We start from the raw sequence: 57,671 nt of genomic DNA on the forward strand, positions 1-57,671 counted from the left end.
AAAGTACCACGTGTGATTCGCCCGCCTGCTGGGGAGACCTATGTGCGCATCGAGTCACCGCGGGGGGAAATTGGCTGTTACATTGCCAGTCAAGGCAAGGATAAACCGTGGAGATTGAAGTTCAGACGACCTTCGTTTACCAATCTGCAAATTCTGCCTAAGCTGTTGCAGGGGGAAAACCTCTCGAACATGGTTGCCATCCTGGGCAGTATCGACATCGTGCTCGGGGAGGTTGACTGTTGATGAATACTCTCTTGCAGCAAGCACCCTCATGGGGGACTACGCTTTGGTTTATCGTAGCGGCAGTTTTACTGCTTGCAGTCGTGTTGGGATTCGTTACGTACGCCATTTACTTTGAGCGTAAAGTGATTGGGTGGATGCAGCTGCGCATCGGGCCGAATCGAGTAGGACCATTGGGACTTCTCCAGACGGTTGCGGATGTTGCCAAGCTGCTATTAAAGGAAGATATTCGTCCGCAGCACGCTGACAAAGCGTTGTTCACTCTAGCGCCAATATTGGCCTATGCCCCTGCTTTCGCCGTGTTGGCGGTCATGCCTTTTTCGGACAGCATTCGTTTCGCTGATTTGGGAATAGGGCTCTTGTACTATATCGCCTTGTCTGGGATCACCGTATTAGGCGTGATCACGGCTGGCTGGGCCTCGAATAACAAGTACTCGCTGATCGGGGGTCTCCGCTCCGCTGCGCAGATGATCAGCTATGAAGTACCGCTGGTCATGTCCGTGGTGGGTATCGTCCTATTGACGGGCAGCATGAATCTCAAGGATATTGTCGAGGCGCAGCGGGATGTCTGGAATATTGTTCCGCAGTTTATCGGATTTGCTGTTTTTATCATTGCTGCTCAGGCTGAGCTGAATCGTACGCCGTTTGACTTGCCAGAAGCAGAGTCGGAGCTCGTTGGCGGTTACCACGTCGAGTACTCCGGTTTCCGTTTTGCGATGTTCATGCTGGCGGAGTATGTGTACATGTTCGGGATGGGTGCCTTGATCACGATTCTCTTTTTTGGTGGATGGTTGCCGATTCATCCATCGCTGGACTTCATTCCGGGAATCGTCTGGTTTATCCTTAAATTTTCAATTTACGTCTTCCTCCAGTTTTGGATTCGCGCCACGATGCCGCGCTTACGTGTCGATCAACTGATGTCGTTTGCCTGGAAAGTGCTGTTGCCCGTGGCATTGTTCAACATCCTGCTCACAGCCGTAGTGGTTTCTTACCAAAATGGCATGTTCTAGTAGCGACTTGATCGAAAACGACTACGTCCCATTGTTTTCATAGCGCAGGCTTCGCCATAGGCTTGCTTCGCCAAAAGCTAGCTTTCGTCAAAAACGTGGTGCAGCCAAGTTCTCAAATCCTGAGGGGTGACACACATGCTAGGACTGGCCAAAGGCCTGGGGTATACATTTAAAAAGCTCACGGAGAAAAAAGTAACCCACTTCTATCCGGATGTGCCCTTTCCAATGCCGCCTCGCTTTCGCGGTATTCAGCACTTTTCTCCTGAAAAATGCATCGTCTGCAACCAATGCGCACGCATTTGTCCGACGGAGTGTATTCAACTGACAGGGAAGCCCCATCCTGATCCGGAGAAAAAGGGAAAGATTATCGATACGTACGATATCAATTTTGAGCTGTGCATTTTATGCGATCTGTGTACAGAGGTTTGTCCCACTGAAGCGATTGTGATGACAAACAACTTCGAACTGGCTGCCTATAGCCGGGACGAATTGTACAAGAACTTGAAATGGCTGGACGACAACAATACGAACGTCAGGGAGGAGAATTAGTATGACAGGCGAATTCGTAGCCTTTTTTATCCTGTCCCTTCTGACGATCGGTGGCGCGGTGTTTATGATCAGCTTTACGCGCGTCGTCCACATGGTCATCTCATTGGGCGTTACGTTTATCAGCATTGCAGGTCTGTTTGTTTTGCTGGGAGCGGAGTTCGTCGGGGTCGCACAAATTCTAGTTTATTCAGGGGCAATCTCCATTTTGATGCTCTTTGGAATCATGCTGACCAAGCACGATGCGAACGATGAGGGAACAGGTCGGACATGGAAAAACCGTTTTATCCTGCTCTTTGTAATCGTTCTGTTCGGACTATTATTCTGGGGTGTGCAAAATACACCGTGGCCTGCGCCACCGCCACCTGCAGAGGCTCCTGTAAACAATGCAAAAGAAATCGGTATCGAAGTATTCACCAAATTCGTCATACCATTTGAGCTGTTGTCTGTTCTATTGTTGGTCGCATTGGTCGGTGCGATCGTCATGGCGAAAAAGGAGGGGGATAACGAATGACAGTAAGCATTTCCTCCTACTTAATGGTCGCTCTGATTCTCTTTTGTGTAGGTTTGTACGGTGCATTGACGAAGCGAAATGCAGTCGTCGTCTTGTTATCAATCGAGCTGATGCTGAATGCTGTAAATATTAACCTGGTCGCCTTTTCCAAATTCGGACTGTATCCATCCGTGACGGGACAAATCTTTACCTTGTTCACGATGACGGTTGCAGCTGCCGAGGTTGCCGTAGGGCTAGCGATTCTGATTGCGCTGTATCGCAACAAGGAGACCGTGAATGTTGATGAAATGGACCAAATGAAACGATAAGAGGGAAACCTGAAAAGGAGGACAAAGATGGATACTCTAATGCAATATGCCTGGCTGATCCCTCTGTTTCCGCTTCTTGCTTTCATCGTGATCGTCTCATTTGGTCGCCAATTGAAAGAAGGAGCGGCCATAGTGGGCATTACCCTGACGGCTGTTTCTTTTGGAATCGCAGTGCTCATCTTCTGGGAGAGATTCCAGGGTGGGGGAACCGATTACCATTATGTGATAGATTGGCTGCATATTGGCGATATCGTGATCAACATGGGATTCGAAGTGAATCCGCTGAATGCCATGATGCTCGTCATTGTGACATTGGTCAGTCTGTTGGTCCAAATTTATTCCAAAGGCTACATGCATGGGGATGAACGCTTTCCGGTGTTCTATCAATACCTGGCGCTGTTCACGTTCTCCATGCTGGGATTAGTAATCTCGCCAAATTTGTTGCAAGTATATATTTTCTGGGAGCTGGTCGGGGTATGCTCCTTCCTGCTCGTTGGCTACTACTACTTCAAGACAGAAGCAAAAGCGGCTGCCAAAAAGGCTTTTATCGTTACCCGCATCGGGGATCTTGCTCTATTCATCGGGATATGTCTGTTGTTCTGGTGGACCGGAAGTTTCGAGTACGGGGCGATTTTTGAGAGTATCGCACTCGGACGACTGGAACCATGGATGATTACACTCACGGCGATCCTCATTTTCGTTGGGGCCATGGGAAAATCAGGTCAATTTCCACTTCATACGTGGTTACCTGATGCCATGGAAGGTCCAACACCTGTGTCTGCATTAATTCACGCGGCAACGATGGTCGCGGCTGGTGTTTATTTGGTCGCTGCTACCTATCCGCTGTTTATCGCATCGGATACGGCTTTGACAGTTGTGGCGTATGTAGGAGGATTCACCGCCATATTTGCAGCTTCCATCGGTCTGACTCAACGGGATATCAAGCGTGTCTTGGCTTATTCCACAGTCAGTCAGCTCGGGTACATGATGCTGGCATTGGGTGTAGCTGGTGCTGCTGGTTATGTAGCAGGTTCCTTTCATTTGATGACGCACGCCTTTTTCAAAGCACTGCTCTTCCTTGGAGCAGGTAGTGTCATCCATGCCGTACATACGCAGGATGTATTCGAAATGGGTGGCTTGTGGAAAAAGATGCCGATTACCGCTTTGACTTTCTTGATCGGTTGCTTGGCGATTGCGGGGATCTTTCCGTTCGCTGGTTTCTGGTCGAAAGAAGCGATTCTGGGAGCTGTTTACGGAGCGCATCGCTACGATTTGCTGTTCATCGCGCTGCTAGCAGCATTCTTTACCGCATTCTATATGTTCCGTCTGTTCTTCCTGACATTCGCAGGGAAGGCACGTGGCAAGCACGAGGCGCACGAATCTCCAAGTGTCATGACAGGTCCGCTCTTGGTCTTGGCATTGCTTGCGGTTGTTGCGGGCTTTGTGAATACACCGTACGCGCCATTACTCTCTGATTGGTTGTTATCAACGAACACAGGGACGGCAATCACGAGCATTTTTGGGGAAGGCAGTGAGCATGCACCATCTTGGTTACAGATTGTGGCACTGTTGATCTCCATTCTTGGAGTCGTGCTGGCGTACCTGATGTACGGCAAGAAATCAATCTCCTCGGACACTATTCCAAAAACAATGCCGTGGCTCTATCAGCTCTCATACAAGAAGTACTACATCGATGAGCTGTATCACAACGTCATTGTTCGTCCATTAGGCTGGCTTGGATTTGTCCTGGATGTATTTGATAAGTATATTGTGGATGGTTTGGTTGGATTGACAGCAAAAATCACCCAAGGAATCGGATCTTTGCACGCAAGAGTACAAAGTGGGCAGATTCAGTCCTATGGGGCAATGGTCATATTCGGTCTGTTACTCTTGATCATCGCCATCAGTTTGACGGCTAGGGGAGGTGGACTCTTTGGGTAATATCCTTTTGTCATCACTGGTGTTCTCTCCGCTGCTGGCGATTCTCGTCATGGCCTTTATCCCCAGTCGACATGCAGGTGTGATCAAGCAGGTCGGGATTTTTGGAACGTTGCCGGCACTTATCTTGGCAGGTTGGATGTTCGGCATGTTTGATTACGAGACAGCTAATCTGCAGTTCGTAGAAAAGCACAATTGGATTTCGATTCCGATTGGAATGGCTCAGGCAGGTACCGTCTTTGCTTTTGAGATCAACTATGAACTCGGTGTGGATGGTATTTCGATGCCATTGATTTTGCTGACGGCGATTATCGGTACCCTCGCAGCAATTGCTTCGTGGCAGATCAAGAAGAGGCAGAAGGAGTATTTTATCCTGTTTCACCTGTTGTTGATCGGCATGTTGGGAGTCTTTGCTGCAGACAATCTGTTTCTGTTCTTCATTTTCTTCGAGCTGACACTCGTACCGATGTACTTCCTCATCGGGATTTGGGGATATGGGGAGCGCGAACAAGCAGCGAATAAATTCCTTTTGTATAACGGAATCGGTTCAGGGATTATGCTGCTGGCTTTCATCGTGATCTTTGTCATCATGCGGACGCTCAATATGGATGAAATCACGGCGATCCTGACGACACCAGGGCATCCGATAACCGAAATCCTTACGCCAGAAATGCGTTTTGGCATCTTCCTAGCGCTATTTATCGCTTTTGCGATCAAGCTGCCCGTATTTCCGTTCCACACGTGGATGCTACGCGTACACGTACAGGCTCCACCTTCTATCGTCATGATTCACTCCGGTATTTTGCTGAAGATGGGGGCATACGGTCTTTTGCGGATGGGAATCGGCTTCTTCCCAGAGCAGGCCTATGATTTCTCTACGTGGATGGCAGTTTTGGGGATTATCAACATTTTGTATGGAGCTGTGCTGGCCTTCGTACAAAAGGATTTAAAAATGGTGCTGGCTTACTCCAGTATCAGCCATATGGGTATCGTCTTGCTCGGTTTCGCATCGATGAACACGATCGGGTTTCAGGGAGCGATGTTCCAGGTGGTATCCCACGGCTTTATCTCAGCACTGCTCTTCTTCTTGATCGGTGTCATTTGGGATCGGACGCAGACATCGATGCTCGACGATTTGGGCGGTTTAGCCAAGTCCATGCCGTTTGTCAGCGGTGTGTTGTTGGCAGGCGGGATGGCTTCACTCGGACTTCCGGGCATGTCCGGATTCATTAGTGAGTTCTTTGCCTTCCTCGGTCTGTTTGGTCGTTTGCCAGTAATGGCAGCAGTGGGAGCGATTGGGATTGTCCTCACCGCAGTTTATTTACTCAGAGCGATCTTGAAAACGACTTTTGGCCCTACTCCAGGTAGATGTACAGGACTTGCTGATGCACAGCCGATGGAAGTCATTCCGATGGTAGTCCTATTGGGATGTATTATTCTCATTGGGGTTTATCCAGCAGTTCTGGGGAATCCGATGCAGCAGGCACTGAAAACGATCGTACCTATCGTAACGGGAATAGGAGGGTAATCCATGGAGGTTAAAGATATTTTCTCATATGACTGGAGCTACCTTCTGCCCGAGTTTATCATTCTGGGCTTTGCTACCTTTTTATCACTGCTGGATCTTTTTGCGGGCAAACGCCTAGGCAAGCAGGTCATTGGTTGGCTATCCTTCCTGGCAACGGTCATAGCGGCGATCTTTGTGATCATCAATATGAATGCTCTCGATAAGCCATACAGCTACATGATCGACATGATCCGAATCGATGATTACGGCAATGCGTTCAAGCTGATTTTCCTGGCAGGTACAGCTTTTGCCATTCTCATCTCGCTGTCCTATCTGAAATCAGGGGAAATCCAGCACAGAGGCGAGTATTACTATTTGCTGCTGACCGGGCTTCTCGGGGCTATGGTCATGGCTTCGTCGGCTGACTTGATTACCTTGTTTGTGGGACTTGAGCTATTGTCTCTCTCGTCCTATGTACTGGTCGGATTGCGAAAAAAATCGCGGCTTTCCAACGAGTCGGCGTTCAAATACGTCGTTTCGGGAAGTATTGCCACGGCTGTGCTCCTGTTTGGGATGTCGTACGTGTACGGTCTCACGGGAACCACACATATTTATGAAATCTCATTCCGATTGGCAGAAGCGGGAATGGCGGGCTATCAGTTCCTCGTCTATACGGCGTTTGCGTTTCTCGCAGTAGGTCTTGCATTCAAAATATCTGCAGCGCCTAACCACATGTGGGCGCCAGATGTCTATCAAGGTGCTCCTACCCCGGTCACTGCTTTCCTGGCAGTTGTGTCAAAAGCAGCAGGGTTCGCGCTGATTTTTCGAGTAATGATGATCTCGTTTTTCAACGTTTCCAATGGAACGGGATCAGGACGGTTCTTTTTCGAAGAGGGAAGCCTCTATCTAGGGATAATGGCAGCGGCCTCGATGATTATCGGGAATACGATGGCGCTCAGGCAGACAAACGTCAAGCGTATGATGGCTTATTCAGGCATTGCACAAGCGGGCTATTTGCTCGTGCCGTTTGTACCACCGACCTCTCTCTTTTTCAGCGAAGTGATCTTCTATCTGTTCGGTTACTTGCTGGTTAGCTTTGGTGCTTTCGCTGTGATTATGGTTGTATCTCGTGAGCAAGAGACAGAGGATTTGAAAGGATTCGCCGGATTGTATCATCGCTCACCAGTTATGGCGGTTGCGATGAGCATCTTCCTCTTGTCCTTGGCAGGTATCCCGATTACGGTTGGCTTCTTCGGGAAGTTCTATCTGTTCATGGGTACATTAGTGGTAGAAAACTACTGGCTGGCGGCGATTATGATCATCACCAGCGTCATTTCCTACTACTACTACTTTGGGATTATTCGTCAGATGTACATGCGTCCTGGGACAACCGAAGCACCAATGGTCGTGCCAAAAGGCATTTGGACGTTTATTCTCATCATGGCAATTGCTACCGTATTCTTCGGTGCTTTCCCGGGTCTGGTCACCGACTATATCCAAATTCATTTCAATCCGTCCTTTGATTTTGGGAACATGCTCTCTCCCAGCTCTCAGTGATACTCGTAACTGAATAGCACTTCAGGTACAATAGAAGGGATGGCTCGTAATCGGGCCGTCCCTTTTTCTATGATTCTCGGATAGGCAATGAGGAGGTAACGAGCATGCCACAAGAAGTATATGGCTTGTTGAGTATCGTTTTATCGATTGCGTTTATTGGGCTCGCTTGGTGGGCGTTGCAATCCTTTCGCTTTGATAAGATTTTGAAAAAACCAAATGGCGTTCAGGCGAAGCTGTTGCAAATTTTTCTTTCCATTGTGATTGGATATGAACTATCCCGCTTTTTCCTTGATTACTTGGGCTGGTCCCTGACATTCGGGAATTTGTTCAACTAAATACCCAAAGACGACGATTCGCTGGTATATCCACCCAGCTACATGTACAAAATGAGAAGTACAAAGAGATACATGTAAGCATAGGGAGAGGATATCAATGGGGAAATGGTCTGGTTGGTGCGTGCTGGCTCTATTGCTCGTGATGGGGGCCGTGTATTGGATGCCTGCACAAGCAAAGGAAGAAAAGCCGGTTGTGACAGAAATGATGAAAGTACTAGAAGATACGGGCGCAACGGGTGTATCGGTTCAGGTACGTATGCGTACGGCGATGGGAGAAGGCCTGCGTTCTGAACAAGTAAAAGAGTTGGCGACGAAATGGGCACAACAACTTGAGATTCCGTTTTCCCCAAGCGAACAATCGCGTAAGCACAACATACTTGCATATAGGACTACATACACACAAAACGGCGTGGATCTGAGCTACGAGGTGACAGCAGTTCCTAAAAATGGAGCATTTTCTGTATATCTAGTACTTCAGTTATCTGGAAACCGTGATTCCCTACTATATATTGGACAAGTACAGGAAACCTTCACGAATGCCCTGCAAAGCGCCGACTTTATTCCGCAAATTAGCACTTGTATTCGCGGATTGTACAATGTTAAGATGGGTGTTGACCAACAGGAGGGTAAAATATTGTCGATTTTTGGTACTCTCCAGGCGACAGAATTAGAACGTTTGCAAGATGAGACGGTTGTCAGCATTTCAGGGTATACCCCTATGTGGGAATCATTCATCGCGTTAAACGGTCAAAAGATGAATCTACAGGTGGCTACGCATCGTGACAGCCATTCTGGAACATGGATTACTGTAGGTACACCAATCATCACTGTGGAATATTAGCACGCGGAGGGGTACACATTGGATAAAATTATTGTCCGTGGTGGTAAGGCATTGTCTGGAAATGTAAAAGTATCTGGCGCCAAAAATGCCGTACTCCCTATTATTGCAGCATCTATCCTGGCAGAAGAAGGGACTTGTGTCATCTCTGACGTACCAGCTCTCGACGATGTCATGACGATATGCGACCTTTTGAAATCGATGGGAATCTCCCTTACATATGATCATGAAGTGCTGACAATCGATGCTTCCAAGCTTACGAGTGTAGAAGCGTCCTATGAACTGGTACGCAAAATGCGCGCATCTTTCCTCGTGATGGGGCCGCTTTTAGCCAGAAAAGGACAAGCTCGTGTCGCTCTCCCGGGTGGATGTGCCATTGGTACGCGCCCGATTGACCAGCACCTTAAAGGGTTTGAGGCTATGGGAGCCAAGATCGAAATCGGACAAGGGTTTATTGAAGCGACGGTAGAAGGACGATTGAAGGGTGCGAAAATCTACCTGGATATTGCTAGCGTCGGTGCAACAGAAAATATTATGATGGCCGCTGCTTTGGCAGAGGGAACCACATTGATCGAAAATGCGGCAGAAGAGCCGGAGATCGTTGATTTGGCGAACTTCCTGAACAGAATGGGAGCAAAAATCCGCGGAGCGGGTACAGGCTCGATCCGCATCGAAGGCGTGGAAAAGCTGAAGGGCTGCACACATTGTGTCATTCCTGACCGCATTGAAGCAGGAACTTTCATGGTTGCTGCAGCAATTACTGGCGGGGATGTCTTTGTGGAAGGTGCGATTTGCGATCATCTCAAATCCGTGACTGCCAAGCTTCGTGAAATGGGCGTGAACATTGAGGAGCAAGAAAACGGCATTCGTGTACGCCGCACAGGCCCACTGAAAGCAGTTGATCTCAAAACGCTGCCATATCCTGGCTTCCCGACGGATATGCAGTCGCAAATGATGGCGCTTTTACTTGTTTCAGAAGGAACGAGCATCGTTACCGAAACAGTATTTGAGAACCGCTTCATGCACGTGGAAGAGTTCCGTCGCATGAATGCGAACATCAAGATCGAAGGCCGCAGTGCCATCGTCGAAGGTGGTTCCAAGCTGACAGGCAGCAAGGTAGCAGCAACTGACCTGCGTGCGGGTGCAGCACTTGTACTGGCTGGCCTCGTATCGGAGGGAGAGACTGAGGTTTCTGCCCTGCACCATATTGACCGTGGCTATGTGAACTTTACCGAAAAGCTGCTGGCTTTGGGCGCAGATGTAGAACGTATGGTTCCAGAAGAAAAGGCTCGTGAAAAAGCAGTTTCCGAAACCATCAAAGTAAGCTTCTCTCCTAATTTTGCTTGATAAATGCGTCAACCATATGGCAAAACGAAAGATTCTCTGCGTATGCAGGGGGTCTTTTTTTCGTTCTCTCGACTCTCTCATTCTCTCGTTCTACCGCTCTGTTACCAAACATAGACTTTAGTAGGTTATTCAGACTTTTCGTGTCTAGTACGTAACGGGGAGGATCTCATGCATGAAACGCTATCTACTCATGTGGTTTATCGCTTTGCCGATCTTGCTCGTCCTGATGCCTGCTGCTCTGGTCTTTTGGTTTTCACCAGAAATAGGTCCTGTCAGTCAGCCGACTGTGGCCGTCACGGAGCCTGCCATACCGGCGATGAAGGAATCGGCTTCTTCTATGCCAGTAAAGGTGTACCGTACAGAAAAAAAAGCTGTGGAAACATTGCCGCTAGAAACGTATATTACCGGAGTCGTAGCGGCGGAAATGCCAGCTGAGTTCGAGCTGGAGGCTTTAAAAGCACAGGCGTTGGCGGCCAGGACCTATATCGTGCGACGAGTAAAAGAGGGCAAATTTGATGATGTGCCATCAGGTGGTCAGGTCTTGGATACGGTGCAGCATCAAGTTTATATGGATGAGCACCAGCGGCGTGAGCGTTGGGGAGATCAGTACGAATGGAAAAACAAACGAATTCAGCAGGCAGTTATGGCGACAGCAGGGATTATCCTGACCTACCAGAACGAGCCCATTGACGCGACGTTTTTTTCCACCAGTAATGGTTTTACAGAAAACTCGGATGAATATTGGGAAAAGCCCATTCCTTATTTGAAGAGCGTTGCGAGTCCTTGGGATATTCAATCTCCTCGCTATGAGGAAACGGTCGTCATGTCCACTGTGGAGCTAGAAAAGAATTTGGGCGTCAAGCTCACGCAGGAGGCTTCTACCAATGGTTCCTGGTATCGGATCGAATCGCGTACAACCGGAAATCGCGTAGGAACCATCAGCATTGGCGGCAAGGAGTTTACAGGTAGAGAGTTTCGTGAAAAGCTCAATTTGAATTCTTCTTCCTTTACGTTGGACTTGCGCGGCAATCAGGTTTTCATTACGACCAAAGGGTACGGTCATGGTGTCGGCATGAGCCAGTGGGGAGCAAATGGAATGGCCAAAAGCGGGAAAAGCGCGGAGCAAATCGTCAAGCACTTCTATCAAGGAATTAGTCTGCAAGTGTATTCAAGAGTGATCCCAGCTTAAAAGAAAAGCAAATTTTTACTTTTCCCTACTCTCTCAGGTTTATACGTCAAAATTCTGGCGATACTGAGGGATGAGGTGATGAATAAAATGGAAGATCAAAAAAATCAACCAATTCCATTCAAGAAGGCAAGTTCTTGGAAAAAAGTTTTGGGCAAGAAATGGGCGTTTCCTGCAATCTACATCGGCACCGCAGCAATCATTCTCGCTTTTGTGATGTGGTATCAGGGCAATGTCATGGACACGGTATCCAAAATGACGAATAGCGGAGATGGCGTGGCAGTGACAACTCCTGCAGCTCCTGAGACGACTACACCGCAAAACGAAGAAGCGGTACCTGCTACAAGTGGCGTACAACCACTCGCTTGGCCAGTAGGAAAAGGCGTGCAGTACAATGTGGGCATGAACTACTACGATGAGAAAGCCTCCAAGGACAATCAGCAAAAAGCATTGGTGAGCTTCGACAATACCTTCTACCCACATACAGGTATTGACCTCGTATCTACGGACGGTAAGAGCTTTGATGTCATCGCAGCTCTTGCGGGTAAAGTAGTAAAAGTGGTGAACGATCCACTTGTCGGCAACGAGATTGAGATTGAGCACGCAGACAAAATGATTACGGTATATCAAAGTCTGGAAAGTGTAACAGTCAAACCAGGCGATGAAGTGACACAAGGTCAAGTAATCGGGTCTGCTGGGCGCAACACCTTTGAAAAAGACGCTGGCGCACATCTTCACTTTGAAGTTCGCATCGATAACAAGCCTGTCAATCCAGAGCAATACTTGATTCAGGCTGAAACGGAAGTAAAAAATCAATAACCGATGAATTTAGAAAAACACCTGCAAAATACAACAATTGCGGGTGTTTTTTTGCGTGTGGTACAAACTGTTGAAAAAAGATGCGGCCGTGCTGGCTTGTCAGGCTTGGAAACGTAGAATATGTGTCCCTACGCACCCATATATTGTATCAGACAATGTAGATACAAGGAGGCGAGTAATGTGCACGACTACATCAAAGAGCGGACCATCAAAATCGGCCGATATATTGTAGAGACAAGAAATACGGTTCGGATGATCGCTAAAGAGTTCGGTGTTTCGAAAAGTACTGTGCACAAGGACTTGACTGAGCGGCTGCCTGAGATAAATCCAGAGTTGGCGAACCAGGTAAAGGAAATTTTGGAATATCACAAAGCCATCAGACATCTTCGGGGAGGCGAAGCGACCAAAATAAAGTACAAACGGCGTAGTAAAAAAGTACGAGTAGAACAGGAGGAGAGTGTGTAAGAAAGAATTTCCTTGTCCTCTCACGTAGAAGAGCCTATGATATTAGGTAGAAATGTAACTGGTAATCAGGGAGGACCTTTCATGTTTGGCAAAGATATCGGAATCGACTTGGGCACGGCCAATGTCTTGGTTTTTGTAAAAGGCAAGGGAATTGTCCTAGACGAACCATCTGTCGTGGCAATAGATAGTAAAACCAGAAAAGTTTTGGCCGTGGGAAATGAAGCCTATCGCATGGTAGGCCGTACCCCAGGAAATATCGTAGCGATCCGACCTTTGCGAGAAGGGGTTATCGCGGATTTTGAAATCACAGAGGCTATGCTGAAGCACTTCTTGAACAAAATTGGTGGAAAGAGCATGTTTGCCCGTCCGCGTATTTTGATTTGCTGCCCGACCAACATCACGTCTGTTGAGCAAAAAGCAATTCGCGAAGCAGCTGAGCGCAGCGGTGGAGCAAGAGAAGTATTTATCGAAGAAGAACCGAAAGTTGCCGCAGTTGGGGCAGGTATGGACATTTTTCAGCCGTCCGGTAATATGGTAGTGGATATCGGTGGGGGAACGACCGATGTAGCGGTATTGTCGATGGGCGATATTGTCACGTCTTCCTCCATTAAAATAGCAGGCGATACATTCGATGTGGCTATTATGCGTTACATAAAAAATAAATACAAATTGCTGATTGGTGAGCGTACGGCTGAAGATATCAAGGTTCAGATTGGAACCGTATCCGGCGGACGCCAGGACGAAATGGACATTAGGGGTCGAGACATGGTAAGCGGCTTGCCGCAAACGATTACCATCCGCTCCACTGAAGTCCAGGAAGCCCTGGCTGAGTCGGTGAGTGCGATTGTACAAGCCTCAAAATCTGTTTTAGAACGAACACCTCCGGAGCTTTCTGCCGATATAATTGATAAGGGTGTTTTCCTGACCGGTGGCGGCGCATTATTGCACGGTATTGACGAGATTCTGGCAGAGGAGCTGAAGGTTCCTGTGCTGGTAGCGGACGAGCCAATGATGTGCGTTGCAAAAGGAACAGGAATGATGCTGGACTATTTGGACAAGATGCCGGCTCACTCGAATAAGCGATTATTCAGGGGGTAAGATTTAAGTGATCAGAGGCTTGTATACGTCTGCATCTGGCATGCTGGCTTTGCAGAACAGGCAAGAATCGCTGGCGAACAATTTAGCAAATATCAATACACCCGGGTTCAAACAGGACGTGGGTGTCATGCGTGCATTTCCGGAGCAATTGCTCTCCCGCATGAATGATAAGGAAGGACTGGATGTTCCGGGCATCCCTACTATGCCTGGACAGCCTGCCATTATCGGGCGTTTGCACACAGGGGTATACATGTCGGAGGCGCTACCGAATTTTGCGCAGGGGGATATTGAAGAGACACGCAATCCGTATGATCTTGCGTTGATGGACAATATTCAGCCAGATCCGGATGGGAATGAGCGACGGTTGTTTTACAGTGTGGCGCGGATTGAGGATTTGACGCAGCCAGCTCAAGAAGAGGATATTCGCTACACGCGAAACGGTAACTGGAGCGTGAATGCGGAAGGCTACTTGGTAACGGCTGATGGGTACTATGTTTTGGACAATCAAAATCAGGCGATTCAAGTTAATGACCCAGTTAGTGGAATTAATGCTGGACAAGATTTGAAGATCAACGAAGCTGGCGAATTGTTGTACAAAGACCCGAACACGAATGAATATCAATCTTTGGCAGCGCATCCTCGTTTGGGACTGGCTGTAGTAACCAATCCCTTGATGCTGGTTCGTGAGGGAACCAATGTATTCCGTTGGGAAGGCGACATGGACGTCGAAGCGATTGATGTTGCTGAAGCAAACGATCAAGCAGCTCTGGCAGCAGGTACGTACGCTACACCTACGATTTCAGGTCGATACGGTATGCAACAAGGTTGGCGTGAGCGCTCCAATGTAGACCCTGGCCAAACCATGACGAACATGATGAGTGTTCTTCGCGCTTATGAAGCGAACCAACGGGTCATTACAACGATTGATGGTACGTTGGATAAGGCTGCTAATGAAATCGGTCGTGTTAACGGATAATAGGAGGTAGGAAAGATGCAGTCGCTTAATATTTCCACATCAGCTATGCGCGGTATTCAGCAAGCGTTGGACAATACAGCCAACAATCTGGCGAATATTGATACAATCGGGTACAAACGCCGGGTCGCATCGTTTTCCGAGCTTCTCTCCGATTCGATGAATGAACAGCCGGCAGCAGACAATCAAAATCGGAATACATCAGTGGGGATTCGGATCGGAAGCGGTGCCCGTCTTGGCATGACCAAGCTGGATCTCGGTCAAGGTAGTGTGAAAGTTACTGATGTGCCAACAGATGTGTTGGTTGAGGGAAACGGGTATTTTCTTGTCACTCACAAGATCAAGGACGCTACTGGCAATGTCATTCAAGAGGAAAATCGATTGACACGCGATGGCTCTTTCAAGGTCTCATTCGATGATGATGAACAAGGTTATGTATTGCACACTACCTCTGGTCACATTTTAACAGACGAAAACGGCGTAAATATTGTATTGCCAGAGCCAGTCACCAATATTCAAATTACTGCCGAGGGAGCACTTACTGCAAATGGAGTGTCTTACGGCAATATCGGTCTTTGGAAAGTAGACAATCCTGATCAGCTGCAGCAAGTCGGTCAGAATCTGTTTGATGCTGAGTTAGATTCCGGTGCAAATCCAACTACCAAATACACGAATGCCCTCATTACAGGTGATGCTACACTTCGACAAGGAGCATTGGAAGGCTCCAATGTAAGCATGACAGAGGAAATGTCCCAACTGGTGAACATTCAGCGTGCGTATCAATTGAACTCACGTGCAGTCGGCATCAGTGATCAAATGATGGGCATTGCTAACCAACTGAGAAGCAGATAACCCATATAATTTCAGCATGACGGAGGAGAGGAGCATGGAACAAGGGAAGAGCAAACGTTTCCCGCGTCAGACCGAAGAGGTTAAGTCAAAAGGAAAAGAGCGGGAACGGAGCGGCAAAAATTGGCGGCTGAGAGTTGCCAAGATGGTGCTGGTCCCACTCCTGCTGTTTTTCTCACTGGTCATCGGTCTGATGATCGGATACGGTGGGGTTGGAAAGCAGCCAATGTCTGACGTATTCGATCTGGGAACCTACAAACATATGTGGGATTTAATGTTTGAAGATACGTAAAAACGAAGCTGGACAAGCCCGAACCCTATGGTTGGGGCTCCTATTTTTTCGAGGACTTGTTGTGGTGTTTGTCCACAGAGTATAATAGGGCGAGTGGTTGAAAAAGGAAGTGACGATTTGAATACGGAGGGATGTCCGTGAATCTTCCTAATTTGCTTACGATCTTTCGCATCGTGCTCATCCCTTTGTACCTGTATGTCTTTTTTTCGGTGTTTCCGTATCATGTTGAAATCGCTTTAGGCATTTTGATTTTGGCGGGAGTGACCGATATTGCGGATGGGTACATCGCGCGGAAGCATAAGCTTGTGACCACCATCGGAATGATGTTAGATCCTCTGGCAGATAAATTAATGATGCTGGCGGTCATCGCCTCATTATTTTTGACAGATCGAATCAGTATATGGGCTGCCCTGTTTTTCTTTGTGCGCGATCTGGCAATGATAGTAACAGGAGCTGTTTACCACTTCCGCGGGAAAAAAACCGTCCCGGCAAACGCCTACGGCAAGCTGACAACTGTCCTTTTGTATGTTGTCATTCCGCTGGTAATGTATCGCTATGAGTACAGTGAAGCGATACTTTGGTCTGTTATAGCGTTCTCATTTATTGCGAGCGCGATTTATCTGGCAAAGGCTCGACTATTGAACTGCGTGTAAGGGTGAAAAAGAGCACTTCCCGCTTTTTGGGAGGAAGTGCCCCTTTTATCTTAACCCCGCTTGTCAGTTCAACTGGGGCGGGAGTTATGTATATTGTTTCGTTGGTCAAAGGGTATTCATGCATAGACAAGTCTAGTTAAGTATGGAAATGGAGCGATACATAATGGAAATCAAAGCGCCTTTGGATATTATGCAAATTCAGGAAATCATCCCGCATCGTTACCCGTTTTTGCTGATAGATAAAATCGAAGAGCTGGAGTTAGGAAAAAGAGCAGTTGGAATTAAAAATGTCACGGTTAATGAACCGTTTTTCCAAGGCCATTTTCCTGGTTATCCAGTCATGCCTGGTGTCCTTATTGTGGAAGCATTGGCACAGGTTGGGGCAGTAGCGATGCTCAGCATGGAGGAACATCAAGGAAAAATCGGACTGTTTGCAGGTATTGATGAATTCCGTTTCAAAGATCAGGTGAAGCCGGGAGATACGCTGGTACTTGAGGTTGAGCTTACTCGTGTGCGTGGTACCGTCGGCAAAGGGCATGGAAAAGCATTGGTAAATGGGAAAGTAGTAGCAGAGGGTGGATTGATGTTTGCCCTAACGGCAGGAAATAAGGCACATTCATGATCATCTTGAATGTGCCTTTCTTTTCGGGTAGAATGGCTAATGGGTATCTCCATGCATGAATAAGGTAGTTTAAAAAGTCGTCTTTTTAAACATTGATTTAATAACAAGCACTTGAAGGTGAAGAAATGACCAAACAGGTCGCAACGATATTAGATGTGCCATTTACGACTCGCGGCTTCCGTGAGACTATCGATCATATAACAGAGCGTATACAAAACGGTCAAAAGACCCACGTGGTGACTGCCAATCCGGAAATCGTCATGGTAGCGAGAGAGAATCGCGCTTTCCGTTCTATTGTAGAACAAGCCTATGTCGTTCCAGATGGAATTGGGATCGTGTACGCTGCTAAATGGACGAATCAGCCGATTTATGAGCGCGTTACGGGTGTGGAACTGCTGGAAGCGCTCATGGCCAAAGCCGATCAACATCAGTGGGGCGTGTATTTACTTGGCGCCAAGCCGGATGTCATTCATTTGGCAAAAGACAAATTGAGTGCACGTTATCCGAACGCCCGAATCGTCGGATGTCGGGATGGCTATTTTCGTCCAGAGGAAGAAACTCAAATTGTACAAGAAATTGCCGAAGCGAAACCGCAGCTCCTGTTCGTCGCACTGGGTGCGCCCAGACAAGATGAATGGATGGCGAAGTATCGCGATCAGTTAAATGCCTCCCTGATGATGGGGGTAGGCGGAAGCTTTGACGTCATTTCCGGGAAAGTGAAGCGCGCTCCTGAGATTTGGCAAAAACTGCATTTGGAATGGTTTTATCGACTTGCTTCCGAGCCTTCTCGCTGGAAGCGTCAACTGGCTATTCCTCGGTTTGTTCTAACCGTACTGAAAGAAAAATGGAGTAGCCGTTCCTAGATGCATCCGTAGAGAGGAGAACAGTCGATGTCTACACTAATCCTCGGATTTCTGACTTCGCTGATCATATCGTTTATTGCAACACCGTATGTAAAAAACTTGGCTGTAAAAGTAGGCGCAGTGGATGCCCCGAACCAGCGCAAGGTACACACGAGAATCATGCCACGTATGGGTGGCTTGGCTATTTATATCGGATATCTGGTTGCGTTCTTCCTTTTTGTCCCGTATACAAGCCTATCGGAAATGTTGGGAATTTTCATCGGAAGCACGATCGTGATGGTCGTTGGTATGCTTGATGACAAATACCAGCTCTCGCCGAAGTGGAAGCTGCTCGGACAGCTAGTCGCAACAGCGATTGTCGTCATTCCTTTTGGTTTGAAGATCGGTGTCGTGAATCTGCCGTATAGTGGAAGCATTGATTTCAGCAGTGGCTGGCTCTTCTGGCTCGCGATTCCGATCACGATGTTTTGGATTGTCGGTGTAACGAATGCGGTGAACTTGATTGACGGTCTCGATGGGCTGTCGGCCGGTGTGTCAGCAATTGCAGCAGGGACAATGGGCGTTATGGCCTTGTTGATGGACGATTACAAGGTAGCGACCTACTGTTTCGTGCTCCTCGGAGCGATCCTGGGTTTTCTCTACTTTAACTTTCATCCGGCCCGTCTGTTCATGGGCGACACTGGTTCGCTTTTCTTGGGCTTTAACTTGGCTGCTCTGTCGATCATGGGCTTCAAAGAAGCGTTGTTCGTTTCCTTTATCATTCCCATCGTTGTGCTGGGTGTACCGCTTTGGGATACGTTCTTCGCCATCGTGCGCAGGATCGTGAACAAAAAGCCGATTTCGAGCCCAGACAAAGGGCATTTGCATCACTGTTTGCTAAACATGGGTCTGTCCCATCGTTCGACTGTACTCATGATTTACTCGATCAGCATTTTCTTTGGAATGATGGCTATTCTGTTGACGAAGACGACGAAGTGGACCACGATTATTGTCATGGTCGCACTGCTAATCGTTATTCATCTCGGAACGGAGATCGTTGGACTCGTTAGCCGACGTCACCGTCCACTGATCAATGCATATCGACGGATTAAAATTAAACAGACCGATCAACAGCGTCGGACGAATTAGAAATAAGCAGAACCCTAGCATCCTTTTGGTGCTAGGGCTTTTTTTCGCCAATATTTAGGGGGAAACACTTAAGTATAGAAGGGAATTGTCCGATAAATAAAGGGAGAAGGATTATGCCCGATAATTTCTAATGCGGGACAAAAAAGCGATTCATAATAACACAGAGAGGTGAAAAAATGAATAAGTCCTATCAACAATTCCGTCGCTGGCTGGCGATGTGCCTGACGATGATGCTGATTGTTACAGGTGTTTTGCCTGCCGTACCTGCTTTTGCGGCACTTGGTTCCAACTGGAATACTGGGGCTGGTATCAAGACGCCAACTGCCTATCTTGCGACTGGTAGCGGTAACGGTTATGCGTACAGTACCCCAATCAAGACCAAATCGAAATTGATATATGGTGTCGAGCTTTTATACAAGGATACCTCGAAAAATGGTCAAGGTGTTGATGTAGCAATTGATGGGGTTCCCCTTGCGAATAACCAACTATTCGCAAACGACAAAATTACACTGCCGGATTTTCAACTGAACAGCAGTGGGGCAGTGACTAAAGTTACGGTAAGACCAAAAGTAACGCTAGATCCAACAAATGATACAACAGAGATCTACTTCCAGTACACACCAACCCCTGCCGCCTCGGGAACAGGCCCGCTACAATTCACGAATACTGGGCAAGGTGAGCATCAAAGCGATCCAAAAAAGGTAACAAGCCGAACAGTAACGGGCTTGCCATACACCTATAGCATCTCAGCCGCAGTGGATAAAACACAGGCTGTCGAAGTCCAAGTAAACGGAGTGACCGTTCGAACTGTAAATGGAGCAGGAGGCGTATTGCCAGATATTGATTTATCTCCTGGTCTGAATGCTGTACAGCTTTATGCACCGAATACAGGTGAACGTGACGTTATTTATTACGAGTACAACTCGCAGAATAGCCCGATTTCGATTACAAACTTTTCAGGTGGAACGACAGCGTATAACCCAGTGGTTTATGGCGACTCCACAATCACACTGATTGGTTCGTACGGCAGTGGTGTAACCGGAAGCAGCTTGCGAATCAAGCTGATTACGAACAACGGCCAGACCGTCCAGGATTTATCGAATACTGCTCCATCAATTAATGGAAGCACTTTTACATTCGGCAATATCAGCCTGAAGCCAGGTCTGAATCAGATCGCCTTCTATGAAAAGGTTGGTAATGTAACGAAAGAGCACTACCAGTTCTATGTTCAATACAACAACACACCACTCGTTAGTGATTTGAAAGTGAATGATACACCACTTAACGATCCGAATGTCACTTCGAGTCCGACTTATATCACAGTTCCTTCGACCAACCGTCTGAATTTGAACATGGACGGGAAAGCACTCAATGCAGATACAGTTGAAGTGAAAAACCTGCGTACAGGTGACGTAGTCAAAACGCAGGTGAACCGCACCGGATCTTTTGGATTGAGTGTACCATCGCAGCTTGGTGAAAACACCTTGGAAATCCGAGTGTTTAACCAAAATAAAGAAGTAGGGACATTCGTCCGCAAGCTGTTGGTCACCACTACATCATCCGGAAGCTCTGATCAGTTTTACAAAGTAATGCTGGGTGGAGTAACGCTACAGCCGAACCAACTATCTACGGTAACAGGCGCAACGTATTCTCCAGCTATGACACTGAATGGTGCGGCACTACTGAAATTTGTAGATATTGCTGGTGAGCAGCAGTTCCAGGAATTCAAGGTCACGATTTTCGAAGGCGGAACTAAGACTGAATATAAGAGTGGAAATGGATTATCATTTACACCGATCGGCAATCCGCAAAGTGGTTTTACCGAATATGCGGTTAATCTGGGAGTACCAGCAGGAGTCTTCCAGGATGGAAAAACGTACAAAGTATCATTGAGCTACCAGTACTTGACAAAAGCATCGAATAATACCGTAACATCTCCATCTGGATTTATTAATGTTGCGAACTACGAGTACGAGTTCAAGTACTTGGACAGCACGAAGCCAAATATTACAAAAGTGATCAATTTGGCTAATGCACAAGAGTTGTCTCCAACGGCTGCAAATACGATTGTTACTTCGCCGCTGGAATTGAAGGTCGTCACACAAAATATCTCGAATCCAAACTCTACTGTAAACATTACCTACAACGGACAAACACTGGCGGCAGGGACTGACTATGTTATCCAGACAGCGACCGATGGATTTACACTTACGCTGAGAAAGCTTCCACAGGGTCAGGGTAAATTGGTAATTGGATATAATGGCGGTACAGCATCGACATCTGCTGCCTATACACTGGATATTCGTATTACTCCATTTGCGCAAATCACCTACGTAGATGCAACTGGACAGGTTCGTAGCTTCGAAGACGGATATCAAGTGAAGAGTGAGAACGATATCCGAAATCTTGACGGGAAAGTGTACAACTACGTATTGAAGTCGGGTAATGTTGAGGCGACGTTGAACGGAGCAACTATCAACATTACTGATATCGATACCAACAAGGGCACATTCTTGATTCAAAAAGACCAACTCGGTTATAAAAAGGGCAACAACGTCCTGAAAATCACGTTAAAAGACGATCCAAAAACCGTGTTTACCTACAATGTTTCATATAACACATCCAAGACGCCATCTGTAGAGGATGTGAAGCTGGAGATCATCTCCAATGGTAAAACCGAAGAGCTGATGAAAAAAGCTGGAGACCCATCCTATAAGACGGGTGCCAACTTCTTGAGCAGCCTGAGCTTTACTGTAAATGATGCAACACATGTATATATCGAAAAGAATGGAAAACGGATCAATGATTTCCGCTACAAGAGTGGAGATTGGGATCAAGACACGACGAATCAGGAATACGTAAAGACTCGTCTGGAAGCAGCTTTGAATAACGATTTGGAAGACCTGTTCGATGAGCACAACATTGATTCACAGTCTCGTTCCCGATTTGGAGGGAAAATGAGCACGAAGAAGTATGGCGATCTTGTTGAAGAAGTGCAAGATGCTGTGACTGATGCCAAAGAACAGGAAAAGAAACTGGCCCTCTTCCCTCTGACTCTGAAAAAGGGTGGGTCAACGGTCTATACGATTGTAGCAGAAGATGACAATGGTACTGTCATTCGCTATGACATCAATATCGATCAGAAATATTCCAGCTGGGAAGTTCTTTCTCCAGTAAAAGCAAAAGAAAATGACCCATACATCATCGTGAATAGCAATAGTGCAGTTGTGAAAGTGTTTGCAGAAAATGCGGACAAAGTTTTGTTCGGTAAAACAGAAGCAAAAGTAACGAATACAACTAACCCTGACTTCTATTACGATGACGACCAAGGGAAGACTATCCCAGAGACTTACTATGTGTTTACTTCTACAGTTGCACTTAAAAAAGGTCTAAACACAGTAAAATTCTCTGTCGTGGTAGGAGATAGTACCTATAAGGACGAAATCAAAATTTATAATGCGGGCTCGTCTGTAAATGGTGCAGAATATCGTGATGTGTTAGGAAAGAAAACCACTTTCAGTGTATTTGATAAGAAGTTCGAACTGAAGTTCCCGAAAGGTACCGTGTTGCTGTCACCAGATGACAGTCGTGCTGGTCAAGAAGTGAAGAATCCAAACGGAGATATTTTTGTCGATGTACCGCTTTATTTCGGTATGGCAGACCGTACAACAGGACAAGTAAGCATCGACGAGGATAATTTGGAAGAACGACTGGTATTGGAAGCCAACTTTAACTATGCAAGTCCGCTGTATTATGTTGATGCAGGTGATACCGAAGCACCGGGTGGACGTGATCCATACCTTGATGAAGGCGATGCGGAAGACTTCAAGAGCCGTTGGCAAGATAATCTTGTCCCAAGCCTTCGCGGTACTCTTTCCATCAAATACGATCCTTCCATCGTAAACGCAGCGAATAACATTCTAACTGTTTTCTATCACAATGGTGACGAATGGAAAAACATTAGTGGCGTAGTGGATACTGGTAAGAAGAGCATACAGGTACCGTTTCATGGTTTTGGATATTACATGGTCATGAAAACAAGAGAATCCTACGATGATGTCATTACTCATGATTTTGCTCGTGATGCGATTGAGACCTTGTATGCAAAAGGCATTATGCCAGCATACAGTGGAAGCAGTTTTGGTGCAAACCGTGACATGACACGCGGCGAATTTGCCACAATGCTGGTAAAAGCGTTGGCACTGCCAATTAACGCAGGTCCATATAAGGATAGCAATGAACGTGATCCTTTAGAGCCTACCTTCACGGATGTCCGTCCTAATCGGAATACATGGGATTATGAGTACAAGTACATCGAGACGGCTGCTCGCGCTGGGATTATTCGTGGAAAACAGCCAGGCTACTTCCGCCCAGATGATTCTCTGACGCGTGAAGAAGCAACAATCATGATTGCGCGTGCGCTCAACATGAAATTGGCTACGCTCGATGCATCCAAAGTGGCATTGAATAAAATGTTTACAGATGCGAAAGATGTGAGTTACTATGCAGCTCCATCTGTGCTGGCTGTCAGCAAAGGTAAGCTGATGAACGGTGAAGTCAATGACCCATCCGTGAAAAAGCCAACCTACAGCTTCAAGCCTACTCATAATTTGACTCGTGCAGAGATGGCTGTTATCACAGTACGTGTGATGGTCCAACTCAAAAAACTGCCTAAGCAGTAAGTGAATATATTTCGCTATATATAATAGAAGAAAAGCTGAAGAGGTCATCCGCCTCTTCAGCTTTTTTCGTTGAGAAATTACTCTTCTTCCACATCTCCAACCGCGTCCACCGGAACCTCCACATATTCCTTTTCTCCGAGCACGATCTGAGCTTGTCCATTCGTCAAATCAACCATTCGCGCGACGAACTCATCCTGTTCGCCCTCAGGAATCAATACATGCGCGGTAACCTTGTCTGTGAAATCCGTACCACTCACGCGATGCTCGCCTAGACGTAGTTCGTTCTCTACCTTGCCCCACCACGTGTAGTCGACGCTGACAGAAATCGTTTGATGCAGGGTATGCACCACGATCTTCGCAGCCTTAAGTGCAGTAACCGTTCCTGCTGTGTAAGCCCGAACGAGTCCGCCAGCCCCAAGCTTGATTCCGCCGAAATAGCGGGTGACGACGACGACCGTATCCTTAACACCGTTTTTCTTGATACACTCGAGAATCGGTTTGCCAGCTGTACCGCTGGGCTCCCCGTCATCACTTGATCGCTGAATTTGATCGTTTTCGCCAATGACAAAAGCGGAACAGTTATGGGTAGCATCCCAGTGCTTCTTTTTAATCATCGCGATAAACGCTGTCGCTTCTTCTTCGGTTGTAACCCGCTTGGCATATCCGATAAAACGGGAGCGTTCAATAACGATATAGTCCTCACCGTAGCCAGCGATAGTTTTGTATTGCGTAAGCATCGTACAATCACCTCAAGAAAAGGATAGCATGCAAAAGAAATGTTGGCGAACACTGAAATGTTTTTGACACATAATCGTAGTACTCTATGTGGTGCTTCTGGAATAAAAAAGGAAAGGGAGGAGCTATCTATGATTCCCTTATGAAAATGCTGGTATGGCATAATTTTGCGTGTGAGAAGTATAACTCTGTGATATAGTGATCTTGGGACAAACCACATATTTAATGTGGTTAATAATTTTATGCTCAATATAAAATAAAGGAGTGGAATTCAGTGAATTTTCCATATTCGAAAAAGAAATGGATGTCCATCAGTTTGGCGGCAGTATTAACAACAGCACTAGGCGCAGGAAGCTTGACGGCATCTGCGAATACAGGCTCCGATCAAACAAAGGCACCTACGACTGTACAAGCATCAAATGATAAAACAACAACACAAACCGGTACAGGGAGCCAGTCTACTACTGAGGCTGCTGCAAGTGAGGAGCTGACTTTGGAAAAAGCCGTTGAACAGGCTCTGAAGTCAAATGCTAAGCTTAATGAGACACGTCTGGATGCAAAAAATGCAGACATTAATCAGTCACTTACTTATGTAAGTAACTCTGAAATGCCAAGCAGTACGATTGAAACGCTGGAAGATGCACAACGCAAATATGTGACAAACGAGAATGGGAAAGTGAACAAAAAGCTCAATGCACTGTACGTAAAATCAGCTGAAGCAAAAACAAAGCTAGGGGCACAAGATGTCTATTACAAGCTGATTTTTGCTCAAGATGATTTGAACTTGAAGAAACAAAGCTTGGCGCGTTCAGAAGCACAGCTGAAGGTAGCAAAGGCTGCATTCGATGTGGGAACGAATGCAAAAACAGATGTTTTGGAAGCAGAGATGGGAGTAGCAGCGGCAAAAGCACAATTGAAGTCTGCAGAAAACGCTGTGGAAATTGCCCTTATGAATCTAAATGACTTCCTCGGAGTAGATTTAAATAAAGAATGGAAGCTCGTCACATCGAATAAGCAAACGGCCCCTATTAAGCTGACGAGCGAGCAAGCCAAGGAGCAGGCACTCTCCAACCGGGTAGAAATTACGAGAGCAGAAGAAGAGCTCAAGCTGGCTGAACTGAACGTGAAGCTGATCGATGAGTATTTGGCTGTATCTACTCTTCAAGGTCAACAGGCGCGCAACAATGTGGAAAAAGCCAAGCTTGCTATCGATGAGCAAAAGCGTGTTGTTATTAAAGATGTAACAGAAGCATATCTCAACCTGAATGCGGCAAGAGAAGGGATTGAGTTCCGTAAGTCTGCAAAGGATTCTGCTGCGGAGAGCTATCGCCTGAAAAATCTGCGCTTTGAGAATGGGCTCGCAACTACTTTGGAGGTTATCCAGTCCGAAGAAGCGTTGTCTACCAGCGAGAACGAGTACCAAAAGGCTGTATTGTCATACAACCTGGCTGTTGTAGCTTTTGAAACAGCTCTGGGTAACTAACTGAAAACAAGATTTGTAAGCTTTTGAATCCAATTGGAAAAAGGTTCAGTCGTGACAGCCCGCCATATGTCCCCTATAATACGGATTGTGGCGGATGTCACTTCGTACATAATGGACAGGTGAATAACGAACCACGAAAAAAACTTTAATTTTTTTTCGAAGGCGCCGCAACTTTTGATTCGCTCAGGCGTTTAATAGGATGTCACACGAAAAACGGGGAATTGTGTAAAAAAGATTCACGAATTCTAGCAGTTGTGTTACACTAGTGATTGTTGCATTTTACACAATACTGAATATACTAGAGATTTTTAACACAAAAAGCGAGGCTTTCCTGCGAAAGGAGGTGACACGCGCTTGCAGGATTCGGGCTTTAAAAAGAAAGATAGATTAACAACAAATATTCCCCAAGAACAATTTGTTTATACTAGAGGAGGAGAACACAAGGTTATGAAAAAGGTCGTTAACAGTGTATTGGCTAGTGCACTCGCACTTACTGTTGCTCCAATGGCTTTCGCAGCAGAAGAAGCAGCAACAACTACAGCTCCTAAAATGGACGCTGAAATGGAAAAAACCGTAAAACGTCTGGAAGCTCTTGGCCTGGTAGCAGGTTATGGCAACGGCGAATACGGTGTAGACAAAACTATCACTCGTGCAGAGTTCGCTACTCTGATCGTTCGCGCTCGCGGACTGGAGCAAGGTGCGAAATTGGCACAATTCAGCAATACTTACACTGATGTTAAATCTTCTGATTGGTTTGCTGGTTTCGTAAACGTAGCTTCCGGCGAAGAGATCGTAAAAGGTTTCCCGGACAAATCTTTCAAACCACAAAACCAAGTTACTTATGCTGAAGCAGTAACTATGATCGTTCGTGCACTGGGTTATGAGCCAGCAGTTAAAGGTGTATGGCCTAACAGCATGATCTCCAAAGCTTCCGAGCTGAACATTGCTAGAAGCATCACTTCTCCTAACAATGCAGCAGTTCGTGGCGACATCTTCAAAATGCTCGACAACGCTCTTCGTGTAGACCTGATGGAGCGTAAAGGATACGGTACTGAAGCTACTTATGAGGTAACAAACGAAAACCTCTTGACTAAGTACCTGAAAGTTACTGTTCGTGACATGGAATGGGCTCAAGAAGCTGGCCGTGACGGCGATGACTTGCCACTGGTAACAAACGTACCTGCTATCGGTTTGGGCAAAATCAAAGCTAACGAAGTAACTTTGAATGGTAAAAATGCTGGTATCGGCAACACTACTTACAAAGTAGCTGACGGTATCAACTCTAACGAATTCGCTGGTCAACACGTACAAGTGTGGATCAAAGACGACCGTGAAGACGTAATCGTTTGGATGGAAGGTTCCACAGACGAAGAAGTTATCATGGACCGTGTGAGCGAATGGGAACTGAAAGGTAAAAAGTTCTCCGATGCTAAAGATCTGAGCAGCTCCGATCTGAAAGATCTGAAACTGATTCTGGATGCTAGCGAGAAATCCTACCGTCTGAACAAAGACACTGTTGTTACTTACAACTTCAAACGTTACACTGATGCAGTTGACGGCTTGAAAGAAATCATCAAAGATGGCGATGGCTTCACTTTTGGTGTGAAAGTTGTTCTGGATGACAACAACGAAATTGCTTACATGCACGTAATCGACGATCAAACTATGAACCAAACTGACGAAGGTCGTAAGTATGGTTCTGAAGTGATCAGCAAAGTCGATGTTGAAAAGAAAAAGATCACGAACATTGACAACGACAAGTTCAATGAGCTGGAAAACAAAGATGAAGGTAAAGACTTCCTCGTATTCCTCAATGGTAAACCAGCTAAATTCAGCGATCTGAAAGAAAACATGGTTTACAGCGTTTACTATCCAGAAGGTGACGAAGACAAGTTCCTGATCTTCGCTACTGACACGATTGTAGAAGGTAAAGTAGACAAAGTTGTTATGCGTAGCAGCAGCGACTACCGTCTGACTGTCGGAGACAAAACGTACCGTATTTACAAAGGTGCTACTTACTCCGATAACGGAAACAAAGACGTTGAAGATACTGATGGATCCAACTGGGATCTGATCAAAGGTCTTGACGGCGAAACAGTAAAACTGTACCTGGATGCTTCTGGTCGTGTTCGTCACGTAACTACTAAGGATCCAATCGACGATCGCAAACAAAAAGCAATCGTTACTCGTGCAGCTTACAACGACTATGGTAAAGACAAATGGCAATTCACTGTATTGACTCAAAAAGGCAAAAAAGTGAATGTTGAGTTGGAAGCTAAAGACATCTATGATGTAAACGGCAAAAACTTCGACAAAAACGGTAACGAGAGCGAACTGGAAGAGCTTCTCCAACCTAAGAAAGACGACAGCAACGTTCTGCTTGAAGTTGAACTTGACAAAGAAGGTAAAGCAGAAAAAGTTCGTATCCTGAAAACAGATCTGATTCGTTCTTCTGGAACTGACTGGAACAAACTTGCTGACGAAGACGATGAAATGGTTGACGACTACGAAGTAAATGATGATACTGCGATCTTCGATATGACTGGCGAGATCAAAGACGCTAACAAACGTCCTGAACTGAAAAACGCTAAAGCTACGAAGTTCAAAAACATCGCAGACGAAGACGATCTGACTGTATACTACACAGTTGACGAAAATAAAGATGAAGTTGAAGCAATCTTCGTAGTTGAAGGTGACGGTTTGGGTGGCGATGCCCAATACGGTATGGTTTGGGATTACGGAAGATCCGGTGGAGACGACACTATCCAAGTTCTTACTAAAGTCGGCGACAAAGTCGAAGTAAAAACTTACCCATTGGACAAAGATTCCGAAGATCTGAAAGACGATCGTGGTATCAAACGCGGCGACTTCATCGCATTCCAATTGGATACTAACGATGAAGTAGTTGTGGACGATGTTGTTGAAGTAGTTAACAACAACCTCCAAGATTCCGACGAAAAAATGCTCGCTAAGATCGCTGACAAAGACGAGTGGAAAGATGCTAGCATCGACAAAATCAAAGTGGGTCTGGTATCTAACGTAGATGGCAACACCATCACCGTTAAAGATGCTGATGACAAAAAATCCACTATCTCCACTAAATCTTCTACTGCATTCCTGGACATCTTCGATGATCTGGAAGGCGTAGACGGCGTGAGCAAAGGCGACTACATCGTTGCTATCGATAGCTCCGACGTTTCTGGTAACAAATACGACTACGTATTGATCATTTCCGACGAAGATGAAGTAGATAAAGAAGGTTGGGAAGATGAAGCGGAAGCGTTCTTGAAACAAGAAAAAGGCGACACTCCAAACCCAGGTAAATGGGATGCTATCGCTGACTCCGCAACTGGTAAACAGTTCGCTATCGGTCCAGTAAACTCTTACTCTGTAACTGTAGAAATCAAATCCGGTAAAGAATCCGAGATTGATAACGCAGTTATCAAAGTTGGCGGCGAAACCTTCACTGGTAAAGTAAGCAACGGAGAAATCGTATTCGAATTCTCTACTGACAAAACAGATGCTACTACTGGTGTAATCACTGTAACAAGTGAAAAAGGCGACACTGACAAAGCAAACGTAACTTTCAAAAAATAATTTTGTGAGTTAAAGCCTTTTACGTGAGTCGAACAGCGGAGGGAGTCACCTCTCTCCGCTGTTCATTACATACTCACTCACAAAAAATAGAGACTTCCTATCAAACTTACGGAGGGGTAGTACGTGAATAAAAAAGTAGCTCTTTCCATCCTTTCTGCTACAGTAGTTGCTAGCATGGCTTCTTCCGCTTTTGCAGCACCAAAATCTGGTGTTTATTTGGGTGGAGATGTAGACAGATACTATGAATTGCGTGACCTGTTCAACCTGACAGATGCAGGTAAAACAAAATTTGCAGCTGACATGAAAGTAACTTCTTTCGACAAACTGATCTACGTTGACTTCGACGGTAAAGGTGCAAGCCTCCGCGAAATCATGAACGGTGAGTTCAGCAAAGTTAAGAGAGACCTGAAAGAGACTGATTTCGAAGGCGTTTATACGAAATCTAACCTCGATGGTTCTAACGGTGCAACTTACGATCCTCGCAAAGATGCAGTTCCAGGTCCTGCGGGCGAACTGAAAGTTGATGCTGTAGACGCTCTGAACGCGAAAGAAATCGTTGTGGACTTCGATGACGAGTTGGATACAGTAACTGCTGAAGACGAATCCAACTATGAAGTGAAAGTCAACAACTCCGTAGTAACTGCTTTTACTACAACTGTTGATAGCACTGATAAAACGAAAGCAGTTATCGCTTTGACAAACCCACTCAAAACTGGTGACTACGTTTCCGTAACTGTTAAAAAGACAGTTCTGAACAAAAACCTGAGCGGTTTGGAGAAGGATGAGACGAAAACATTCTCCTTCGTAGATACTGCTGCTCCAGTTGTTAAGTCTGTACAAGTTAAAGGTAATGACGTAGTTGTTTCCTTCGATGAGTATGTAGGTTCTATCGGATTGATCACAATTGATAACAAAAACGTGAACGTTCCTTCTACTACCCCTGCGGTTAAAGAAATTACGCTCACAGGTGCTGCTACTGGCTTGACTGCTGGTCAACACACTATTGCATTTGCTAACGTGAAGGACATTCAAGCTCCTACACCTAACAATGCATCTTACCTGACAAAAACATTTGAAGTTACTGTCGATGCAGCTGCTCCTACTGTAACGAAAGTAGAAGCTGCTGGTGAGTACAGATTCAAAGTAGTATTCGATAAAGAAGTATCTGTACCGAATGCTGTTTCTGTTAAGAAGAACGGCTATGCTTTGATTTCTAGCCTCACACCTGTAGACGGTGCTGGTACAGATGATGAGTACTATGTATCTGTAGCTGACAACGGTCAAGTAAAAGTATATGGTGATACTGAAACCACTACTAATCTGACTGTAACAGTTAACGGTTATAAAGCGCTGAACAACAACATGTTTGGTAACGAGTTCACTTCCACTGTGACTCTGTCTAAAGATGGTGCAGCTCCTACAATCGTTAACCGCTTCAGCAAAGTAGTTAACAAAGCAGCGACTGGACCAGCTAACGAAGTGTTCCAAGTTCAATTCTCTGAAGAATTGACCACAACTGTAGACGCTACTAAGATTGTCTTGAAAGACAAAGATGGCGTGAAAAAATCGATCACTTCTGCTAACGTAGTAGCTGATGCTAACGGTAAGAATACTATCGTTGAAGTAGATGCTAATTCCGTTGAAACAGCAGCTGGTGTTATCGACGCTGGTACTTACACAATCGATTTCGGAGCAGGGGCTGTGAAAGACCTTGGTCAAAATCCTAACGCTGCTGCTTCTGTAAGCATTGTTAAGTCCGGTTCTGCTCAAGGCGAAATCGATTTGACTTCTGCTATTTCTGTAGCTAACAATGTAATTACCATCAACTTTGGTAAAGACATGGCTCCAGCTGCAGCTGTTGCTTCTAACTACAAACTCAACGGTCAAGAGATCAAAGCTAATGCGATCTACTTCGATACTAACAAGCAAATTGTTAAAATCGAATTGCAAGACGAGACAATCGCTTCTAATGGCGGTGCGTTGCTGTCCATCGCTGATAGCGTAGTTGCTGTAGATGGTAGCAAGCTGAACGTAGCTAGCAAAGACATCGTTGTTAATGGCTTCACTGACAACGTAGATCCAACACTCGTTTCTGCTAAGAAAGAGTCTTCTACTTCCTTGGTTCTGACTTTCAGTGAAGATGTTGTAGTTGCAAATGACGCTGCTCATTTGGACGACTTCGTTGTTAAAGTTAACGGAACTGTTGTTGCTCCAACTGCTATTGCAGGTGGTACTGACAAGAAAGTAACTTTGACTCTGCCTGAGTACAACACTACACAAACTGTAACTGTTGCTACTTACAAATCTGACCTGAACACTAAAGATGGTCAAGGCAACACGCTCAAAGTTAACACAACACCAATCACTGCTAACTAATGAGCATTAAAAAGAGCCTAGTAATAGGCTCTTTTTTTTTGTTTTCAGCAACTAATTTATAGGAATGTGCTAATATAGAATGGTATCTCAGTATTTTCTAGAATATGGAGGACCTAACGTTCATGAAGTACGTACATTTAGTGGGTGTATTCCTATTGTCTTTAGTGGTTATTACTGGATGTGCAAAGGAAACCGAAGCACCTACACCTATAGCTCAAGAAAAGAAGACTGAAACTTCAAATCCTGATAAGGAAAAGTTTGATGCTGCATTAGCTCTATACAACTCTGGAAAAATGGATGAAGCAAAGTCAGCATTTGAGGAATGTGTAAAGCTCGACGCTTCAAATGGTATCTATGAGTACTACCTGGGTAATATCTCTCGGAAACAAAATGATCTCAGTAAAGCACTGAGTTATTATCAAAATGCAGTCACCAAGTCACCAGACATGATCGAAGGCTACAACAATATTGTAGCAATTCAAATGTTTAATCAAGATTTCGAGAATGCGCTTCTTACGGCTAACAAAGGCCTTCAAGTAAAGCCCGATTTTGCAGATCTTAAATTTAAGCTCGGACAAATCTACTTTGTTCAAAATAAATTTGAAGAGTCGGTAAAAGTCTTGTCGGAAATTACGAGTGATCCTAAGTATTTTGAAGCTTACCGTTTTATCGGATTCGGGTATATGCAATTGAACAAAAAACAGGAAGCGGTAACCAATATGAAAAAATACTTGGAACTTGCTCCTGAGGGAACGAATACAAAGGTTGAGGTTGCTAACATAGTAAAGGAACTTGAATCTAAATAGGAAAGAAGCAAGCCGGAGGTCTAAAATGCAACAATTAGTGAAATGGGGGCTATTTGCAGCTTTAGCCCTCCTATTTTTATGCACGCCATATCTTCGAGGACTATTTTTTGATACTGATTTTTATTTAACCGAAGTAAGTCTAATTCTACTATTTCTGATCACAGCCCTATGGATGATCAGGAAAAATCAACAATATGAGCATTTAATCTATTTGATTGTATTTTTCATTCCACTGACTCATGTTTTATCACTACTCGGTGCAGAAACTCCCATGGGAGCTTTGGACAACTTATTTCGTTGGTTGACCTACGCGATTCTTTTTATCATGTTAATTTGGTTACGACAGATCGACCACAATGATAAAGTGGAAAAGCTGCTGCCAATCGTTTTTAACGCAACGGGCGTATGGATTAGTTTTTTTTCACTTGCTGGTTTTTGGAATTGGATTGTATTTAAGGATATAGTCCTTTCGGGAAGGCTCGCAGGGCCACTCCAATATCCCAATACATTTGCTACGATTATCTGTGCATTTTGGCTGTATGCTCTGGTCTATTTGGCAAAAAAAGAAATCAAAGTCTTTACTACACTTTTCTTCAGCTTGCCGTTGGTAGCATTTGGCGTTTGTTTTTTCTTATCGTACTCACGTGGCGCAATGGTCGTTTTTCCTGTGGCGTGGTTCATTGGAGTACTCCTTCTCAAGGGCAAGGAACAAATTCAATACCTTGCATTTACTGTTTTCTCTCTAGTCGCTTCACTCCTAGTGTTCCAAAAAATGACTGCAGCTGGGTCTGAAAACGTAGATGATGCAGGTTTACTCGCATTCGTTGCGGCAAGTATTATCGTAATGGTACTGGTGCTGCTTACACAAAGGATCGTTAATAATAGTAGTTTTATGAAAGAAACGAAGAAACCTCTGATTCGCTTTGTATTGCCCGGTTTTATTTTATTAGTTGGGTTATTAACTTTGCTGGATTTCAAAAACCAGGGATTGCTATACCAGGCTATGCCTGAGTCATTGGAGCAGCGAATAACTGATATTAACTTGGGTACTTCTAGTGTATTGGGAAGAACCAATATGTATATGGATGCTTTTGCAGTGAGTAAGGAGGCCCCTGTATTCGGTTTTGGTGGCGAAGGATGGAGAGTCGTTTATCCTGCTCATCAAGAGCTTCCCTACTATAGTAATGAGGTCCATAACGGTTATTTGGAGATATTGCTTAATACAGGATGGTTGGGGCTCATTGTTTTCATTGGCGTGATATGCTTTCTGGTAGTGAAGATACTCATTCGCATCAAGAAAGAACAAGAGGAGGATAGCGATTCGACTATCGCAGTTGCCTCCCTAGTATCCTTGTCCATTATATTGATGCATGCTTTCATAGATTTTGATTTCTCTTTTGGTACGGTATGGTTTATTGTTTTCTGGCTGATAGCAATTGCAGTACCATTACAGTCAAAAGATATGAAACCAAGCTTCCAATACTCGCGGTTCTTGATCGCTCTTATCGCTGTTTGTGTAGGAATAGTTGGTGTATATTCGGGAAGGATTCTCTTTGCACAAAGCACTATTTCTGCGTTAACAAGTGAAGTAGATGTAGAAGCTGCGCAACCGATATTGGAGAAAGCAGTTAAGCTAAACCCTTATCATACGGAATATGCGATGAACCTGGCTAAATTGTATGCGACGAAGTACACACAGTCACAGCAGAGCGAGTGGAAATCTAAAGCAGAAGCAACATTAAATAGTACTGAGCAACTCGAACCCAAGGGGTCAGAGGTTTTATACAAGATCGGCAACGTATATCTCTTCATGAATGATTGGGTAAAAGCCGATCAATATTTCCAAAAGGCTTGGGAGCAAGATCATTTTAATGTTCACTTCTATGATGCAAGCATTCAGGTAAATGCACAGGTTGCATTTCAATTGGCAAAACAAAATCAAAAAGATCAAGCAACAGTACTTGCTGGGAAGGCTTTAGATAAATACAAGGATTACGTAAATCGGATAGAACCTTTCAAGGCAGAGGCAATCCCTGACAAGCGGCCATTAGATTTGAATGCCTATACGTATTTTTATCTTGGGCAAGCGAATATTATTTTAGGGAACTACGCAGATAGTCTTGAACAACTTAAATTGGTTACTGATCCGAGTATTACACTCGAAGTGCAGGCTCTCATGATCATTGCATATGAGAAGTTGGGGCAAAACAGTGTAGCAATCGAATTGACTCAGAAATTACAAGCACAGTCCCCGAGTTATAAGCAGCTTTTGGATGACTATCGAGCCATGTTAATAAAATAGTTGGGTAAGGATAAAAGGATGTTGAAATCATAGCAACATCCTTTTTTAGCGTAATAGAAACTATGTAATTGTCGACTTCTGTATAATAATGAAACTTATATTTGCTGTAATATGATGTTATTCTACAAATATATTTTTGTTTCATTCATGGTATAGTAATACAAGAAGAAAAGAATGGAGATAGAATCATGATACATTTCGCCATAGTAGGCTGCGGCCACATTTCAAAGAAACACATTGAGGCGATCGAAAATGTCGAAAACGCGAAACTTGTCGCAGTTTGTGATACGTCGGTTGAGAGATTGCAGGAGACTTGTGAAAAATATCAAGTGAATGGGTACAAAGATTTAGATGAAATGCTGGATACACAGTCAGAAATAGATGTTGTATGCATCTGTGTACCAAGTGGGCTGCATGCAAAATTGGCAATTCAAGCGGCTAAGGCTAAAAAGCATTTGATCGTTGAGAAACCAATCGCATTGACTGTTCAGGATGCGGAAGCGATTGTACAAGCATGTAAGGACAACGACGTAAAACTATCTGTCGTGCATCCAAATCGATTTAGACCTGCCATTATGGCTCTTAAGAAAGCAATGACAACCGGCCAATTTGGAAAGATAAGTCACGCTAATGCAACGTTACGGTGGAATCGTAACCAAGCCTATTACGATCAAGCAGCTTGGCGTGGAACGAAGGAAATGGACGGCGGAGTTTTAATGAACCAAGCTATACATAATTTAGATTTACTATTGTGGTTAATGGGGCCGGTGGAAGAAGTACAAGGATACTCTGCAACACGTCTTAGAAATATAGAAGCTGAAGATGTTGCAACCGCAACAGTTCGATTCCAAAATGGGGCATTGGGGATCATCGAGGCTGCTGCTACCATATTCCCAAAGAACTTCGAAGAGTCCCTCAGTATTTTTGGTGAGAGTGGAACAGCTGTTGTATCTGGAACTACAGCTAACTGGATCAAGCATTGGGAATTTGAATCTCTTCCAAAGCAACATGCAGAAGCGCTCATTCAAGAGGTTGAACAAGATCCATACGGTACCCCGGGGCAGGAAGAAATCATTAGAGACATGGTTGAGGCAATTCGGAGTGATCGGGACCCGGTTGTAAGTGGAGTAGATGGGCTAGAGGCTTTAAAGCTTGTATTAGCAATCTATAAATCAGCGGAATTAGGAAAGCCAGTTAAATTAAATGAACGAGTAGAAGAGGAGAATCGTCAATATGAATACAACCACTCATAAGGTACCATTGCTTGATTTGGTAAAGCAATACAGAAGCATTGAAGCTGAGATAAAAGCAGCTGTTGATGATGTATTATCGAGTGGCAATTATATTATGGGTAAGCATGTTGCTGACTTTGAGCAAAAGATGGCAGATTACTGTAACGTAAAATGCGCTATCGGAGTTGCAAATGGTACAGATGCATTGCTTCTCGTACTTGATGCACTTGGAATAGGACCAGGTGACGAGGTTATTACTACACCGTTCACCTTCTTTGCATCTGCGGAAGTGGTTTCTCAACTAGGTGCTAAACCGGTATTTATTGATATCGATCCAAAAACATATAATTTTGATGTAAGCAAGCTGGAGGCAGCAATAACGCCAAATACGAAGGCAATCATTCCGGTACATATTTTTGGACAACCTGTAGATATGGACGAAGTATTGGCATTGGCTAAAAAATATAATTTATACGTTGTCGAAGATGCGTGTCAAGCAATTGGCTCAAAATACAAGGAGCAAAAAATCGGTTCATTGGGTGTCGCCGGTTGTTTTTCATTCTTTCCAACGAAAAATTTGGGGGGATATGGAGACGGCGGTATGGTCGTAACAAATGATGAAGAACTGGCCAAAAAAATAAAAATTCTACGCGCACATGGTAGCAATCCTAAATACTATCACTCCATGATTGGTTACAACAGTCGATTGGATAGTCTGCAAGCTGCAATGCTGAACGTAAAGCTTGCTTATATTGATCAGTGGAATGCAGCGCGTAGACAAAAAGCAGCTGTTTATAACGAGGCACTGAAAGATTTGCCTATACAGGTTCCTTTTGAAAAAGAGAACCGCTATGCAGTTTATCATTTGTACATTATTCAAACAGACCTTCGTGATGAATTAATGGCCTTCTTGCAAGAGAAAGGTATTTCTTCTGGTGTCTACTATCCTGTCCCACTGCATTTGCAAGAAGTATATAAAGATTTAGGCTGCGATAGAGAAAGCCTGATTGAGTCTGAAAAAGCCGCGAAGGGTACTATGGCTTTGCCACTTTATCCAGAAATGACTGAGGAAGAGCAACAGTACGTAATTTCTGTTGTGAGAGAATTTTTCGAGATGAGAGGAGCAACTTCATGAGTACCATGCTAGAACAGGAAACCCCTCTTTTAGCCGAAAAATTGATTCGGAAACTTGAAGAAAGAACCGCTGTCATCGGTGTAGTAGGATTAGGCTATGTTGGATTGCCTTTAGCAGTAGAGAAAGCGAAAGCTGGATTTCAAGTAATTGGATTTGACGTGCAATCTGACAAAGTAGAGATGGTAAACCAAGGGATCAACTATATTGGCGATGTATTGAATGAGGATCTTCAGTCTACTGTGAAAGCGAATAAATTAAGGGCTACTGCTGACTATTCTTTTATCAACGATGTAGATGCTGTAGCGATTTGTGTCCCTACTCCTTTGGATAAGTATCATCAGCCCGACACGAGCTATGTGAGCTCTTCGGCACGAGAAATCGCTAATCATCTAAAACCTGGAATGCTCGTGGTACTAGAAAGTACTACATATCCTGGGACAACAGAGGAATTGGTTAAGCCGATTTTGGAGGAATCTGGTTTAAAATGTGGAGTTGATTTCTTTTTAGCCTATTCACCTGAACGGGTAGATCCGGGGAATAAGCATTTCAATACAAAAAATACCCCCAAAGTTGTTGGGGGTGTTACTTCCAATTGTACAAAAGTAGCTGCGACAATGTATCAAGCTGTGCTCGAGAGTGAGATTCATGTAGTGTCAAGCCCGGCCGTCGCAGAATTGGAAAAAATATACGAAAATACGTTTCGTCACATTAACATCGCACTTGCAAATGAAATGGCGGTTCTTTGCAACAAGATGGGTATAGATGTGTGGGAAATGATTAACGCGGCAAAGACAAAACCGTATGGATTCATGGCTTTCTATCCTGGTCCAGGTCTAGGAGGGCATTGTATCCCAATCGATCCCTTCTACCTTACATGGAAAGCGAGAGAATTTAACTATCATACTCGCTTAATAGAATTAGCAGGTGAAATCAATAGTAGTATGCCTGATTTTGTTGTTACTAGAATGATGCAGATACTAAATCAGGATAGAAAATCGTTAAATGGTTCAAAAATACTCGTATTAGGTGTAGCTTACAAAAATGACATTGATGATTACCGGGAATCTCCCGTTCTTGAAATACTCTCTATCCTCGATAGAGAAGGGGCTGAGTATGAGGTAGTTGATCCTCACATTCCTAACTTTAAGTTTAATGGGGAAATGGTAGAGACAATCTCATTGACTGCTGAAGCTTTAGAAAAAGCAGACTTGGTTCTACTGACAACCAATCATTCACAATTCGATTACGACCTGATCTGTTCCTCTGCCCGCGTTATTTTTGATACCAGAGACGGAATAAAAAAGAAAACAGATGTTAAAGGGAAATATTTCAGACTGTAAGAACGGAGTAAATTATGAAAATAATAACAGTAATTGGTGCCCGTCCACAGTTTATTAAAGCGGCAGCAGTCTCCAGAGCCATTCGGGAATTTAATCGGACGAGTAACCATTTGTTGAATGAAGTAATCATCCACACGGGTCAACACTATGATCGAAACATGAGTGAGATTTTCTTTGAAGAGCTTGACATTCCTGCTCCTCATTATCACTTAGGAATTGGCTCTTCTAATCATGGGCAACAAACTGGGGAAATGTTAACTGCGATTGAAACTGTATTACTTCAGGAGAAACCTGACTGTGTGCTGGTATATGGTGATACAAACTCGACATTAGCGGGTGCTTTGGCAGCATCAAAGTTACATATTCCCATTGCCCATGTCGAGGCAGGCCTCAGAAGTTATAACAGAACAATGCCCGAGGAAATCAACCGAGTAGTGACTGATCATTTGTCTAATATTCTGTTTTGCCCAACCAAACACTCTGTTAAGAACCTGCAAAAAGAAGGAATTACCAACCAGGTACACTCAGTTGGGGATGTTATGTATGATTGCATGCTTTATTACATGAATAAGGTAGATAACGATACAGACGTGTTGGATAGTTACAATGTCAAGCCGGGGCAGTATGCGTTGGCAACTGTGCATCGTGCGGAAAATACGGATAACCCTCAACATCTGAGTGAAATCTTTGGTTCCTTTAATGAAATTGCAGATGAAATTCCGGTTTTGGTTGCATTACATCCACGAACAAAAAAGTATCTACACCAATATGGTATTGAAGTTAGTGATAAAGTATCACTTTTAGACCCCCTATCGTATTTACAAATGATTTCTTTAGAGGCAAACGCTAATACCATTTTGACAGACAGTGGTGGGGTTCAAAAAGAAGCGTACTTTGTTGGTAAACCGTGCATTACATTACGTAATGAAACCGAATGGGTCGAAACAATTGAAGTAGGAATGAATGTGTTAGCTGGACCGTCTAAGGAAAAAATTCTCGCATCTTTTAATAATATATATTCAGGGATGGACAGAACTGTCAGAGAGGGAATTTATGGAGACGGAACTGCTTCCAATAAAATTGTTAATCTCTTATGCGCCTTTAATAATCATTCCGAAAGGAGTTAATGATGAATAACCCTTTCTCTCAACTAATCAGCTATAGAAAGATCCTCTTTAATATAACGGTAGATGATATTAAGAAAAAATATGCGGGTTCAATCATGGGAGGGACGTGGATTTTATTAAATCCACTTCTCTTTCTTTCAGCATATTTTTTAGTATACATAACCATTTTTAAAATCAAACTGACTGGTATATCTACTTTTGACTACGTCTTGATTATTTTTTCAGGTCTAATACCGTGGTTTGGGTTTTCTGAGTCGATCGGACTAGGTGTTAATACGGTGACAAGCAATAGTTCATTGATCAAAAATACGATTTTCCCCATTGAGCTCATACCTGTAAAAGTAGTTTTGGCTAGCATGGTATCACAGTTGATTGGTTTAATCATGTTACTGATTGTAGTAGGATTCAACGGCCAACTAGGATTCTATGTTTTACTTCTTCCTTTTGTATTGGTATTGCAAATATTATTTACAACGGGTTTAGTGTGGATTCTGGCAAGTATCAATGTTTTCTTTCGTGATTTATCACAGATCATCACAGTGATTTTGATCTTACTTATGATGGTTTCACCAATTGCCTATACAACTGATATGTTAACCAGTGAACTGGTGTATTTCATGCAATTCAATCCGATGTACTATATGATTAGTTTGTATAGAGAGATTATAATCTACAACTCCTTACCAAGTTGGGATATAACTTTGATTTTTGTAGCATTGTCCTTAGGACTGTTTTTTTTAGGACATTACGTATTTACCCGATTGAAAGTGGTGTTTGCAGATTATGTATGATGAATACGCTGTTCAAATTAATAACGTAAACAAATTATTTAAATCTTACAAGCATCCCAGAGATCGTATACTTGACGTCCTTGGATTTGGCATTCTTACAAAAAATAGATACGAAGAATTTTGGGCGTTAAAAGATATAAATCTTAACATTAAAAAAGGCAGTAAGATAGCTTTAGTCGGTAGGAATGGTGCTGGCAAAAGTACTCTGCTCAAAATAATTGCCGGTAGTTTAAGACCAACTGATGGAGACATAAAAATAAATGGGAAGGTCTCTGCCCTAATGGAGCTGGGTACGGGCTTTCACCCAGAGTTTTCTGGGCGTGAGAACATTTTCGCCTCATTGTCGTATTCCGGTATCGTTGGTAAAGAAGCAAAAGAAAAATTTGAAGAAATCGTTGATTTCTCAGAACTAGAAGAGTTTATTGATAAACCTGTTAAGACTTACTCAGCAGGTATGTATGCACGGCTAGCTTTTGCTACATCAACTGCTGTCATTCCTGAGATCCTTATTGTAGATGAAATACTAGGGGCTGGAGACGCATACTTCATCAATAAATCGATTGAGCGAATGAAAAAATTAACGGAGGGTGGTACAACTGTTCTCTTTGTATCACACGACATATCTTCTGTTCAAAAAATGTGCAACGAGGCTGTATGGATTGATAAGGGAAAAATAGTGATGGAAGGAAATATTTTAGATGTTACTGCAGAATACCTAGCATCAATTCGGAAACAGGAAGAGAGAAGACTAAAAGCTAGAAATGTAAGATTAAAACATAATAATTTTAAAACCTTAGAGGAGGGAATTGAAGATTCACTTGTTTACTTTCACTTCATCACAGAGAATGGGGCACCATTAGAAAAACATCCCATATCAGAGGTGAAGTTTTATTGTAAAGATAAGGTTATTGAGTCTCTGCAAATTGGTGACGCTGGTGATACAAATAATGGAAGTGATTTGTTCTTAATTGCGGATAAAGAAACAATTAACTGGTCTTCGCCTGTTGAGCAAAATGGAAAAAGATATCGATCATTTGAAGACGTAGGTGGAGAATACCAGCACGCTCTATTTGTACTTAAAGTACAAAATTTAGCTGAATTAAGAAACTATGAATTAGAAATCGTTTATCAGGATATATCGAGTGAGAAAGTGAAAATTGAGTTTTTTGATGGTGAAAACTATGTTGCGATTGGTCATCTTGAAGCAAATGATGATTCCGAGTGGAAATCAAGTGTATTTAGTCTGAAAGAGGCTATACATGATGAAAGTATGGATGATGAGACAGTTAATACGATAAATTATCAGGAACTACTCGAACAGAGGGAAAGTAATAGTCGAATATATGGCTCAGGTGAAATGGTTATTACTTCTGTAGATTTTTTAAATGATAATAATGAGGCATCACATGTCTTCCAAAACCTCGGGTATAAAAAAGTAAGAATCAATTATTTTGCGAAAGAAAAAGTGAGAAACCCAATTTTTGTGCTTGCTTATTACTTGTTAGATGGAACTTGTGCTATGCAAGTATTATCCAATAAAGATGGATATGAAGTAAAAGAGACATTTGGCGAAGGCTTTGTAAATGTATTCTTTAATCCTTTACTTTTAGGGGAAGGTACTTATCTCGTATCAGTAGCAATCTTTAAAGAGTTAAATTTGTTAGATAATGTTGAACCGCCTGCTTACGATCTTCACGATAAAATGTATGAAATTAAAGTGGAGCAGCCTTTCGGGGTTAATGTATCTTTAGGATTAATTAATCACCCTGTCAGATGGGGAGGGAATGAGAAGGGGGCTATATAATGGAAAACAGTAACATTATGAAATATTACAATTCCCCGGATATTTGGGAACAAGATCCAACTCAACACCAGGTTGAGATCACCGAACTAATCTTGTCAAAAATTCCAAATGGTGTGAAGTCTATTTTGGACATAGGTTGTGGCAACGGAATTGTTACAAATCGTTTGGCAATGAAATATGACAGAGTTTGCGCAGTGGATATAAGTGAAGAAGCACTTAAATATGTGCAAACAGAAAAAATAGTAGGGTCAATAGATAAGCTGCCATTCAAGGATGAGGAATTTGATCTCATATTAATTTCTGATGTGCTTGAACATTTGCCAACAGAAGTCTTCGAAAAAGGTATTCAAGAATTACAAAGGGTTACTAAAAGATATATTTTAATAGTTACACCGTTTCAAGAAAAGCTAGAATTTGGCATGATGACCTGCAATAATTGCTTGTGCCAATTTCATGTGAATTTGCATATTCATTCTATTAACAAAGAAACGATTGTGCATGCGTTTGGAGCGAAATTTATCATAAAGCAAATGAGTTTCGGCGGAGATGAATGGAGCCATATTCCATCATATGCAAAACAACTAAAGAGCTTATATCACTACTCCAATAATTGGGATAATGCTGTGTGTCCGCAGTGTGGTGTAAAACAAAATAACCCTAGTGACTCCAATCAAAAGATGATCACTAGTCCCAAGTTTTACGATGCAATTGCAGACTCTGTACATAAAGTGATAAATCAGTTTCGCTTAGAGGAACTTCTTCATAACGAAGCGCTTTTTTTGTTAGAGAAAGATTCTGGTTCCAGAACCGAATCAACTAGCAAAACATTATTAATCGAAAGTGACGTTCGATTGAAAAATGTGAGGCTTATTAGTGATGATAAGTGGAACTTAGATTTTGCGAATCCTTTCTCTCAAAGATCTCATACCGTATATTTCGGTTACAAGCCATATACAGTAGTTGGAGATAGCTTAAATATTTCGAACATCATAACGGAGGACTCACACAGCTATCGATTAGTTGGGCCGAAGGAAAATAGTTCCAATCATGCGATATTTATCATTCCGAAATTTACGGATGAAGAGTTTTACTTATTCATTGAATATCAGGATATTACCAATGAGTCTCTATTCGTAAATGTATTTGACCGAGAACGCTCTTATATACCAATTGGTCAGTTAGAAAATAAAGCAGATGGGGAATGGAAGAAGCAAAGAATTATCGTACCAGCTGGAATCAAATGTCCAGCAGAAGGTTTTATATTCGAACTGACGTCAATTGACAAGATACAAGAGTTACATCCGATTAAATACATTTATGTTAACAATGATTCTCAGAATAACCAAATCTATTCCGTAATTCCTGAAGAGCAAAATGTATCAATAGACCTCAGTGAATGGATAGAAACATTAATTGAATCGAACTGTTACTTCATATGTGATGCAGATAGCAATAGATCAGAGGGGTTTATGGCGTCCCTTCAAGTAGGGGCTACACGGATTGATTTGAGATCTGCTCTGATGAATGGTTCTTATGTTATCGAAGTACCATCTGAATTGATAAATCTATTTGAGAAGACTACAGTGGGTACAACAGAAATATCAATTAATGATCTATTGGATGTACTGACTGAACCAAAAAAGAGGGAATTTTCCTCTGAACAAATACATTCCGAATTGAATGTACTTCAATTAGAGATGAAAAGTCTACATGAAAAGTATGAAAAATTGCTAGTCAATCTTCAAAATGTAGAAACAGAGTTGGAAATACATAGAAACATAAAAATCGAGAATGAAAGACAAATCGTTTGGTTTCAAAACCGGACAGCCGAACTTGAACATCTGAATGAGCGCTATCAAAATGACTACAAGGATATAACCGAAAAATATGAGAACCTAATAATAGACTACGAAAAAATGGCTAGGTTTCAGAGCCAAGTGGCTGAGCTTGAAATAGAGAAACATCGATACGTAGGGGAACTAGAACAGTTAAATGAGAAATACGAGGGTATTTTAGGAGAAAATAAACAACTCTTACGTGAAGTTGACAATAAAATTGAGGCGTTGCAGGACCTAAATACAAAATTAGAAAAATTAGAGAAAATGAATGTTGTGCAGTTCTTTTTACGAAAAAAATAACAATACGTTACAGTGCCGGTCGGAGGGGTCATTTTGAATATATTAGTATTAACTCCTGATACAGATATTGATCGAAGAATTACATTGCAGGCGAACTCCCTGGTAAAACATGGGTTTAAAGTAACAATTATAGGCGTGCCTTTCTCTGGTGACAATTTCTTATCGGGAACGATTGACCCTAATATTGCGATTAAAAGAATTGAACTTCAAAACATTGAATACCACTCAAAAATCGTGAAATTTTACAGAGGTATTCATAAAAAAATTATGAGTTTTGCTTATAAAAGAAACGACTTTATTAACCAATATGCAAATAAAAATATGGTAGCCATTGAAGAGAACACTTCTTATAAACTTGTTAGGAAGTCTAATAATAAGATGGTTTCTATTAATACTAGGTTGTTAAATTGGATAACGACCAAATGTATAGCACTGGTGCAAAAAATGGTAAATGTTTTTTATAACTTGGTTTTAAAGTTCTTTCGTACATTTAACATTAACTTTTTTCCGTTATTTGATAAGGCCTTCTATAATGCGGGCATTCAAGAAGAGTTTGATCTAGTCGTGGCTAACGACTTACCAGCATTAAAGGCAGGATATATGCTTGCAAAAGAAAGAAACGTCCCTTTAATTTATGATGCACATGAAAATTATACGGAACAATGTACACTTCCAAAAAAATATGCTCTGTTATTGGAAGAAATAGAAGCACAAATCTTACCTGAAGTTGATTTCTGGATAGTACCAAATGAATTACTAGGTGAACAAATTATAGAGAAGTGCCAGAAGAAGTATAATGTGACAGTAAAAGAACCATTGGTTATTCAAAATGCCGTTAAACATTGGGGTGAGTATCTCAACTACCAGCATTCAGATTTATTTAGAGAAAAGTTAGGAATTGGGCGAGAGAAGAAGATTTTATTGTTTCAAGGTGGCTTTTTGGGCAAGAGAAACCTTGAAAACCTTGTGAAGGCAATGAAATACGTAAAAAATGAGAATGTTGTTTTAGTTATGCTCGGGTTCGGTACTTATGTCGAAGTCCTAAAAAGCATTGCTAGAAAGTTAAATGTCGAGAGTAAAGTTTATTTTATGGAAGCTGTTTCTCAAGATGAACTACTGAAGTACACTTGTTCGGCAGATGTAGGGATTATCCCGTACCCTGCAGTGGATAAAAACACATATTACTGTTCCCCAAACAAATTATATGAATTTATACAAGCGCGCTTACCGATTTTAGCCAACGATTTACCTTTTTTACGAAAAGTAATCATTGGTGAAGAGATTGGTATTGTTCAAGACTTTTCTAAACCTAAATATATTGCAAATGCAATAGATGTGTTCTTTGAGGATGAGGGTAAGTTGCAGCATTTTAAAGAAAAATTAAATGATGCAGCGAGAAGAATCAATTGGGAAGTAGAGGAACAAAAGTTAACTAGTGAGTATTTAACGATGAGAAAAACTGAAAAACTACTAGAGAAGGTATTCGTTTAAGGAGGACTTGCGTCGTGTGTGGCATTTATGGAATTGTTCGTTCAGAGAAGCGAGTATATGAAAATGAATTAAGAATCATGGGAGAAAGACTTAAGCACCGCGGCCGTGATGATGAAGGAATTTTTTTGCATGACAATATTGGTTTGGGCCATAAGCGTTTAAGTATTATTGACGTAACAAACGGGAAACAACCAATGACAAACGAGGATGGAACAGTCTGGATTGTCTTTAATGGGGCAGTATACAACTACTTAGAGTTACGGCAAGAATTAGTACAAAAAGGGCACAATATTAAAACCTATTGTGATACAGAAGTCATCATTCATGCCTATGAGGAATATGGAAAAGACTGTGTAAGTCGTTTCAATGGTATGTTTTCATTTGTGATATGGGACCAAAACAAGCAAGAGATATTTGCTGCTAGAGATCGATTCGGGGTTAAACCATTTTACTATTCCATGCAAGATGGTGAATTTATTTTTGCGTCTGAGATTAAAGCGCTCCTTTCCCATAATCCAGCACTGCGTAAAGTAAATATGAAGGGTTTAAAAGATTACTATGTTTTTCAGTATACATTAGCAGATAAAACACTTTTTGAAGGGGTTAAAAAGCTGGAGCCAGGATACCATTTAACTATAAAAATAAACGATGGTTTCCGAGCAAAAATCGAGCAGTATTGGGATTTTAATTTTAACTATGACTTGTATCATACAGAGGATTACTTCGTCGACAAAGTAAGGTTTTTATTAGAAGATGCTGTAAAGATTCGGTTAAGAAGTGATGTGCCTGTGGGAGCGCATCTTAGTGGTGGATTGGATTCAAGCTCAGTTGTTTCATTTGCAGCTTCTCTTCTTGAGGGAATGAATATAAAGACGTTTACTGGAGGATTTGCAGACAGTAAAGAGTATGACGAAACATACTACGCGAAATTAGTTGCAAAGCATTCAAAGGCAGATTACTATGAGATTTTTCCAACTGCTAGTGATTTTGCAGATAGTATCCAAGATATCATATATTATTTGGATGAACCAGGAGCAGGCCCAGGTGTATTTCCACAATACATGGTTTCGAAGCTTGCCAGTCAGCATGTAAAGGTAGTTCTAGGAGGACAAGGTGGCGACGAGATATTTGCGGGATATGCACGATACATGGTTGCTTACCTAGAAGAAAGCTTGAAAGGTGCAATTGAAGATACGGCGAATCGTGGGGAATTTGTAACTACATTAAGTTCCATCATCCCAAATCTTAACCTATTGAGCAACTATAAACCAATGCTTCAGCATTTCTTTAAAGAGGGGCTTTTCGGTCCACAGGATCAGAGATATTTCCGTTTAATTGATAGAAGTGAAGGAATGAAAGATGTATTAGACTCCGATTTGTTTACGGAGAGCAGTAGCTATTCTGTATTTGATGATTATCAAAAGATATTTAATCGTTCAAACGCAACTTCTTATCTCGACAAAATGTTATATTTTGACGTAAAGGCATCTTTGCCAGCATTACTGCATGTTGAGGATCGGACCAGTATGGCAGTAGGCTTGGAATCGAGATTACCACTACTTGATTACCGACTAATGGAGTTAGTTGCTACGATTCCGCCTGTAATAAAATTCCAAAGTGGTAAATCAAAAAATATTTTGAAACAAGCTGTTAAAAATCATGTACCAGACGAGATCATTAATCGGAAGGACAAAATGGGCTTCCCCGTACCATTAAATGAGTGGTATCAAAAAGATCTGAATGGATTCATAAAGGAAATACTTCTTGATCCTCGTACTGCTAATAGGGGATATTACAACGTTACTGAAATCGAAAAAATCCTGAGCAAGCAAACAAAATTTAGCCGTGTGATGTGGGGGCTACTTTGCCTGGAGCTGTGGTTTAGGGAATTCATTGATTAATCGCCTTCGTATCCTTCTAAGTATATTACTAACATGACTTATCTGAGAAAGAGTGATTGATTTAATGAATAAAATCATTGTAATTCTATTCTTAGCTTGTTCTTTAGTATTTATTTCCGGATTTGAAAGTAAATCTATTAAATCCGATTCAAACTTACTAAAACTGGTAGAGCTAAACTTGCAAATTCACAATAGCTTTGATTACGGGGTTGGATTACCCGGGTATCCAACTATGGCGCAAACGATAGAGTACGGTAACGGTCATTGTGGTCTATATGTGACCTATCTGGCAGAGGAATTTAAGAAAAAAGGCTACAAGGCAGTTGTTTGGGATTTACATTCTGGATTATCGTCGAGCGAACAATTTTTATATCACTCGGTAATTGAAACCGTGATTGACAATAAAATATATACGTTTGATCCTACTTTGGGGATTTACTATGAAAATTCAGTGAGTGAATTAATTACAAATGCGTCAATTTCAAAAAATGCTGTAGGAACAATTAAAAATGAAAAACTAAAAATATATGCAAACCCATACTTTTGGGCTAATGTAAAAAAAACTCAAATTCAAACAACTCTTAATTATGCTAAGGATAATATTATTACGAAGGTACCTTATACTGTTAGAGGGAAAGATAATTTCTATAGCTCTCCTAATGATTTAGAAGCCAGTTTAAACCTGATTGGGGCAGAATATACTGCATCAAAGGAAGGAATATTACCGGTAGAGTTTACCATTACCTTTTCGAAAGAAGTAAACGTCAATAGACTTTACTTTGAGTGGTTTGATCTGGACAATTATCCCACAGAATTCTCTATATATGACAACAAGAATTCAAAACTCATTAGCACCTATAAGGATTATGTTAATGAAGTAGGTTATGAAAATACTTGGCTAAATTCAAGTGTTAAAACTAACTCGCTAACATTTAAATTTTCGAAATTTAAGGGACAGCAACGACTCTTATTAAGGAACCTACACTTGTATTAGTCGTAAGCTCATTAGCTAAGGAGTAAACTAATATGAACTCCCTTGAAATAATACGGAGAGGTATTAATTTCGTAGTAATATTATGATTCTCATGCTAGAAAGGTAAGGTGGATACTAATGAGAATTAACAACAAAGTAGTGCTAACAATAATTATGCTATTTCTCACTTTTGTATCTCTAAGTCTCATCTTTCGGGAAAGTGGCAATGCTACAGTGGAAAGGGGAGAAGCGATTTCAGTGAAACCCGATTGGATGCCACGCCACTTAGATTTGGACACAAATTATGGAACATATATGGTTGAAAAAGAGCTTAATAACATGCCCAGTTTTGTTGTAAGTATTTCTAAATACAAAGATAGGGAGTATTTAGTTTCTGATTATCAAGATGTTCACATTGTAACCATGACAGGGAAGAATGATAAATTAACAACTCTTCAGGTACCAAATAATATTAAAGTTTGGAATCCGACAGGCGTATTTTTTAGTGATAACTCAGATACGGTATATGTAGCTAATTATAATGGGCACAATATTTTAGAGTTTCAAATTGATAGAGATAATTCGTCACTGCAGCTTGTAAAAGAGATTAAGCACCCCGAGATGAAATCCCCAGAAAACGTTGTAGTGAGTAAGGATGGAAAATATATAGCTGTTGCGGATTATGATGGAAACAGTGTGTTTTTATTCGATAACCAAGGCAAACATCTCTGGCAATGCGAGATAAAACAAGCGCACGGAGTTGCAATTGCGGAAGGGTATGTATATGCAACTGGTTTAACTGATCGTGAAGTAGTTAAAATAGATATGAAGGGAAACATTGTTAAGAATACTGGAAAGCTTGGCTGGGGGCAGAATGAATATCTATGGCCAACGAGTATTGATGTTTCAAATAATGGAGACGTAGTTGTATCAGATGCACATACAGGACGGTTATCTTTTCTTGATAAGGAACTAAATTTTATAGGATCAATCGGTGGGAATGGTCCAGGCGTTGACCTATTTAACTTCCCGTATTCAGCAGTTTTTTCTGATAATATGATACTCGTTACTGATTCTATGAAGGGAAGAATCTTAGAATTAGATTACTCTGGTAAGGTCATGAACCAATTTGTTATTGGACCTGTAAAAATTTCAGGAATAAAAGGTCCTGTTCTGTCGGGTAGCAATGGTAAGGAATACACATTCGAATCAATGACATTTGATGAAATATCACCCGATTTATTAAACTCTTATAAAAGAGCAGAAACAAGCTTCGTTGGAGGATTTAACTCCATAGATTTATTGACAAAAAATAAAACCGTGTTGTCTCAAGTTGAAATTGACTCTCAAAATTCATCAGTATACACAGGAGATTCGTTTTGGTATGTTACTTGGATAAAGAAAATTGACTTAGACGGTAGTGATTACTATATTTTTGGGTCTCCACAACATCACACTTTTATTGTTTATGATCCAAACAGCAATATCTTTGCGATTAATAACACACATAGTGAACTATTTGATATTTGGGTGTATGATGATACTGTTTACGGGCCAGAAGGAAGGTCTACTGATCTTTCTGGTATAGTTAAAGAAGCAAAGCAGCAGTTTGACAGATTTAACAGCGAACTAAGAAAGGGAACACCTCGAAAGAAGGCGTACCAAAAAGTATTTTATCCTGAAAAAAGTGATGCTGATTTTGATAACTGGTTTACGAAAATGATGACTTCTAAAGAAGCAAAAGAGTTCTTACAGCAGATCTCTAAAGGAGCAGATCCTGAGACGGTCGCTAAAAAATACTTCTTTGCCATTAAAGACGAGCCATACCAATATTTATTAGAGAACCTCCTCGTAAAAGTGTTGAGCGAACCGATCAAGCCAATTGAAGAATTAAGTGGAATTGCAGAAATAAAAAATGAACGTAAGCCTTATCCAGGTTATGGTATCGCGGGAAGCATAGATAATGACCAGAATACTTACACAGGTTATGTAGAAGGAATGCAACAAAGTACATTTGAATTAGTATGGAAACATCCTATAAGTATTAGTGATATTACTATAGAATGGCTATCAGATGAAAATCGTGGGCTTGATTATAAAATGCTAGGTATTCTACCCGATGGATCATCGAAAGTCATTACTAATGTAAAAAATAATAACGAAGTCACAAACAATTTCTCGATTAATGGTTTTCCACCTATTGTTAAACTTGTTTTTGAGTTTGATAGGGGACAAGGGCAAAATCGGCTGTTAATGAGAAATTTTAGAGTCTGGGGAACTTTGCTAAATAAATAGATTTGTTATAGGAGCAGGTATATGTGTGGTTTTGTCGGGGTACTTAACATAAATCGAGAAAAGATTAATCAAGATAAACTTATTAAGATGCGTGATATCATCGCCCACCGAGGTCCTGATAGTGAGGGGATATTCCTCGATAACAATCTCGGATTAGGTTTTCGTCGACTCAGTATTATTGATTTAGAAGCGGGCCATCAGCCAATGACAACGGTTGATGGCCGTTATACCATTGTGTTTAATGGGGAGATTTATAATTACATAGAATTGCGTAAGCTTTTAGTCCAAAGAGGAGTGATCTTCCGTACTGAATCTGACACGGAGGTTCTACTACAGTTGTTGGCCCAAGAAGGGAAAAAAGGTTTATTACGAATAAACGGAATGTTTGCCTGTGCTGTGTGGGATAAACAAAGGCGCGAGCTATTTGTGGCACGAGACCGAATAGGAATAAAACCGTTTTACTATTACTTTGATGGAGAACGGTTTGTATTTGGTTCAGAGATTAAAGCGATTATTGCCGATCGCACAATTAAAAGGGAGCCCAATTACCAAGCCATTGTAGACTATCTTTCATTCATGTACGTGCCAGATGATAAGACATTTTTTAATAACATTAAAAAATTGCTGCCAGGTCATTGTGCAACAGTGTCCGAAAAAGAAGGCTTGGTCATTGAAGAGTACTGGGACCTTACATTTGAAGCTGCTTCTAGAACAGAATCTCAAACGGTTGAAGAGCTAAGGTTTTTAATAAATGACTCCGTAAAATTACACCTACGGAGTGATGTTCCAGTGGGTTGTCACTTAAGTGGTGGGCTTGACTCAAGTACGGTTAGCTCTTTATCAGCTAAACATCTTCAGCAACGAATAAAAACGTTTTCTGGGAAGTTCAATGAAAGCGATTTTTATGATGAAACAAAATATGCAAAAATAGTTTCGAAAGCATCAGGCACCGAATATCTTGAGATCGTTCCTGATATGAATTTTTTTCAAAATTCTTTAGCCAAACTAATATGGCATATGGATGAACCAGCAGTCGGACCGGGTATTATCCCGCAATTTTCTGTTTGTCAATTAGCTGCTGATAATGTCAAAGTAGTTTTAGGTGGTCAGGGCGGGGATGAGATATTCGGGGGGTATACACGTTATTTCCTTGCATATGAAGACCTTCCTTTGAATGGGCAGCCGTCATCCCCTGTAGCAGCAATGCAAAAGTCATTTTCGAACAGCTTGAAAAGAAAGGCTCTGCTCATTTACGGGTATGCCAAGCAACATGGAATCAAAACAACAATGAAAAAGATAGGACAACGAATACAGGAAACACCAACGCAACCGGGAACATTTGAGGAGATATGGCGAAAATATTCTACATCGATGGTACTTAATCCCAATTTATTTGGTTTGAAGATGCAGGACACCATTTCAAATTACGATATGAATGATACATTCAATGGGTATCTCCGTAAAGATGTGAGTGAAGACCCTTTCGACCTAATGCTCTATCATGATATCAAAGCATATCTCCCAGGACTGCTTCAAGTCGAAGATCGAACGAGTATGGCGGTATCGTTAGAATCAAGAGTACCGCTTCTTGATTATCGGATTGTGGAATTTGCTGCTACTATTCCGTCTTCTGTAAAGGTAAAGGGATTAGAACCAAAATATATATTTAAGCAGGCAATAAAGGGAATGATACCCGATGAAGTTCTAAACCGAAAAGACAAAAAAGGGTTTCCAACGCCAATCAACGTTTGGTTTAAAAAGGATCCGCAATTTGTGAATAAAATCTTGCTAGATGATTCAGCAAGACAAAGGGATTTATTTAATGTAGCGGGAATTTCAAATATGCTATCAACAAACGTTGATTTCAGTTGGCAGCTATGGTCCTTATTGAATGTTGAGCTTTGGTTTAAAATATTTATTGATGAAGATCCTCGATTTGTAGATTCAAATGGATATATACAAAAAAGGGTTGAACTCGCATGAAAAAGAAACACATTTGCATGCTTGTAAGCAACGAGGTAACCTCTGATCCCAGAGTGACGAAGGAAGCGAGTTCACTAAGTAATCTCTGTCAGGTAAGTATAGTAGGTATACGCAAAACATTAAGCGTTCCAAAGTATGAGAAAATTGGAAACTACACTGTGCTTCGTGCAAATGGGTTAACTAATCGTTTAAAAAAGAGCACGACGACGCTAGGTATTCTAAAGATCGCGTTGAAAAAAATATCTGCTTTTTTGGAGATGAGTAAGATTGCATTTGCACAAAAAGCAGACGTTTATCATGCTCATGATTTTGATATGTTGCCATTTGCCTATGTGGTTGCCAAATTAAGAGGGGCGCTACTTGTGTATGACTCACATGAGCTGTGGGCTGAGCAGAGGGCTGACTTTCCCCAATGGTTTAAAAGATTGGTAATGTTGATAGAAGGGTATGTTATCCGACGTGCTAAAAAAACGATAACGGTCAATGAATCAATTGCTCGGGAACTTCAAAAGCGTTACCGGTTAGTCGACTTGCCTATCATTCTACACAACTTTACGATGCTCCAAAATGAAAAAAACCTTCAGATTTATGATAACCACTCAAAAATAGTGATACTGTATCACGGGGGGTATCTGAAAGATAGAGGATTGGAAGAGTTAATAAAGTCTGTGAAGTTTCTCCCTCCTCATATTGTGATCCGCTTAAGAGGGATGGGACCTATGGAAGAAGAACTCCGAACTCTTGCTGCACCATATATAGTCAGCGGTCAAATTGAATTTTGTGAGCCAGTAGCAATGATGGATTTAGTTAAGGAAGCAAGCGAAGCTGATATCGGAATCATCCCGTATAAACCGACTTGTTTAAATAACCTATTCAGTCTTCCAAATAAACTGTCTGAGTATATGATGGCTGGCCTAGCCGTCTGTGCTAGCAATCTCCCAGAAATCCGGAAATTGAATGATAGAGTGCATTTTGGGGAATTGTTTGACCCTACTGATCCAAAGAGTATTGCAGAGGCATTAGTCCGTTTGTCTTCTGAAAAAGAATATTTGCGTCAATGCAGGGAAAATGCAAAAACATGGGCAGATAGGGAAGGGAATTGGGAGGAAGAAAGTGAAAAGTTGATCTTTCTTTATACCAATCTATTAGGTGAACGATATGAAAAAAGTCTGGATCGTTAACCAGTATAGTGTTACACCCGAATATCCAGCTAGTACACGTCATTACGAACTAGCCAAATACTTAGCAAAGCGACACACTGTCACTTTATGGGGAAGTAACTTTATTCATCACAACAAAACGTATCGTTTTTCCAAATGGACGTTGATAAAAAAAGAAGTGCTAGAAGGTTTTCGTTTTCTATGGATAGGAGCGATATCTTATAAGGATAACGGAGTACTTCGATTTATAAACATGTTTCTGTTTGCTATTTGTTTTTTTGTCGCAGGGTTGTTCCAGCGTGAAAGACCCGACGTCTTGATAGGATCATCGCCTCCATTGTTTACTGCCTTCTCTGCCATGTTGCTAGCAAAGGTTAAGAAAGCTGTATTTATTTTGGAGGTCAGGGACTTATGGCCGGATTCATTGATTGATATTGCTGGAGGAAGGCACAAACTGCTAATCAGTCTGTTGCGCTGGATGGAACACGTATTGTATAGGGAAGCGGATAAAATTATAGTACTGACAGAAGGTATTGGTGATCGAATACACCAAAAGGGAATATCGCAGGATAAACTCTTTTTTCTGGCTAACGGAATTGATATAGAAACTGTTACGCTGCCATCTGATCCCTCCCATGACAGACAAAAAATACGAGAGTCGCTAGGGATCTCAAATGAGGATTTTGTCTGCATGTATGCAGGTGCGCATGGACCCGCCAATGATTTGGTTCAACTCATATGTGCCATGGAAATGCTTAAAGAGGAACACAGGATCAAAATTGTACTAATGGGTGAAGGTATTGAGAAGCCGAAACTCCAACAGATAACGAAAGAAAAGGGATTAGGAGAAGGTATACTATTCCTCTCAGCTGTTTCAAAATCAAACGTTCACAAGTATTTAAATTGTGCGGACGCTTTTCTTATTTGTTTAAAAGATGTTCCTTTGTTTGAAGGGGCACTTCCAAACAAATTGTTTGACTATCTGTTACATGAAAAATTGATTATTACTACAGTGCGAGGAGAACTTCTTAACTTTTTGGAGCGTTTCAATCTAGGTGTATATGGGAATATCAAGGAAACTGGTGAGCACTATCTACCTGAGGTAATACGTAAGCTTGCGTACGGCGAATTTTCGGTGTCTAGCATTTCAGGAAAAGATATCGTTTCGAAACAATTTTCGCGCGAGAATCAGGCAGAGACCTTGGCAGTTATGATGGAGGAGTTAATCAAAAATGGAAGGTGACCAACATATGAGTACATTTATCAACTCGCAAGCGAAATTAGGGAATCATGTTACATTCGGTTATAACTGCATCATTGAAGAAGATGTAGAGATTGGTGACAATGTATCTATCGGTCATAACGTTATCATTTACAAAGGCACGAAAATCGGCGAAGGATGCCAAATACATGACAATGTTGTAATTGGAAAAAAACCTATGCGTGCTGCAAGATCGATCTTAAAGGCGCAATCAGATCATCCACCAACTGTGATCGGAAATCGTTGTACAATTGGAACCAGTGCAATTGTTTACGTGAATGCGCAACTGGCAGATGAAGTATTCGTGGCTGATCTTGCTACAATTCGTGAAAAGGTAACAATAGGCAGCCAAACGATTATCGGCCGTGGAGTGGCTATAGAAAACGAATGTAGCGTAGGCGCATATTGCAAGATTGAGACAAATGCATACATCACTGCTTTTTCTACGATTGAAGACTATGTGTTTGTTGCACCTGGTGTTGTAACAAGTAATGATAACTATATTGGACGTACGGAAAAAAGATTTTCTGCTTTTAAAGGGTGTACAATTCGAAAAGGCGGCAGGGTAGGAGCAAATGCCACTCTGTTACCTGGACTGATTGTGGAGGAAGATGGAGTCATTGGGGCAGGAAGCGTGGCAACTAAACAGGTAGTCTCTGGGAAGATTGTTGTCGGTAATCCAGCAAAGCCGTTAAGAGATGTGGAAGAAGACCAACTCTTAATAAATCAGCCTAAAAAATCCTAAGAATCGACATAGACATATGAATGTGTGATGTTTGGAAAACAGTAAGTATGTTAAAATACCTCTAGCAATTGATATTGTTAGGGGTTTTTTTATGTTTAATATATTGGATAGACGCATTGACAAGTTTATTTTGTTAACGGTCGACTTGTTCATCATTTTTTTAACATATGTTCTGGCTTTTTTCTTGAGGTATGAAAATATTACAGCTAGAAACTGGGAATCGTTTCTGGCGCTTGCACCTTGGATTCTTTTGATTAGCTTGTTTTTTCTAACAGTCTATGAGCTTTATACATTAAATAGAAAAAGCATATGGGATGTTGTCAGAAGTATTTTCGTTGCGACTACATTCATTACGTTCTTAACAATGGCTGCTTCTTTTATTTTTCGTGAGTTTGCGCTGCCGAGATCTGTCATAGTAATTTCTTATTTTCTTATGATTGGATTACTGTCAGGATGGAAATTTATTTATTCGAAATGTAAACGTGATTATAAAGCAGGTACAACATTGCTAATTGGTTCACAGGTTGAATTTGCAAAGATCGACATGTCATTCCTCGGTGCTATAAAGTGGAAACATGTTCAGCCTGATCAAAGCCTAGAAGAAATCATTGCACAAATGAATAAGGTAGATTCCGTCATAATAACCCCAGAATTATTGGAAGAAAAGAAAGCCCAGATTATTTACCAAGCTATGAAACAGAATAAGATCGTATATGTTGTTCCATCCTTATATGATTTGCTGCTTTCTAAATCGATTATCACATCACTTGATGACACGATGGTCCTAGCAGTCAAGCCATTTGGTCTTCCTGCTGACCAGCGATTGATCAAGCGGGTTTTTGATATGATTTTCTCTTTTCTTTTTTTGGTGCTCTTATCCCCAATTTTTCTTTTCGTGAGTTTTCTGATCAAGTTTGAGGAGCCAAAAGGAAGGATCATTTTCAAGCAAAATAGAATCGGTCAGCATGGAAATGAATTTCATATTTATAAATTCCGCTCAATGATAGAAGATGCAGAAGTACATACGGGACCAATCATCGCTAAGCAAAACGATTCTCGAATTACACGGGTTGGAAGGTTATTGAGACTAACCAGAATTGATGAACTGCCTCAATTGTTTAATGTACTCATAGGTGATATGTCACTTGTGGGTCCAAGGCCGGAGAGAGAATATTTTACTAAGCAGTTTGTCCAACAGTTCGAATCCTATGAATACCGACATGTTG

General features: G+C 42.3%; 45 protein-coding genes (2 of these 45 cut by a window edge). 44 read left to right on the forward strand and 1 reads right to left on the reverse strand.

Annotated elements, in window-relative coordinates; genetic code table 11:
* The 23 genes from POF51_RS12960 to POF51_RS13070 all read left to right on the forward strand — a co-directional run.
* Nucleotides 1-243, forward strand: partial view of an NADH-quinone oxidoreductase subunit D gene (locus tag POF51_RS12960; protein WP_017252346.1) — the final stretch only. The gene continues 906 nt to the left of window position 1, outside the view; the window shows 243 of its 1,149 coding nt (coding positions 907-1,149); the start codon falls outside the window, past its left edge; it ends in the stop codon at nucleotides 241-243.
* Nucleotides 240-1,250: an NADH-quinone oxidoreductase subunit NuoH gene (nuoH, locus tag POF51_RS12965; protein ID WP_170831628.1), complete on the forward strand. Its 1,011-nt coding sequence runs from the start codon at nucleotides 240-242 to the stop codon at nucleotides 1,248-1,250. The genes POF51_RS12960 and nuoH overlap by 4 nt, the downstream gene beginning before the upstream one ends.
* A gap of 135 nt (nucleotides 1,251-1,385) precedes the next feature.
* A complete protein-coding gene (gene nuoI, locus POF51_RS12970) occupies nucleotides 1,386-1,799 on the forward strand; it encodes an NADH-quinone oxidoreductase subunit NuoI (RefSeq protein WP_007722093.1) in 414 nt (137 codons plus the stop codon).
* Between the two features lies 1 nt (nucleotide 1,800).
* Nucleotides 1,801-2,310, forward strand: a complete 510-nt coding sequence (locus POF51_RS12975; RefSeq protein ID WP_017252344.1) for an NADH-quinone oxidoreductase subunit J — start codon at nucleotides 1,801-1,803, stop codon at nucleotides 2,308-2,310.
* Nucleotides 2,307-2,618 (forward strand): NADH-quinone oxidoreductase subunit NuoK, encoded by a 312-nt coding sequence (nuoK, locus tag POF51_RS12980; protein WP_007722089.1) that lies wholly within the window; start codon nucleotides 2,307-2,309, stop codon nucleotides 2,616-2,618. The genes POF51_RS12975 and nuoK overlap by 4 nt, the downstream gene beginning before the upstream one ends.
* 27 nt (nucleotides 2,619-2,645) lie before the next feature.
* Nucleotides 2,646-4,559: an NADH-quinone oxidoreductase subunit L gene (nuoL, locus tag POF51_RS12985; RefSeq protein ID WP_069850984.1), complete on the forward strand. Its 1,914-nt coding sequence runs from the start codon at nucleotides 2,646-2,648 to the stop codon at nucleotides 4,557-4,559.
* Nucleotides 4,552-6,084: a complex I subunit 4 family protein gene (locus tag POF51_RS12990; RefSeq protein ID WP_017252342.1), complete on the forward strand. Its 1,533-nt coding sequence runs from the start codon at nucleotides 4,552-4,554 to the stop codon at nucleotides 6,082-6,084. The genes nuoL and POF51_RS12990 overlap by 8 nt, the downstream gene beginning before the upstream one ends.
* Nucleotides 6,085-6,087: 3 nt before the next feature.
* Nucleotides 6,088-7,620, forward strand: a complete 1,533-nt coding sequence (nuoN, locus tag POF51_RS12995; RefSeq protein ID WP_017252341.1) for an NADH-quinone oxidoreductase subunit NuoN — start codon at nucleotides 6,088-6,090, stop codon at nucleotides 7,618-7,620.
* 104 nt (nucleotides 7,621-7,724) lie between these two features.
* Nucleotides 7,725-7,955, forward strand: a complete 231-nt coding sequence (locus POF51_RS13000) for a DUF1146 family protein (RefSeq protein WP_017252340.1) — start codon at nucleotides 7,725-7,727, stop codon at nucleotides 7,953-7,955.
* Nucleotides 7,956-8,052: 97 nt separating this feature from the next.
* Entirely contained in the window at nucleotides 8,053-8,796 is a 744-nt protein-coding gene (locus tag POF51_RS13005) for a YwmB family TATA-box binding protein (protein ID WP_017252339.1), read from the forward strand.
* A gap of 18 nt (nucleotides 8,797-8,814) precedes the next feature.
* A complete protein-coding gene (murA, locus tag POF51_RS13010) occupies nucleotides 8,815-10,140 on the forward strand; it encodes a UDP-N-acetylglucosamine 1-carboxyvinyltransferase (RefSeq protein WP_069850981.1) in 1,326 nt (441 codons plus the stop codon).
* A gap of 172 nt (nucleotides 10,141-10,312) precedes the next feature.
* Nucleotides 10,313-11,329 (forward strand): stage II sporulation protein D, encoded by a 1,017-nt coding sequence (spoIID, locus tag POF51_RS13015; protein ID WP_017252337.1) that lies wholly within the window; start codon nucleotides 10,313-10,315, stop codon nucleotides 11,327-11,329.
* 87 nt (nucleotides 11,330-11,416) lie between these two features.
* The gene (locus POF51_RS13020; protein ID WP_069850979.1) at nucleotides 11,417-12,145 is read left to right on the forward strand and encodes a M23 family metallopeptidase; all 729 of its coding nucleotides are present in this window, start codon (nucleotides 11,417-11,419) and stop codon (nucleotides 12,143-12,145) included.
* 180 nt (nucleotides 12,146-12,325) lie between these two features.
* Entirely contained in the window at nucleotides 12,326-12,610 is a 285-nt protein-coding gene (gene spoIIID / locus POF51_RS13025; protein WP_003388385.1) for a sporulation transcriptional regulator SpoIIID, read from the forward strand.
* Between the two features lie 81 nt (nucleotides 12,611-12,691).
* Nucleotides 12,692-13,708, forward strand: a complete 1,017-nt coding sequence (locus tag POF51_RS13030) for a rod shape-determining protein (RefSeq protein WP_069850976.1) — start codon at nucleotides 12,692-12,694, stop codon at nucleotides 13,706-13,708.
* Nucleotides 13,709-13,715: 7 nt separating this feature from the next.
* Nucleotides 13,716-14,684 carry a flagellar hook-basal body protein gene (locus POF51_RS13035; RefSeq protein ID WP_069850973.1) on the forward strand — a complete coding sequence of 323 codons (969 nt, stop codon included), beginning with the start codon at nucleotides 13,716-13,718 and terminating at the stop codon, nucleotides 14,682-14,684.
* 15 nt (nucleotides 14,685-14,699) lie between these two features.
* The gene (locus tag POF51_RS13040; RefSeq protein WP_069850971.1) at nucleotides 14,700-15,533 is read left to right on the forward strand and encodes a flagellar hook-basal body protein; all 834 of its coding nucleotides are present in this window, start codon (nucleotides 14,700-14,702) and stop codon (nucleotides 15,531-15,533) included.
* 34 nt (nucleotides 15,534-15,567) lie between these two features.
* Nucleotides 15,568-15,822: a DNA-directed RNA polymerase subunit beta gene (locus tag POF51_RS13045; protein ID WP_017252332.1), complete on the forward strand. Its 255-nt coding sequence runs from the start codon at nucleotides 15,568-15,570 to the stop codon at nucleotides 15,820-15,822.
* A 131-nt stretch (nucleotides 15,823-15,953) separates the two neighbouring features.
* A complete protein-coding gene (locus tag POF51_RS13050) occupies nucleotides 15,954-16,475 on the forward strand; it encodes a CDP-alcohol phosphatidyltransferase family protein (RefSeq protein WP_069850969.1) in 522 nt (173 codons plus the stop codon).
* Nucleotides 16,476-16,638: 163 nt separating this feature from the next.
* Nucleotides 16,639-17,097 carry a 3-hydroxyacyl-ACP dehydratase FabZ gene (gene fabZ, locus POF51_RS13055; protein ID WP_017252330.1) on the forward strand — a complete coding sequence of 153 codons (459 nt, stop codon included), beginning with the start codon at nucleotides 16,639-16,641 and terminating at the stop codon, nucleotides 17,095-17,097.
* A 125-nt stretch (nucleotides 17,098-17,222) separates the two neighbouring features.
* A complete protein-coding gene (locus POF51_RS13060) occupies nucleotides 17,223-17,960 on the forward strand; it encodes a WecB/TagA/CpsF family glycosyltransferase (protein WP_017252329.1) in 738 nt (245 codons plus the stop codon).
* Between the two features lie 27 nt (nucleotides 17,961-17,987).
* A complete protein-coding gene (locus POF51_RS13065) occupies nucleotides 17,988-19,088 on the forward strand; it encodes a glycosyltransferase family 4 protein (RefSeq protein ID WP_069850964.1) in 1,101 nt (366 codons plus the stop codon).
* Nucleotides 19,089-19,264: 176 nt separating this feature from the next.
* Entirely contained in the window at nucleotides 19,265-23,770 is a 4,506-nt protein-coding gene (locus tag POF51_RS13070; protein ID WP_069850961.1) for an S-layer homology domain-containing protein, read from the forward strand.
* Between the two features lie 77 nt (nucleotides 23,771-23,847).
* Here the strand turns inward: POF51_RS13070 and POF51_RS13075 are convergent, their stop codons facing one another.
* Entirely contained in the window at nucleotides 23,848-24,507 is a 660-nt protein-coding gene (locus POF51_RS13075; RefSeq protein ID WP_069850958.1) for a YigZ family protein, read from the reverse strand.
* Between the two features lie 272 nt (nucleotides 24,508-24,779).
* Here POF51_RS13075 and POF51_RS13080 point away from each other — a divergent pair, with 272 nt between their 5' ends.
* The 21 genes from POF51_RS13080 to POF51_RS13180 form a co-directional block, all read left to right on the forward strand.
* Complete coding sequence (locus POF51_RS13080; RefSeq protein WP_069850956.1) at nucleotides 24,780-25,988, forward strand: TolC family protein; 1,209 nt, start codon at nucleotides 24,780-24,782, stop codon at nucleotides 25,986-25,988.
* A 447-nt stretch (nucleotides 25,989-26,435) separates the two neighbouring features.
* Nucleotides 26,436-29,585 (forward strand): S-layer homology domain-containing protein, encoded by a 3,150-nt coding sequence (locus POF51_RS13085; RefSeq protein ID WP_069850953.1) that lies wholly within the window; start codon nucleotides 26,436-26,438, stop codon nucleotides 29,583-29,585.
* Between the two features lie 123 nt (nucleotides 29,586-29,708).
* Nucleotides 29,709-31,961 (forward strand): SwmB domain-containing protein, encoded by a 2,253-nt coding sequence (locus tag POF51_RS13090; RefSeq protein WP_069850951.1) that lies wholly within the window; start codon nucleotides 29,709-29,711, stop codon nucleotides 31,959-31,961.
* Between the two features lie 122 nt (nucleotides 31,962-32,083).
* Nucleotides 32,084-32,767 carry a tetratricopeptide repeat protein gene (locus POF51_RS13095; protein WP_069850949.1) on the forward strand — a complete coding sequence of 228 codons (684 nt, stop codon included), beginning with the start codon at nucleotides 32,084-32,086 and terminating at the stop codon, nucleotides 32,765-32,767.
* Between the two features lie 25 nt (nucleotides 32,768-32,792).
* Nucleotides 32,793-35,069, forward strand: a complete 2,277-nt coding sequence (locus POF51_RS13100; protein WP_271755547.1) for an O-antigen ligase family protein — start codon at nucleotides 32,793-32,795, stop codon at nucleotides 35,067-35,069.
* 188 nt (nucleotides 35,070-35,257) lie between these two features.
* Nucleotides 35,258-36,322: a Gfo/Idh/MocA family protein gene (locus tag POF51_RS13105; RefSeq protein ID WP_069850945.1), complete on the forward strand. Its 1,065-nt coding sequence runs from the start codon at nucleotides 35,258-35,260 to the stop codon at nucleotides 36,320-36,322.
* Nucleotides 36,303-37,436 (forward strand): DegT/DnrJ/EryC1/StrS family aminotransferase, encoded by a 1,134-nt coding sequence (locus POF51_RS13110; RefSeq protein WP_069850942.1) that lies wholly within the window; start codon nucleotides 36,303-36,305, stop codon nucleotides 37,434-37,436. The genes POF51_RS13105 and POF51_RS13110 overlap by 20 nt, the downstream gene beginning before the upstream one ends.
* Complete coding sequence (locus tag POF51_RS13115; RefSeq protein WP_083261710.1) at nucleotides 37,433-38,776, forward strand: nucleotide sugar dehydrogenase; 1,344 nt, start codon at nucleotides 37,433-37,435, stop codon at nucleotides 38,774-38,776. The genes POF51_RS13110 and POF51_RS13115 overlap by 4 nt, the downstream gene beginning before the upstream one ends.
* 14 nt (nucleotides 38,777-38,790) lie before the next feature.
* On the forward strand, nucleotides 38,791-39,903 hold the full coding sequence (wecB, locus tag POF51_RS13120) for a non-hydrolyzing UDP-N-acetylglucosamine 2-epimerase (protein ID WP_069850939.1): 1,113 nt from the start codon (nucleotides 38,791-38,793) through the stop codon (nucleotides 39,901-39,903).
* Nucleotides 39,904-39,905: 2 nt separating this feature from the next.
* Entirely contained in the window at nucleotides 39,906-40,694 is a 789-nt protein-coding gene (locus tag POF51_RS13125; protein ID WP_069850936.1) for an ABC transporter permease, read from the forward strand.
* Entirely contained in the window at nucleotides 40,687-42,498 is a 1,812-nt protein-coding gene (locus tag POF51_RS13130) for an ABC transporter ATP-binding protein (protein WP_069850934.1), read from the forward strand. The genes POF51_RS13125 and POF51_RS13130 overlap by 8 nt, the downstream gene beginning before the upstream one ends.
* Complete coding sequence (locus POF51_RS13135) at nucleotides 42,498-44,636, forward strand: class I SAM-dependent methyltransferase (protein ID WP_069850931.1); 2,139 nt, start codon at nucleotides 42,498-42,500, stop codon at nucleotides 44,634-44,636. Before POF51_RS13130 ends, POF51_RS13135 begins: the two co-directional genes overlap by 1 nt.
* A 33-nt stretch (nucleotides 44,637-44,669) precedes the next feature.
* Complete coding sequence (locus POF51_RS13140) at nucleotides 44,670-46,127, forward strand: glycosyltransferase (RefSeq protein WP_069850929.1); 1,458 nt, start codon at nucleotides 44,670-44,672, stop codon at nucleotides 46,125-46,127.
* Nucleotides 46,128-46,141: 14 nt separating this feature from the next.
* Nucleotides 46,142-48,028, forward strand: coding sequence for an asparagine synthase (glutamine-hydrolyzing) (gene asnB / locus POF51_RS13145; RefSeq protein ID WP_069850927.1), 1,887 nt, complete (start codon nucleotides 46,142-46,144; stop codon nucleotides 48,026-48,028).
* Between the two features lie 64 nt (nucleotides 48,029-48,092).
* Entirely contained in the window at nucleotides 48,093-49,022 is a 930-nt protein-coding gene (locus POF51_RS13150) for a hypothetical protein (protein WP_069850924.1), read from the forward strand.
* 117 nt (nucleotides 49,023-49,139) lie between these two features.
* Nucleotides 49,140-51,296, forward strand: coding sequence for an NHL repeat-containing protein (locus POF51_RS13155; protein WP_069850921.1), 2,157 nt, complete (start codon nucleotides 49,140-49,142; stop codon nucleotides 51,294-51,296).
* A gap of 21 nt (nucleotides 51,297-51,317) precedes the next feature.
* Nucleotides 51,318-53,279 carry an asparagine synthase (glutamine-hydrolyzing) gene (asnB, locus tag POF51_RS13160; protein ID WP_271755555.1) on the forward strand — a complete coding sequence of 654 codons (1,962 nt, stop codon included), beginning with the start codon at nucleotides 51,318-51,320 and terminating at the stop codon, nucleotides 53,277-53,279.
* Nucleotides 53,276-54,460, forward strand: a complete 1,185-nt coding sequence (locus POF51_RS13165; RefSeq protein WP_069850916.1) for a glycosyltransferase — start codon at nucleotides 53,276-53,278, stop codon at nucleotides 54,458-54,460. Before asnB (POF51_RS13160) ends, POF51_RS13165 begins: the two co-directional genes overlap by 4 nt.
* Complete coding sequence (locus POF51_RS13170) at nucleotides 54,438-55,682, forward strand: glycosyltransferase family 4 protein (protein WP_271755557.1); 1,245 nt, start codon at nucleotides 54,438-54,440, stop codon at nucleotides 55,680-55,682. The genes POF51_RS13165 and POF51_RS13170 overlap by 23 nt, the downstream gene beginning before the upstream one ends.
* Entirely contained in the window at nucleotides 55,672-56,445 is a 774-nt protein-coding gene (locus tag POF51_RS13175) for an acyltransferase (protein WP_244521812.1), read from the forward strand. The genes POF51_RS13170 and POF51_RS13175 overlap by 11 nt, the downstream gene beginning before the upstream one ends.
* Nucleotides 56,446-56,536: 91 nt before the next feature.
* On the forward strand, nucleotides 56,537-57,671 hold the 5' portion of the coding sequence (locus POF51_RS13180; protein WP_017252306.1) for a sugar transferase. 227 nt of this gene lie beyond the right edge of the window; 1,135 of the gene's 1,362 nt are visible here — the first part of the coding sequence; it begins with the start codon at nucleotides 56,537-56,539; its stop codon lies off the right edge, out of view.

The sequence above is a fragment of the Brevibacillus sp. AG genome (assembly GCF_028369215.1).
Taxonomy (GTDB): Bacteria; Bacillota; Bacilli; order Brevibacillales; family Brevibacillaceae; genus Brevibacillus; species Brevibacillus porteri.

What these genes read in the sequence shown, in the direction of transcription:
- nuoI (WP_007722093.1), top strand. Translation starts at nt 1,386, where the DNA reads ATGCTAGGACTGGCCAAAGGCCTGGGGTATACATTTAAAAAGCTCACG.
- POF51_RS12975 (WP_017252344.1), top strand. Translation starts at nt 1,801, where the DNA reads ATGACAGGCGAATTCGTAGCCTTTTTTATCCTGTCCCTTCTGACGATC.
- nuoK (WP_007722089.1), top strand. Translation starts at nt 2,307, where the DNA reads ATGACAGTAAGCATTTCCTCCTACTTAATGGTCGCTCTGATTCTCTTT.
- nuoL (WP_069850984.1), top strand. Translation starts at nt 2,646, where the DNA reads ATGGATACTCTAATGCAATATGCCTGGCTGATCCCTCTGTTTCCGCTT.
- nuoN (WP_017252341.1), top strand. Translation starts at nt 6,088, where the DNA reads ATGGAGGTTAAAGATATTTTCTCATATGACTGGAGCTACCTTCTGCCC.
- POF51_RS13000 (WP_017252340.1), top strand. Translation starts at nt 7,725, where the DNA reads ATGCCACAAGAAGTATATGGCTTGTTGAGTATCGTTTTATCGATTGCG.
- POF51_RS13005 (WP_017252339.1), top strand. Translation starts at nt 8,053, where the DNA reads ATGGGGAAATGGTCTGGTTGGTGCGTGCTGGCTCTATTGCTCGTGATG.
- spoIID (WP_017252337.1), top strand. Translation starts at nt 10,313, where the DNA reads ATGAAACGCTATCTACTCATGTGGTTTATCGCTTTGCCGATCTTGCTC.
- POF51_RS13020 (WP_069850979.1), top strand. Translation starts at nt 11,417, where the DNA reads ATGGAAGATCAAAAAAATCAACCAATTCCATTCAAGAAGGCAAGTTCT.
- POF51_RS13030 (WP_069850976.1), top strand. Translation starts at nt 12,692, where the DNA reads ATGTTTGGCAAAGATATCGGAATCGACTTGGGCACGGCCAATGTCTTG.
- POF51_RS13040 (WP_069850971.1), top strand. Translation starts at nt 14,700, where the DNA reads ATGCAGTCGCTTAATATTTCCACATCAGCTATGCGCGGTATTCAGCAA.
- POF51_RS13045 (WP_017252332.1), top strand. Translation starts at nt 15,568, where the DNA reads ATGGAACAAGGGAAGAGCAAACGTTTCCCGCGTCAGACCGAAGAGGTT.
- POF51_RS13050 (WP_069850969.1), top strand. Translation starts at nt 15,954, where the DNA reads ATGTCCGTGAATCTTCCTAATTTGCTTACGATCTTTCGCATCGTGCTC.
- fabZ (WP_017252330.1), top strand. Translation starts at nt 16,639, where the DNA reads ATGGAAATCAAAGCGCCTTTGGATATTATGCAAATTCAGGAAATCATC.
- POF51_RS13060 (WP_017252329.1), top strand. Translation starts at nt 17,223, where the DNA reads ATGACCAAACAGGTCGCAACGATATTAGATGTGCCATTTACGACTCGC.
- POF51_RS13065 (WP_069850964.1), top strand. Translation starts at nt 17,988, where the DNA reads ATGTCTACACTAATCCTCGGATTTCTGACTTCGCTGATCATATCGTTT.
- POF51_RS13070 (WP_069850961.1), top strand. Translation starts at nt 19,265, where the DNA reads ATGAATAAGTCCTATCAACAATTCCGTCGCTGGCTGGCGATGTGCCTG.
- POF51_RS13075 (WP_069850958.1), bottom strand. Translation starts at nt 24,507, where the DNA reads ATGCTTACGCAATACAAAACTATCGCTGGCTACGGTGAGGACTATATC.
- POF51_RS13085 (WP_069850953.1), top strand. Translation starts at nt 26,436, where the DNA reads ATGAAAAAGGTCGTTAACAGTGTATTGGCTAGTGCACTCGCACTTACT.
- POF51_RS13095 (WP_069850949.1), top strand. Translation starts at nt 32,084, where the DNA reads ATGAAGTACGTACATTTAGTGGGTGTATTCCTATTGTCTTTAGTGGTT.
- POF51_RS13100 (WP_271755547.1), top strand. Translation starts at nt 32,793, where the DNA reads ATGCAACAATTAGTGAAATGGGGGCTATTTGCAGCTTTAGCCCTCCTA.
- POF51_RS13105 (WP_069850945.1), top strand. Translation starts at nt 35,258, where the DNA reads ATGATACATTTCGCCATAGTAGGCTGCGGCCACATTTCAAAGAAACAC.
- POF51_RS13110 (WP_069850942.1), top strand. Translation starts at nt 36,303, where the DNA reads ATGAATACAACCACTCATAAGGTACCATTGCTTGATTTGGTAAAGCAA.
- POF51_RS13115 (WP_083261710.1), top strand. Translation starts at nt 37,433, where the DNA reads ATGAGTACCATGCTAGAACAGGAAACCCCTCTTTTAGCCGAAAAATTG.
- wecB (WP_069850939.1), top strand. Translation starts at nt 38,791, where the DNA reads ATGAAAATAATAACAGTAATTGGTGCCCGTCCACAGTTTATTAAAGCG.
- POF51_RS13125 (WP_069850936.1), top strand. Translation starts at nt 39,906, where the DNA reads ATGAATAACCCTTTCTCTCAACTAATCAGCTATAGAAAGATCCTCTTT.
- POF51_RS13130 (WP_069850934.1), top strand. Translation starts at nt 40,687, where the DNA reads ATGTATGATGAATACGCTGTTCAAATTAATAACGTAAACAAATTATTT.
- POF51_RS13135 (WP_069850931.1), top strand. Translation starts at nt 42,498, where the DNA reads ATGGAAAACAGTAACATTATGAAATATTACAATTCCCCGGATATTTGG.
- POF51_RS13150 (WP_069850924.1), top strand. Translation starts at nt 48,093, where the DNA reads ATGAATAAAATCATTGTAATTCTATTCTTAGCTTGTTCTTTAGTATTT.
- POF51_RS13155 (WP_069850921.1), top strand. Translation starts at nt 49,140, where the DNA reads ATGAGAATTAACAACAAAGTAGTGCTAACAATAATTATGCTATTTCTC.
- asnB (WP_271755555.1), top strand. Translation starts at nt 51,318, where the DNA reads ATGTGTGGTTTTGTCGGGGTACTTAACATAAATCGAGAAAAGATTAAT.
- POF51_RS13165 (WP_069850916.1), top strand. Translation starts at nt 53,276, where the DNA reads ATGAAAAAGAAACACATTTGCATGCTTGTAAGCAACGAGGTAACCTCT.
- POF51_RS13170 (WP_271755557.1), top strand. Translation starts at nt 54,438, where the DNA reads ATGAAAAAAGTCTGGATCGTTAACCAGTATAGTGTTACACCCGAATAT.
- POF51_RS13175 (WP_244521812.1), top strand. Translation starts at nt 55,672, where the DNA reads ATGGAAGGTGACCAACATATGAGTACATTTATCAACTCGCAAGCGAAA.